This window comes from Pseudomonas siliginis (assembly GCF_019145195.1).
GTDB classification, from domain to species: Bacteria; Pseudomonadota; Gammaproteobacteria; order Pseudomonadales; family Pseudomonadaceae; genus Aquipseudomonas; species Aquipseudomonas siliginis.
In genome coordinates, this window is sequence record NZ_JAHSTW010000010.1 from 172,430 (window position 1) to 228,142 (window position 55,713).

Annotated in this window: 56 protein-coding genes and 2 pseudogenes (2 of these 58 only partly in view); 26 read left to right on the plus strand and 32 right to left on the minus strand. The window is 60.5% G+C overall.

All coding sequences use genetic code 11. The annotated features are described in order from the left end of the window. A protein-coding gene (cysZ, locus tag KVG87_RS20305; protein WP_038861129.1) for a sulfate transporter CysZ crosses the window boundary here: on the plus strand, positions 1 to 411 show its 3' portion. The gene continues 342 nt to the left of window position 1, outside the view; only the last 411 of its 753 coding nucleotides appear in the window; its start codon lies off the left edge, out of view; the stop codon is at positions 409 to 411. A 40-nt stretch (positions 412 to 451) separates the two neighbouring features. Beyond that, a complete protein-coding gene (locus KVG87_RS20310; RefSeq protein WP_217852301.1) occupies positions 452 to 1,651 on the plus strand; it encodes a glycosyltransferase family 4 protein in 1,200 nt (399 codons plus the stop codon). Between the two features lie 127 nt (positions 1,652 to 1,778). Here the strand turns inward: KVG87_RS20310 and KVG87_RS20315 are convergent, their stop codons facing one another. From KVG87_RS20315 to KVG87_RS20325, 3 genes are all read right to left on the minus strand, one after another. Continuing rightward, entirely contained in the window at positions 1,779 to 2,882 is a 1,104-nt protein-coding gene (locus KVG87_RS20315) for an NADH:flavin oxidoreductase (protein WP_217852304.1), read from the minus strand. Between the two features lie 155 nt (positions 2,883 to 3,037). Next, entirely contained in the window at positions 3,038 to 3,520 is a 483-nt protein-coding gene (locus KVG87_RS20320) for a glutathione peroxidase (RefSeq protein ID WP_217852306.1), read from the minus strand. A 123-nt stretch (positions 3,521 to 3,643) separates the two neighbouring features. After that, entirely contained in the window at positions 3,644 to 4,129 is a 486-nt protein-coding gene (locus KVG87_RS20325; RefSeq protein WP_016771661.1) for an FKBP-type peptidyl-prolyl cis-trans isomerase, read from the minus strand. On the opposite strand from KVG87_RS20325, the gene KVG87_RS20330 reads away from it, so the two are divergent. From KVG87_RS20330 to yihG, 3 genes are read left to right on the plus strand one after another with little or no spacing between them, the layout of a single operon-like run. Further along, positions 4,098 to 4,424: a DUF3565 domain-containing protein gene (locus KVG87_RS20330; protein WP_073473919.1), complete on the plus strand. Its 327-nt coding sequence runs from the start codon at positions 4,098 to 4,100 to the stop codon at positions 4,422 to 4,424. The two genes, KVG87_RS20325 and KVG87_RS20330, sit on opposite strands and share 32 nt — an antisense overlap. A 51-nt stretch (positions 4,425 to 4,475) precedes the next feature. Then, entirely contained in the window at positions 4,476 to 6,575 is a 2,100-nt protein-coding gene (gene pta, locus KVG87_RS20335; RefSeq protein ID WP_217852308.1) for a phosphate acetyltransferase, read from the plus strand. Further along, positions 6,576 to 7,481: a 1-acylglycerol-3-phosphate O-acyltransferase, YihG family gene (gene yihG, locus KVG87_RS20340; protein WP_217852311.1), complete on the plus strand. Its 906-nt coding sequence runs from the start codon at positions 6,576 to 6,578 to the stop codon at positions 7,479 to 7,481. A gap of 217 nt (positions 7,482 to 7,698) precedes the next feature. On the opposite strand, the gene cysN is transcribed toward yihG, so the two are convergent. The 3 genes from cysN to KVG87_RS20355 all read right to left on the minus strand — a co-directional run bounded on the left by cysN (position 7,699) and on the right by KVG87_RS20355 (position 11,531). Next, entirely contained in the window at positions 7,699 to 9,597 is a 1,899-nt protein-coding gene (cysN, locus tag KVG87_RS20345) for a sulfate adenylyltransferase subunit CysN (RefSeq protein ID WP_042608740.1), read from the minus strand. 9 nt (positions 9,598 to 9,606) lie between these two features. Next, positions 9,607 to 10,524 carry a sulfate adenylyltransferase subunit CysD gene (cysD, locus tag KVG87_RS20350; protein ID WP_016771664.1) on the minus strand — a complete coding sequence of 306 codons (918 nt, stop codon included), beginning with the start codon at positions 10,522 to 10,524 and terminating at the stop codon, positions 9,607 to 9,609. Between the two features lie 248 nt (positions 10,525 to 10,772). Further along, positions 10,773 to 11,531: a Nif3-like dinuclear metal center hexameric protein gene (locus tag KVG87_RS20355; protein WP_024011629.1), complete on the minus strand. Its 759-nt coding sequence runs from the start codon at positions 11,529 to 11,531 to the stop codon at positions 10,773 to 10,775. Positions 11,532 to 11,635: 104 nt separating this feature from the next. On the opposite strand from KVG87_RS20355, the gene algW reads away from it, so the two are divergent. From algW to KVG87_RS20375, 4 genes are all read left to right on the plus strand, one after another. Then, positions 11,636 to 12,793, plus strand: a complete 1,158-nt coding sequence (gene algW / locus KVG87_RS20360; RefSeq protein ID WP_016770590.1) for a Do family serine endopeptidase AlgW — start codon at positions 11,636 to 11,638, stop codon at positions 12,791 to 12,793. An 88-nt stretch (positions 12,794 to 12,881) separates the two neighbouring features. After that, a complete protein-coding gene (locus KVG87_RS20365) occupies positions 12,882 to 14,987 on the plus strand; it encodes a TonB-dependent siderophore receptor (RefSeq protein ID WP_217852313.1) in 2,106 nt (701 codons plus the stop codon). A 12-nt stretch (positions 14,988 to 14,999) separates the two neighbouring features. Next, entirely contained in the window at positions 15,000 to 15,719 is a 720-nt protein-coding gene (locus tag KVG87_RS20370) for a DUF4198 domain-containing protein (RefSeq protein ID WP_217852316.1), read from the plus strand. Positions 15,720 to 16,419: 700 nt separating this feature from the next. Continuing rightward, positions 16,420 to 16,842 carry a hypothetical protein gene (locus tag KVG87_RS20375; RefSeq protein ID WP_217852318.1) on the plus strand — a complete coding sequence of 141 codons (423 nt, stop codon included), beginning with the start codon at positions 16,420 to 16,422 and terminating at the stop codon, positions 16,840 to 16,842. Between the two features lie 144 nt (positions 16,843 to 16,986). Here KVG87_RS20375 and hisC read toward each other — a convergent pair whose 3' ends face one another. The 10 genes from hisC to KVG87_RS20425 all read right to left on the minus strand — a co-directional run bounded on the left by hisC (position 16,987) and on the right by KVG87_RS20425 (position 24,951). Then, complete coding sequence (hisC, locus tag KVG87_RS20380; RefSeq protein WP_217852320.1) at positions 16,987 to 18,036, minus strand: histidinol-phosphate transaminase; 1,050 nt, start codon at positions 18,034 to 18,036, stop codon at positions 16,987 to 16,989. A 3-nt stretch (positions 18,037 to 18,039) separates the two neighbouring features. Next, complete coding sequence (gene hisD / locus KVG87_RS20385) at positions 18,040 to 19,377, minus strand: histidinol dehydrogenase (RefSeq protein ID WP_041477986.1); 1,338 nt, start codon at positions 19,375 to 19,377, stop codon at positions 18,040 to 18,042. 126 nt (positions 19,378 to 19,503) lie between these two features. Beyond that, the gene (hisG, locus tag KVG87_RS20390; RefSeq protein WP_016771668.1) at positions 19,504 to 20,139 is read right to left on the minus strand and encodes an ATP phosphoribosyltransferase; all 636 of its coding nucleotides are present in this window, start codon (positions 20,137 to 20,139) and stop codon (positions 19,504 to 19,506) included. 128 nt (positions 20,140 to 20,267) lie between these two features. Continuing rightward, complete coding sequence (murA, locus tag KVG87_RS20395; RefSeq protein ID WP_016771669.1) at positions 20,268 to 21,533, minus strand: UDP-N-acetylglucosamine 1-carboxyvinyltransferase; 1,266 nt, start codon at positions 21,531 to 21,533, stop codon at positions 20,268 to 20,270. Positions 21,534 to 21,555: 22 nt separating this feature from the next. Beyond that, entirely contained in the window at positions 21,556 to 21,795 is a 240-nt protein-coding gene (locus KVG87_RS20400; protein WP_016771670.1) for a BolA family protein, read from the minus strand. Positions 21,796 to 21,910: 115 nt separating this feature from the next. Continuing rightward, on the minus strand, positions 21,911 to 22,216 hold the full coding sequence (locus KVG87_RS20405; RefSeq protein ID WP_056782947.1) for an STAS domain-containing protein: 306 nt from the start codon (positions 22,214 to 22,216) through the stop codon (positions 21,911 to 21,913). After that, positions 22,213 to 22,866 carry an MlaC/ttg2D family ABC transporter substrate-binding protein gene (locus tag KVG87_RS20410; protein WP_076565863.1) on the minus strand — a complete coding sequence of 218 codons (654 nt, stop codon included), beginning with the start codon at positions 22,864 to 22,866 and terminating at the stop codon, positions 22,213 to 22,215. Before KVG87_RS20410 ends, KVG87_RS20405 begins: the two co-directional genes overlap by 4 nt. Before the next feature lie 11 nt (positions 22,867 to 22,877). Continuing rightward, complete coding sequence (mlaD, locus tag KVG87_RS20415; protein WP_016771673.1) at positions 22,878 to 23,345, minus strand: outer membrane lipid asymmetry maintenance protein MlaD; 468 nt, start codon at positions 23,343 to 23,345, stop codon at positions 22,878 to 22,880. After that, on the minus strand, positions 23,345 to 24,142 hold the full coding sequence (gene mlaE / locus KVG87_RS20420; protein WP_016771674.1) for a lipid asymmetry maintenance ABC transporter permease subunit MlaE: 798 nt from the start codon (positions 24,140 to 24,142) through the stop codon (positions 23,345 to 23,347). The genes mlaD and mlaE overlap by 1 nt, the downstream gene beginning before the upstream one ends. Further along, complete coding sequence (locus KVG87_RS20425; RefSeq protein WP_076565862.1) at positions 24,142 to 24,951, minus strand: ATP-binding cassette domain-containing protein; 810 nt, start codon at positions 24,949 to 24,951, stop codon at positions 24,142 to 24,144. Before KVG87_RS20425 ends, mlaE begins: the two co-directional genes overlap by 1 nt. Positions 24,952 to 25,223: 272 nt before the next feature. On the opposite strand from KVG87_RS20425, the gene KVG87_RS20430 reads away from it, so the two are divergent. The 10 genes from KVG87_RS20430 to KVG87_RS20475 all read left to right on the plus strand — a co-directional run bounded on the left by KVG87_RS20430 (position 25,224) and on the right by KVG87_RS20475 (position 32,226). Beyond that, entirely contained in the window at positions 25,224 to 26,198 is a 975-nt protein-coding gene (locus KVG87_RS20430) for a KpsF/GutQ family sugar-phosphate isomerase (protein WP_041477981.1), read from the plus strand. Further along, positions 26,198 to 26,722, plus strand: coding sequence for a KdsC family phosphatase (locus KVG87_RS20435; RefSeq protein ID WP_122707535.1), 525 nt, complete (start codon positions 26,198 to 26,200; stop codon positions 26,720 to 26,722). The genes KVG87_RS20430 and KVG87_RS20435 overlap by 1 nt, the downstream gene beginning before the upstream one ends. Positions 26,723 to 26,730: 8 nt before the next feature. Further along, positions 26,731 to 27,303 carry an LPS export ABC transporter periplasmic protein LptC gene (gene lptC, locus KVG87_RS20440; RefSeq protein WP_024011622.1) on the plus strand — a complete coding sequence of 191 codons (573 nt, stop codon included), beginning with the start codon at positions 26,731 to 26,733 and terminating at the stop codon, positions 27,301 to 27,303. Next, entirely contained in the window at positions 27,290 to 27,835 is a 546-nt protein-coding gene (lptA, locus tag KVG87_RS20445; RefSeq protein WP_016771679.1) for a lipopolysaccharide transport periplasmic protein LptA, read from the plus strand. The genes lptC and lptA overlap by 14 nt, the downstream gene beginning before the upstream one ends. Then, positions 27,835 to 28,560 (plus strand): LPS export ABC transporter ATP-binding protein, encoded by a 726-nt coding sequence (gene lptB, locus KVG87_RS20450; protein ID WP_024011621.1) that lies wholly within the window; start codon positions 27,835 to 27,837, stop codon positions 28,558 to 28,560. The genes lptA and lptB overlap by 1 nt, the downstream gene beginning before the upstream one ends. Positions 28,561 to 28,726: 166 nt before the next feature. Continuing rightward, positions 28,727 to 30,217, plus strand: a complete 1,491-nt coding sequence (locus KVG87_RS20455; protein WP_041477979.1) for an RNA polymerase factor sigma-54 — start codon at positions 28,727 to 28,729, stop codon at positions 30,215 to 30,217. Positions 30,218 to 30,290: 73 nt separating this feature from the next. Further along, positions 30,291 to 30,599 carry a ribosome hibernation-promoting factor, HPF/YfiA family gene (gene hpf, locus KVG87_RS20460; protein WP_007912419.1) on the plus strand — a complete coding sequence of 103 codons (309 nt, stop codon included), beginning with the start codon at positions 30,291 to 30,293 and terminating at the stop codon, positions 30,597 to 30,599. Positions 30,600 to 30,610: 11 nt separating this feature from the next. Then, positions 30,611 to 31,075, plus strand: coding sequence for a PTS IIA-like nitrogen regulatory protein PtsN (gene ptsN, locus KVG87_RS20465; protein ID WP_041477978.1), 465 nt, complete (start codon positions 30,611 to 30,613; stop codon positions 31,073 to 31,075). A gap of 2 nt (positions 31,076 to 31,077) precedes the next feature. Further along, complete coding sequence (gene rapZ / locus KVG87_RS20470; RefSeq protein WP_016771684.1) at positions 31,078 to 31,935, plus strand: RNase adapter RapZ; 858 nt, start codon at positions 31,078 to 31,080, stop codon at positions 31,933 to 31,935. A gap of 15 nt (positions 31,936 to 31,950) precedes the next feature. Then, positions 31,951 to 32,226 carry an HPr family phosphocarrier protein gene (locus KVG87_RS20475; protein ID WP_016771685.1) on the plus strand — a complete coding sequence of 92 codons (276 nt, stop codon included), beginning with the start codon at positions 31,951 to 31,953 and terminating at the stop codon, positions 32,224 to 32,226. 34 nt (positions 32,227 to 32,260) lie between these two features. Here the strand turns inward: KVG87_RS20475 and KVG87_RS20480 are convergent, their stop codons facing one another. The 6 genes and pseudogenes from KVG87_RS20480 to pmbA form a co-directional block, all read right to left on the minus strand. After that, positions 32,261 to 33,154: a ZIP family metal transporter gene (locus KVG87_RS20480; protein WP_217852322.1), complete on the minus strand. Its 894-nt coding sequence runs from the start codon at positions 33,152 to 33,154 to the stop codon at positions 32,261 to 32,263. 29 nt (positions 33,155 to 33,183) lie between these two features. Beyond that, on the minus strand, positions 33,184 to 33,795 hold the full coding sequence (locus KVG87_RS20485; RefSeq protein WP_016771687.1) for a superoxide dismutase: 612 nt from the start codon (positions 33,793 to 33,795) through the stop codon (positions 33,184 to 33,186). Between the two features lies 1 nt (position 33,796). Further along, positions 33,797 to 34,237: a DUF2753 family protein gene (locus KVG87_RS20490; RefSeq protein ID WP_016771688.1), complete on the minus strand. Its 441-nt coding sequence runs from the start codon at positions 34,235 to 34,237 to the stop codon at positions 33,797 to 33,799. Positions 34,238 to 34,264: 27 nt separating this feature from the next. Continuing rightward, a pseudogene (locus KVG87_RS25935) lies at positions 34,265 to 34,378 on the minus strand (hypothetical protein); the annotation flags it as partial. Next, a pseudogene (locus KVG87_RS20495) lies at positions 34,375 to 34,455 on the minus strand (FagA protein); the annotation flags it as partial. The pseudogenes KVG87_RS20495 and KVG87_RS25935, both read right to left, overlap by 4 nt. Before the next feature lie 252 nt (positions 34,456 to 34,707). Further along, positions 34,708 to 36,054, minus strand: coding sequence for a metalloprotease PmbA (gene pmbA, locus KVG87_RS20500; RefSeq protein WP_024011613.1), 1,347 nt, complete (start codon positions 36,052 to 36,054; stop codon positions 34,708 to 34,710). A 108-nt stretch (positions 36,055 to 36,162) separates the two neighbouring features. Between pmbA and yjgA the strand changes: the two genes are divergently transcribed. Then, entirely contained in the window at positions 36,163 to 36,687 is a 525-nt protein-coding gene (gene yjgA, locus KVG87_RS20505) for a ribosome biogenesis factor YjgA (protein WP_016771692.1), read from the plus strand. A gap of 51 nt (positions 36,688 to 36,738) precedes the next feature. Here the strand turns inward: yjgA and tldD are convergent, their stop codons facing one another. The 8 genes from tldD to mreB all read right to left on the minus strand — a co-directional run bounded on the left by tldD (position 36,739) and on the right by mreB (position 47,906). After that, the gene (gene tldD / locus KVG87_RS20510) at positions 36,739 to 38,181 is read right to left on the minus strand and encodes a metalloprotease TldD (protein ID WP_016771693.1); all 1,443 of its coding nucleotides are present in this window, start codon (positions 38,179 to 38,181) and stop codon (positions 36,739 to 36,741) included. Between the two features lie 4 nt (positions 38,182 to 38,185). Beyond that, positions 38,186 to 39,046 (minus strand): carbon-nitrogen hydrolase family protein, encoded by an 861-nt coding sequence (locus KVG87_RS20515; RefSeq protein WP_125917929.1) that lies wholly within the window; start codon positions 39,044 to 39,046, stop codon positions 38,186 to 38,188. 58 nt (positions 39,047 to 39,104) lie between these two features. Then, the gene (locus KVG87_RS20520; protein WP_217852323.1) at positions 39,105 to 42,908 is read right to left on the minus strand and encodes a YhdP family protein; all 3,804 of its coding nucleotides are present in this window, start codon (positions 42,906 to 42,908) and stop codon (positions 39,105 to 39,107) included. Positions 42,909 to 42,983: 75 nt separating this feature from the next. Beyond that, positions 42,984 to 44,441 (minus strand): ribonuclease G, encoded by a 1,458-nt coding sequence (rng, locus tag KVG87_RS20525; protein WP_016771696.1) that lies wholly within the window; start codon positions 44,439 to 44,441, stop codon positions 42,984 to 42,986. Between the two features lie 58 nt (positions 44,442 to 44,499). After that, positions 44,500 to 45,096 (minus strand): Maf family protein, encoded by a 597-nt coding sequence (locus tag KVG87_RS20530; protein ID WP_217852325.1) that lies wholly within the window; start codon positions 45,094 to 45,096, stop codon positions 44,500 to 44,502. A 37-nt stretch (positions 45,097 to 45,133) separates the two neighbouring features. Beyond that, positions 45,134 to 45,625: a rod shape-determining protein MreD gene (gene mreD, locus KVG87_RS20535; protein ID WP_024011608.1), complete on the minus strand. Its 492-nt coding sequence runs from the start codon at positions 45,623 to 45,625 to the stop codon at positions 45,134 to 45,136. After that, complete coding sequence (gene mreC, locus KVG87_RS20540) at positions 45,625 to 46,728, minus strand: rod shape-determining protein MreC (protein WP_076565845.1); 1,104 nt, start codon at positions 46,726 to 46,728, stop codon at positions 45,625 to 45,627. Before mreC ends, mreD begins: the two co-directional genes overlap by 1 nt. Before the next feature lie 140 nt (positions 46,729 to 46,868). Then, positions 46,869 to 47,906, minus strand: a complete 1,038-nt coding sequence (gene mreB / locus KVG87_RS20545; RefSeq protein WP_002555108.1) for a rod shape-determining protein MreB — start codon at positions 47,904 to 47,906, stop codon at positions 46,869 to 46,871. A 211-nt stretch (positions 47,907 to 48,117) separates the two neighbouring features. Here mreB and gatC point away from each other — a divergent pair, with 211 nt between their 5' ends. From gatC to KVG87_RS20575, 6 genes are all read left to right on the plus strand, one after another. Then, positions 48,118 to 48,405 (plus strand): Asp-tRNA(Asn)/Glu-tRNA(Gln) amidotransferase subunit GatC, encoded by a 288-nt coding sequence (gatC, locus tag KVG87_RS20550; protein ID WP_024011606.1) that lies wholly within the window; start codon positions 48,118 to 48,120, stop codon positions 48,403 to 48,405. A gap of 16 nt (positions 48,406 to 48,421) precedes the next feature. Further along, on the plus strand, positions 48,422 to 49,873 hold the full coding sequence (gene gatA / locus KVG87_RS20555; protein ID WP_076565843.1) for an Asp-tRNA(Asn)/Glu-tRNA(Gln) amidotransferase subunit GatA: 1,452 nt from the start codon (positions 48,422 to 48,424) through the stop codon (positions 49,871 to 49,873). Positions 49,874 to 49,883: 10 nt separating this feature from the next. Then, positions 49,884 to 51,329: an Asp-tRNA(Asn)/Glu-tRNA(Gln) amidotransferase subunit GatB gene (gene gatB, locus KVG87_RS20560; RefSeq protein ID WP_016771702.1), complete on the plus strand. Its 1,446-nt coding sequence runs from the start codon at positions 49,884 to 49,886 to the stop codon at positions 51,327 to 51,329. A gap of 218 nt (positions 51,330 to 51,547) precedes the next feature. Next, positions 51,548 to 51,919 (plus strand): septal ring lytic transglycosylase RlpA family protein, encoded by a 372-nt coding sequence (locus KVG87_RS20565; protein WP_016771703.1) that lies wholly within the window; start codon positions 51,548 to 51,550, stop codon positions 51,917 to 51,919. A 31-nt stretch (positions 51,920 to 51,950) separates the two neighbouring features. Next, positions 51,951 to 53,027 (plus strand): calcium/sodium antiporter, encoded by a 1,077-nt coding sequence (locus KVG87_RS20570; protein WP_217852390.1) that lies wholly within the window; start codon positions 51,951 to 51,953, stop codon positions 53,025 to 53,027. After that, entirely contained in the window at positions 53,024 to 53,404 is a 381-nt protein-coding gene (locus tag KVG87_RS20575) for a carboxymuconolactone decarboxylase family protein (protein ID WP_130911319.1), read from the plus strand. Before KVG87_RS20570 ends, KVG87_RS20575 begins: the two co-directional genes overlap by 4 nt. A gap of 100 nt (positions 53,405 to 53,504) precedes the next feature. Here KVG87_RS20575 and KVG87_RS20580 read toward each other — a convergent pair whose 3' ends face one another. Both KVG87_RS20580 and garD read right to left on the minus strand, forming a co-directional pair. Beyond that, the gene (locus tag KVG87_RS20580; RefSeq protein ID WP_041477966.1) at positions 53,505 to 54,446 is read right to left on the minus strand and encodes an AEC family transporter; all 942 of its coding nucleotides are present in this window, start codon (positions 54,444 to 54,446) and stop codon (positions 53,505 to 53,507) included. 156 nt (positions 54,447 to 54,602) lie between these two features. After that, positions 54,603 to 55,713, minus strand: partial view of a galactarate dehydratase gene (gene garD, locus KVG87_RS20585; protein WP_016771706.1) — the 3' portion only. Its footprint extends 443 nt past the window's final position; only the last 1,111 of its 1,554 coding nucleotides appear in the window; its start codon lies beyond the right edge, outside the window; it ends in the stop codon at positions 54,603 to 54,605.

Here is a 55,713-nt window from a genome sequence, read left to right on the forward strand (position 1 = left end):
GATGATTTCCCGGCGTTCAGTTGGGGCGAACTGATCGCGATGATCCCGCGCACCCTCTCCCGGGAAATGCGCAAGCTCGGCTACTTCCTGCCGCGCGCCATCGGCCTGTTCATCCTGTCGTTCATCCCGGTGGTGAATATCGTCGCCGCGCCGTTATGGCTGCTGTTCGGCGTGTGGATGATGGCCATCCAGTACATCGACTACCCGGCGGACAACCACAAACTGGGCTGGAACGAGATGCTCGCCTGGCTGCGGCAGAAGCGCTGGCAGAGCATGAGTTTTGGCGGGATCGTCTATCTGGTGTTGCTGATTCCGGTGGTCAACATCCTGATGATGCCGGCGGCGGTAGCCGGGGCGACGTTGTTCTGGGTGCGTGAACGTGGTGCCGAAAATCTGGTGATCCAGCACTGACCGCGTCACAAATCCATCATCCAAATGTCACAACGTCGACATGGCCTCAGCCGACACTGAGGTCATGACGACAGCTCTACATATCACCCTCATCAGCGAAACCTTCCCACCGGAAATCAACGGCGTGGCCAATACCCTTGGCCGCTTGTGCGAGGGTTTGCGCGCACGTGGGCATCAGGTGGAGCTGGTGCGCCCGCGCCAGGCCGGCGATCCGCAACGCAGCGAAGACGATGCACTGTTGCTGTGTCGCGGATGGCCACTACCGGGCTATCCGGGACTGCAATGGGGCCAGTCGTCGATGCATAAACTGCTGCGCCGCTGGAAACGCCAGCGCCCCGATGTGCTGTACATCGCCACGGAAGGCCCGCTCGGGTTGTCGGCACTGCGCGCCGCACGGCGCCTGGGGATTGCGGTGGTGAGCGGTTTTCACACCAACTTCCAGCAATACACCAGCCAGTACGGCCTCGGCCTGCTGACGCGGATGCTCACCCATTACTTGCGCTGGTTTCACAATCGTTCGGCAATGACTTTGGTGCCGAGCGCCAGTCAGCGCCTGGAATTGGAGCGGCGGCATTTCGAGCGGCTGGCGTTGTTGTCGCGGGGTGTGGACAGCCAGTTGTTTCATCCAAGCAAACGTCAGAGCGCGTTGCGTGAGCAATGGGGGCTCTCTGATACGGATATCGCGGTCATCCACGTAGGAAGGCTCGCCCCGGAGAAAAATCTGGGCCTGCTCAAACGCTGCTTTGAAGGTCTGCGCGAAGCTTATCCACAGCGCCATCTGAAGCTGATCGTGGTCGGAGATGGCCCGCAGCGTTTGGCGCTGGAAAAAGAACTGCCGGAGGCGATCTTCTGCGGCGCGCAGCGGGGAGAAGCACTGGCGGCGCACTACGCCTCAGGAGATCTGTTTGTATTTCCCAGCCTGACCGAAACCTTCGGCAATGTGGTGCTGGAAGCCCTGGCTTCGGGACTTGGCGTTGTTGCCTATGACCAGGCAGCCGCGGCGCAGCATATTCGCCATGGCTACAACGGCGTGTCAGCCATGCCCGGCGATGAGCAGGCGTTTTGCGAAGCGGCGGCGTGGTTACTGGAGGAGGATGAGCGGTTGCGCTGTGTGCGGCTGAATGCGCGGCAGCATGGCAGTCGCCAGGGCTGGGCAGCGATTATCGAGCAGTTCGAGGGATATTTGCGTGGGGCTTGTGTGGGGGAGCTGGTGGTGCCTGGGGCGCAGACACAACCTTAGATTTTCGGCGACATAGAAACAGCTTTCGCGAGCAGGCTCGCTCCCACATGGGCACTGCATTCTTTCAGATGGAATGCGGTCGAAGGTGGGAGCGAGCCTGCTCGCGAATGGTTCGAACTGGCGCCGCTTAGACCAGGGTCATCAACGCCTCACGACTGAACGGCAGAATGTCCTGCTCACGCCCTTCACGGACTTTCTGCGCCCAGTCCGGATCGACCAGCAGCGCGCGGCCCACTGCTACCAGGTCGAACTCTTCTCTGTTCAGACGCTCCAGCAGGTTTTCCAGGCTGGCCGGTTGCGCGACCTTGTCGGTGTTGACCATGAACTGCAGGAACTCGCCGTCCAGGCCGACGCTGCCCACGGTGATGGTCGGTTTGCCGGTCAGCTTGCGGGTCCAGCCAGCAAGGTTCAGATCCGAACCGTCGAACTCCGGCTCCCAGAAGCGTCGGGTCGAGCAGTGGAAAATGTCCACGCCAGCGTCGGACAGCGGCTTGAGAAATTCGCCCAGCGCTTCGGGGGTTTGCACCAGACGCGCGGTGTAATCCTGCTGCTTCCATTGCGAGAAGCGGAAGATGATCGGGAAACCCTCACCGACAGCCGCGCGCACTGCTTGGATCAATTCGATGGCAAAACGCGAACGATTGGCCAGGCTGCCACCGTATTCGTCGCTGCGCTGATTGCTGCCTTCCCAGAAGAACTGGTCGATCAGATAACCGTGGGCGCCATGGATTTCCACACCGTCCATGCCGATGCTTTGCGCATCTTTGGCAGCCTGGGCAAACGCGGCGATCACGTCCTGGATGTCCTGCTTGGTCATGCCATGAACCACGACCTGACCGTCCTTGAGTTTCTCCGACGGACCGTAGCCCGGCACGCTGGCGTCCGGCTCGGTGCCGAGGCGACGTACGCTGCCGACGTGCCACAGTTGCGGAACGATCTTGCCGCCCTCGGCGTGCACGGCGTCGACAACTTTTTTCCAGCCGGCCAGCGGCGCTTCACCGAAAAACTGCGGCACGTTTGGATAGCCATTGGACGCGATGTGGCCGACGGTGGTGCCTTCGGTGATGATCAGACCAACCCCGGCGGCCGCACGACGACGGTAGTACTCGATGACTTTGGAATTCGGCACACCGCCCGGCGAGAACGAGCGGGTCATTGGCGCCATGACGACGCGGGTCGGCAGTTCGAGGGCACCGAGAAGGAACGGTTTGAACAGGGCTTTAACGGGCATCGAGAGGCTCCACGAAAACATTGGCGACAGATATTGATCGATATGACGGCGATAATATCCGCCACGCCCTTTGCGTGACAGCACTATTGATCTGAATGATTAAGGGTCAAAAGGCAGGCAAAAAAAATCGCAGCTCAATGCTGCGATTTTCTGATTCAGGCTAAGGCTTTTTCGATCGCGGCAATCACTGTCGGATCATCCGGCGCGGTGCGCGGCGAGAACCGCGCCAGCACCCGGCCGTCCTTGCCGAGCAGAAACTTTTCGAAGTTCCAGGTGATGTCACCGGGAAACTCGGCGCCCTCGCCCGCCAGCAGGCGATACAACTGATGCCGTTCGTGGCCGTTGACTTCAAGCTTGCTCGCCAACGGGAACGTCACGCCATAGTTGAGGCTGCAGAATTCCTGGATCTCTTTCTCCGAGCCTGGCTCCTGACCGGCAAACTGGTTGCACGGCAGGCCCAGCACAGCAAAGCCTTTATCTTTGTATTGCTGGTAGAGGTTTTCCAGTGCCGCGTACTGAGGGGTCAAGCCGCATTTGGAGGCCACGTTGACCACCAGCACGACTTGGCCCTTGAACGGTGCCAGCGGTAGCTCCTGACCATCCAGGGCGGTCAACTTAAGGTCGTGAAAAGCACTCATGCCGAACTCCAGGATTCTCGTGTTCTACTCGAAACAGCCACTTGGCGAGGCCACCAAGGACAGCCGCGGACTAAAAAGGCGCCCACAGGCGCCTCTCCAGTACTCGAAGCTTAGCGCAGAAAATCAGTGGTGATGGCCACCTTCGCCATGGACGTGACCATGAGCGATTTCTTCCTGGCTGGCGTCACGGATATCAACGATCTTCACTTCGAAGTTCAGGCGCTGACCGGCCAGAGGGTGGTTGCCATCAACGGTGACGTCGTCGCCGTCCAGATCACGGATGGTGACGATCTGCATCTGGCCGTCCGGCGCCGAAGCGTGGAACTGCATGCCGACTTCCAGCTCGTCAACGCCTTCGAACATGCTGCGGCTCAGGGTGCTGACCAGTTCAGCGGCGTATTCACCGTAAGCGTCTTCCGGCTCAACGGCTACTTTCAGCTCGTCGCCGACAGCTTTGCCTTCCAGGGCTTTTTCCAGGCCCGGGATGATGTTGCCTGCGCCTTGCAGGTAAACCAGCGGAGCGCCGCCGGCGGAGCTGTCGATGACCTCACCAGCGTCGTTGGTCAGGGTATAGTCGATGGAGACAGCCTTATTGGCGGCGATCAGCATGGGGCGAGACCTTTTGCATAAGAATATAGAAAGGCCAAGTTTAGCGAAGCAATCGCGTGAAAGCGACCACAACCCGGACAAACGGGTTTCGACCATCACCGGCTTTCATCAGGACGAAGATGGCCATTGGGTGGTCGAACTTTCCTGTGGCCACACCCAGCACCTGCGACACCAGCCGCCGTGGCAAACCCGCGCCTGGGTCCTGGATCCGGCGCAACGTATTGAAAAAACAGGTCAACCCTTTGCCTGCGGTTGGTGTGCACAAGGCTCGGTTAGCGCTAACCTTGGCGACTGAATTTCGGTAGTCGGCCAGACATAGGCTGACACCCTTGCATAGAGAATTCCCATGCAAACTTTTTTTATCGCCCCCACCGATTTTGGCGTGGGTCTGACCTCCATCAGCCTCGGGCTGGTGCGCACGCTTGAACGCGCCGGGCTGAAAGTCGGCTTCTTCAAACCGATCGCCCAGCCACATCCGGGCGACACCGGCCCTGAACGTTCCACCGAACTGGTGGCGCGCACCCATGGCTTGAAACCGCCACAACCGTTGGGACTGGCGCACGTCGAACGCATGCTCGGCGACGGTCAGCTCGACGAACTGCTCGAAGAAATCATCGCCCTGTATCAGCAAGCGGCGGTCGGCAAAGACGTGCTGGTGGTCGAAGGCATGGTGCCGACCCGCAGCGCCAGTTACGCCGCGCGGGTCAATCTGCACCTGGCCAAGAGTCTGGATGCCGAGGTGATTCTGGTCTCGGCGCCGGAAAACGAAGTGCTCGCCGAGCTTTCTGGCCGTGTCGAGCTTCAGGCTCAATTGTTCGGTGGCCCGAAAGATCCGAAAGTCCTCGGGGTGATCCTCAACAAGGTCAAGACCGACGAGAGCATGGACGCCTTCGCCACGCGTCTGAGGGAGCATTCGCCGTTGCTGCGCAGCGGTGATTTCCGCTTGCTTGGCTGCATCCCGTTTCAGCCGGAACTCAATGCGCCACGCACCCGAGACGTCGCCGACCTGATGGGCGCGCAAGTGCTCAACGCGGGCGACTACGAAACCCGGCGCATGAGTAAAATCATCATTTGCGCACGAACCATGCGCAACACCGTCGAGCTGCTCAAGCCCGGCGTGCTGGTGGTGACGCCGGGCGATCGCGACGACATCATCCTCGCCGTCAGTCTTGCGGCGATCAACGGCGTGCCGCTGGCCGGCCTGCTGCTGACCAGTGACACCCTGCCCGACCCGCGCATCATGGACCTGTGCCGGGGCGCGTTGCAGGCCGGTTTGCCGGTGTTGTCGGTGAGCACCGGCTCGTACGACACCGCCAATCTGCTCAATGGCCTGAACAAGGAAATTCCGATTGATGACCGCGAGCGCGCGGAGATCATCACCGATTTCGTCGCCAGCCACCTCGACGCCAACTGGCTGCATCAGCGCTGCGGTACGCCTCGGGAGATGCGCCTGTCGCCGGCGGTGTTCCGCTATCAATTGATCCAGCGTGCGCAAGCGGCGAACAAGCGCATCGTGCTGCCCGAAGGCAGCGAGCCGTTCACCGTGCAAGCAGCGGCAATCTGTCAGGAACGCGGCATCGCCCGCTGCGTATTGCTGGCCAAACCCGAAGACGTCGAAGCGGTCGCCCGCGCCCAAGGCATCGTGCTGCCGCCGGGTCTGGAAATCCTTGACCCGGACCACATCCGCGAGCGTTACGTCGAACCGATGGTGGCCCTGCGCAAAAGCAAAAGCCTCAACGCACCGATGGCCGAGCAGCAACTGGAAGACACCGTGGTGATCGGCACCATGATGCTGGCGCTGGACGAGGTCGACGGCCTGGTCTCCGGGGTGATCAACACCACCGCCAACACCATCCGCCCGGCTCTGCAACTGATCAAGACCGCGCCGGGCTGCACGCTGGTGTCGTCGGTGTTCTTCATGCTCTTTCCGGAAGAGGTGCTGGTCTACGGCGACTGCGTGATGAACCCGCACCCGAGCGCCGCGGAACTGGCCGAGATCGCCCTGCAAAGCGCTGACTCGGCGGCCGCATTCGGCATCACCCCACGGGTGGCGATGATCAGCTATTCCAGCGGCGAATCGGCGCGCGGTGAAGAAGTCGAGAAAGTCCGCGAGGCGACCCTGCTCGCCCATGAGCAACAAAACTCGCTGTTGATCGACGGCCCGTTGCAGTACGACGCCGCCGCCAACGCCGACGTCGCCCGGCAACTGGCGCCGAACAGTCAGGTCGCCGGGCGCGCCACGGTGTTTGTGTTCCCCGATCTGAACACCGGCAACACCACGCACAAAGCCGTGCAGCGCAGCGCAGATTGCGTCAGCCTCGGGCCGATGCTGCAAGGCCTGCGCAAACCGGTGAACGACCTGCCGCGCGGCGCGCAAGTCGATGACATCGTCTACACCATCGCGCTCACCGCGATTCAAGCCGCCAACCGACCTATGGATGTGTAAATGCTGGACTTTCTCCCTGCACCGTTGCGCGGCGTGATCGCCTCGCTGCTGTTGGCGCTCAACACGATTCTGCTGTGCTCGTTCCTGTTCTGCGTGGCGCTGGTCAAGGCCCTGCCGTTTGCCTTTACCCAGCGCATTGCCGGTTGGCTGATGAGCCACACTCACGAGACGTGGATCAGCAACAACAAGGGCTGGATGAATCTGGTACGGCGCACCCGCTGGCACGTCAGCGGCCTGCAAGGTCTCGACTATCAGCACTCGTACCTGATCACCAGCAACCACCAGAGCTGGGTGGATATTCTGGTGCTGCAATACGTGCTCAACCGCAAGATTCAGCCGCTGAAGTTCTTCCTGAAGCAGGAGCTGATTTGGGTCCCGGTAATCGGGCTGGCGTGGTGGGCGCTGGGCTTTCCGTTCATGAAGCGCTACTCCAAGGCGTATCTGGAAAAACACCCGGAGAAGAAAGGCAAGGACCTGGAAACCACGCGCAAGACCTGCGCGAAATTCCGCCATAACCCGGTGGGAATTTTCAACTTCGTCGAAGGCACACGCTTCACCGAAGGCAAGCATGCGCAGCAGCAGTCACCGTTCAAATACCTGCTCAAGCCCAAGGCCGGCGGGATCGCCTTTGTGCTGGATGCGATGGGCGAACAGCTGGAGTCGATCGTCAACGTGACGATTCATTACCCGGCCGGGCGTCCGGGGTTCTGGGATTTGCTCTGCGGCAATGTGCGTGATGTGGTGGTGCATTTTGAAGAAATCAAAATCCCGCCGGCCTTCATCGGCAAGAACTACGATCAGGACGGCGAGTATCGATTGCAGTTCCAGGGCTGGATCAATCAGCTGTGGCTGGACAAGGATGCGTTGCTGGAGCAGATGCATCGCCAATATCCAGGTCACCAATAACCCCCTGTGGGAGCGAGCCTGCTCGCGAAAGCGGTGGATCAGCATACAAAGATGTTGAATGAGATAAAGCTTTCGCGAGCAGGCTCGCTCCCACAGTTGATCGTTCCCACGCTCCGCGTGGGAACGATCACCCGGCACAAAAAAAGCCCGCCGATGATCACTCACCGGCGGGCTTTTTCTTGCCGCTTGCAGCTAGAAGCTTGTCGCTGCTTCCACCTTAGATCGCACCACGCTGCCGCAACAGCTCCAGCACTTGCTTGACGCTTTCTTCCAGACTCAGCGACTGCGTGTCGATCACCAGATCGGCATTGAGCGGCACGTCGTACGGGAAGGATTCGCCCGGGATATTGTCGCCGCCAGCAGCGTACAGCCCTTGCGGATCACGCTCGGCGCACACGGTCGGCGAGGCCTGCACGTAGACCGTCAGCAAGCGATCCTTGCCGATCAGTTCCTTGGCCTGCTCGCGACCTTCGGCACTTGGCGCGACGAACGCGGCCAGGGTCAGCAGCCCCGCTTCGTTGAACTGACGCGCCACGTGGGCGGCACGACGCCAGTTCTCGGTACGCCCGGCGCGATCCTGTGGCAGACCTTTGTTCAAGTCATGACGCAGGTTCTGGCCATCGAGTACAAACACCGCGCGGCCCATGTCGAACAGCTTGCGCTCGACCGCATACGCCAGGGTGCTTTTGCCCGCGCCGGACAGGCCGCTGAACAGCACGGTGGCCGGTTGCTGGCCGAAGCGCTGGGCACGTTCTTCGGTCGCCACGTGGGCCAATTTGCCGTGGTGGGTGGCGGTGCCATGGGCCACTGGCTGAGCGACGATCATGCCGGCGCCAACGGTGCCGTTGGTCAGGCGATCGATGACGATGAATGCGCCGGTGGTGCGGTTGCTTTCGTAACCGTCGAGGGCGATCGGCGCGTCGAGCGCGATCTTCACCTTGCCGATTTCGTTGAGCTGCAACGCGCTCGCCGGGCCTTCTTCCAATGTGTTCACGTCGACCTTGTTGACGATGCTGGCGATCGAGCCCGGCACGTAACTGGTGGCGCGTTTGATGTCGTATTTCTTGCCCGGCAGCATCGGCTCTTCAGCCATCCACACCAGCATCGCTTCGAAGCTGTCGGTCACCGGCGGCACGTTGTCGGCATGCACCAACAGGTCGCCACGGGAGATATCGATTTCGTCTTCCATGGTCAGGGTTACCGCCTGACCTGGGCCGGCGTGCTCCAGTTCACCTTCGAAGGTGACGATGGATTTCACCCGGCTGCTCTTGCCCGACGGCAGCACCACGACTTCGTCGCCCTTGTGCACGATGCCGCTGGCCAGGGTGCCGGCGAAACCACGGAAATTCAGGTTCGGACGGTTGACGTACTGCACCGGGAAACGCAGATCGGTGAAGTTGCGATCGCCCGCCACTTCCACTGTCTCGAGGATTTCCATCAGCGACTGGCCGGTGTACCACGGCGAGCGCTCGGACTTGTTCACCACGTTGTCGCCTTTAAGGGCAGACATCGGCACGAAGTGCATGCTGGTCGGCTTCATCTTCAAGCCTTCGGCGAACTTCAGATAGTCAGCTTTGATCGACTCGAACACGCCTTCGTCGAAGTCCTTCAAGTCCATCTTGTTGATGGCGACGACGATGTGCTTGATGCCCAGCAACGAAGCAATGAAGCTGTGACGACGGGTCTGGGTCTGCACGCCGTAACGGGCGTCGACCAGAATGATCGCCAGGTCACAGGTGGACGCACCGGTGGCCATGTTGCGGGTGTACTGCTCATGGCCGGGGGTGTCGGCGATGATGAATTTGCGCTTGGCGGTGGAGAAATAGCGGTAAGCGACATCAATGGTGATGCCCTGCTCACGCTCGGCCTGCAGGCCGTCGACCAGCAACGCCAGGTCGATGTCGTCACCGGTGGTGCCGGATTTTTTCGAATCGCGGGTGATCGCTTCGAGGTGATCTTCATAGATCATTTTCGAGTCGTGCAGCAGGCGCCCGATCAGGGTGCTCTTGCCGTCATCGACGTTACCGCAGGTCAAAAAGCGCAGCAGCTCTTTACGTTCGTGCTGGCCCAGGTAGGCGAGGATGTCCTCGCTGATCAAATCAGAAACATGCGACATGACAGCCCCTTAGAAATAGCCTTGACGTTTTTTGTCTTCCATCGAGCCTGCGCCATCGTGGTCGATGACCCGGCCCTGGCGCTCGGAAGTTCGCGTCAGGAGCATTTCCTGAATGATGTCCGTCAGGCTTTCGGCCTCGGACTCCACCGCGCCCGTCAACGGGTAGCAGCCAAGGGTGCGGAACCGCACTTTCTTTTTCACGATGCGCGCTTTGTCTTCGTCGGACAGGTGCTCGAGGATGCGCTCGTCGTCGATCATGATCAGCGTGCCGTTCTTCTCGATCACTTCGCGTTCGGCGGCGAAGTACAGGGGCACAATCGGAATGCCTTCGAGATAGATGTACTGCCAGATGTCCAGCTCGGTCCAGTTCGACAACGGGAATACACGGATGGATTCGCCCTTGTTGACCTTGCCGTTGTAGACGTTCCACAGCTCCGGACGCTGGTTTTTCGGGTCCCAGCGGTGCTTGCTGTCACGGAACGAGTACACGCGCTCTTTGGCGCGGGATTTCTCTTCATCGCGACGGGCGCCGCCGAACGCTGCGTCGAAACCATGCTTGTCGAGTGCCTGTTTCAGGCCTTCGGTTTTCATGATGTCGGTGTGCTTGGCGCTGCCGTGGGTGAACGGGTTGATGTTCTGCGCCACGCCATCGGGGTTGATGTGGGTAATCAGGTCCAGTCCCAAGTCTTCGACCATCTTGTCGCGGAACTTGTACATTTCCTGGAATTTCCAGCGGGTGTCGACGTGCATCACCGGAAACGGCAGTTTGCCCGGGAAGAACGCCTTGCGTGCCAGGTGCAGCATCACGGCGGAGTCTTTACCGATGGAGTACAGCATCACCGGGTTATCGAACTCGGCGGCCACCTCGCGGATGATGTGGATGCTTTCCGCCTCCAGCTGTTTCAGATGCGTCAGTTTGTCGACCATGGCTACTCACGAAAGCTTTCTTATGAACGGCCAGCGGGCCGTGTTCGAGCGAGGAATCCTAGCACAGCGACCTCTTCTAATCAGGACGCCAACTAGATCGAAAGGGTATATGAATATGCCCACCAGTTCGGCCGTCAGGGCCGAACGTGGGAGCGAGCCTGCTCGCGAAGGCGGAGTGTCAGGCACCTTGTATTGAAGGTCTGACGCCTTCGCGAGCAGGCTCGCTCCCACAGGAGTTTGCGGTGAGCTCAGATCGGGTTGGGGCAATCGATGAAGATGTGCTCAAGGGCAAAGCGCTTCGCCAGATACTCGCCCAGCGCCTGCACGCCATAGCGTTCGGTGGCGTGATGGCCGGCGGCGATGAAGCTGATGTCGTTTTCCCGCGCACTGTGGAAAGTCTGCTCGGAGGCCTCGCCACTGATGAACAGATCGACCCCCGCCGCCACGCCCTGATCGATATAACCCTGGCCGCCGCCGGTGCACCAACCGACGCGGCGGATCATGCCGCTGCCTTCGATCAGCAGCGGCTCGCGGCCCATGACTTCCTGCACCTTGCGCGCGAAATCCCGCGCAGTCATCGGCTCATTCAGCGAACCGACCAGCCCGACGACTTTCGGGTTGCTCGGGTCGAGCGGCCCTTCGACAGTGATGTCGAGCTGACGCGCCAGTTGCACGTTGTTGCCGACGTCCGGGTGCAGATCCAGCGGCAGGTGATAGGCGAGCAGACTGATGTCGTGCTTGAGCAAGGTCTTCAAGCGGCGCTGTTTCATGCCGGTGACGCAAGGATTTTCGCCTTTCCAGAAATAACCGTGGTGGACCAGGATCAGGTCGGCCTCGGCTTCGACGGCGGCGTCCAATAAAGCCTGGCTGGCGGTGACGCCACTGACGATGCGCATCACTTGCGGGCGGCCTTCGACCTGTAATCCGTTGGGGCAATAATCGGCAATTTTTGCACTGCCCAGGTAACGGTCGGCTTCTTCGACGAGGGTGCTGAGGGCAACGGCCATGAAAGACTCCTAAATATCCCGTTCAGAGGCGCGCGCGGCCTCGTATAATGCGCGACATTATGGGCGGTCTGACCTCGCCTGCAACCTTTCCAGGAACGTGCTTAATGCTCAAGGCGCTGCGTTTTTTTGGCTGGCCGCTGTTGGCCGGCGTGCTTATCGCTCTGTTGATTATTCAGCGTTACCCCGAGTGGGTCGGGCTGCCGAGCCTCGACGTCAATCTGCAACAGGCGCCACAGACCACGATCGTGCAACAGGGGCCGGTGTCCTATGCGGATGCGGTGGGCATCGCCGCGCCGTCGGTGGTCAACCTGTACACCACCAAGGTCATCAACAAACCGGCGCATCCCTTGTTCGAGGATCCGCAGTTCCGCCGCTTCTTCGGTGACAATTCGCCGAAACAGAAGCGCATGGAATCGAGCCTCGGTTCCGGGGTAATCATGAGCCCGGAAGGCTACATCCTCACCAACAACCACGTCACCAGCGGCGCCGACCAGATTGTCGTGGCGCTGAAGGATGGTCGCGAGACGCTGGCCCGCGTGATCGGCAGCGATCCGGAAACCGACCTCGCTGTTCTGAAAATCGATCTGAAAAACCTTCCGGCAATCACCGTCGGCCGCTCCGACAGCATTCGCATCGGTGACGTCGCGCTGGCCATCGGCAACCCGTTCGGCGTCGGTCAGACCGTGACCATGGGCATCATCAGCGCCACCGGCCGCAATCAGCTGGGGCTGAACAACTACGAAGACTTCATCCAGACCGATGCGGCGATCAACCCGGGCAACTCCGGCGGTGCGCTGGTCGATGCCAACGGCAACCTCACCGGCATCAACACGGCGATCTTTTCCAAGTCCGGCGGCTCGCAAGGGATCGGTTTTGCCATCCCGGTGAAACTGGCGATGGAAGTGATGAAGTCGATCATCGAGCACGGCCAGGTGATTCGTGGCTGGCTGGGCATCGAAGTACAACCGCTGACTCAGGAGCTGGCGGAGTCGTTTGGCTTGTCCGGGCGTCCGGGGATTGTCGTCGCCGGAATCTTCCGTGACGGCCCGGCGCAGAAAGCCGGCCTGCAACTGGGCGATGTGATTCTGAGCATCGATGGCGAGCCGGCCGGCGATGGTCGCCGCTCGATGAACCAGGTGGCGCGGATCAAACCGACCGACAAGGTGACGATTCAGGTCATGCGCAACGGCAAGGAACTGAAGCTGACGGCTGAAATCGGCCTGCGTCCACCGCCGGCACCGGTGAAAGAAAAAGAAGAGTAAAAATGTTTTCGCGCCAGTGGCGCGAATAGCAGACATTCTCAACAGGCATGTTATATTGTTTCAATTCTAGCAATTGGAACAACATAACATGTCGTCTCGCAAAAAGGCCTCGCTGTTGGGCCTGACTCTGGGTTTGCTCTGCGATCCCGCCTTCGCCGATGAGCCTCAGCCCGTTGAGCTGGAAGCCATCAGCGTCACTTCCGACTACGAATCCCCGACCGGCCCGGTCAGCGGTTATCGCGCGACTCGCTCCGCCAGTGCGACCAAAACCGACACGGCGATTCGCGATATCCCACAAGCCATCAGCGTCGTTCCGGCCAGTGTACTCTCGGATCTGGGCAGCAGCAGCGTCGAACGTGCGCTGGATTTTGCCGGCGGCGTGTCGAAGCAGAACAACTTCGGCGGCCTGACCCTGTACGAATACAGCGTGCGCGGCTTCACCACGTCCGAGTTCTACAAGGACGGCTTCAGTGCCAATCGCGGTTATCCGAGTACGCCAGATGCGGCCAATATAGAGCGCATCGAAGTGCTCAAGGGCCCGGCCGCCAGCCTGTACGGCCGGGGCGATCCCGGCGGTACGGTGAACATCGTCACCAAAAAACCGCAGCCCGAAGCGTTCACCACTCTGCAGACCAGCGCCGGCAGTTGGGACCGCTATCGCACCGCGCTGGACGTCAACACGCCCCTCGATGATCAGGGCAATGTGCTCTCGCGCATCAACTTCGCCGTAGAAGACAACAAAAGCTTTCGCGACCACGTCGACAGCCAGCGGGTGTTCGTCGCGCCTTCGATCAGTTGGCAGTTGAACCCGGACACCTCGCTGCTGGTGGAGAGCGAAATCGTCCGTCACAACTCGACGTTCGATCGTGGCGTCGTGGCGCCGAACAACAAATGGAGCGGCGTATCGCGCTCGACGTTCTTGGGCGAGCCCAACGACGGCAACATCGACAACCACAACAACCTGCTCCAGGCCACTCTTGAACACCATCTGAACGACAGCTGGAAACTGCGCCTGGCCAGCCACTACAAGGAAGGCAAGCTCTGGGGCGACGCCTCGGAACAACGAGCACTGAACGCCGACGACCATACGGTCAACCGCCGCTTGCGCGAACGCGACACGAGTTGGCACGACAGCATCATCCAACTGGAACTGCGCGGTCTGTTCGACCTCGGCCCGTGGCAGCATGAATTGCTGGTGGGCACCGAGTACGAGAATTACCGCAAGGACGAACGCGTCACCACCGTCGCCGGCGGCCCCTACGCCATCGACATCTATAAGCCGGTTTACGGCCAGCCGAAACCCAATGGCGTACGCTCGGGCACCGACTTCTTCGAACACGTCGAAAGTCATGCGCTGAATCTGCAGGACCAGATCATCTTCACCGACAAGCTGCGCGGCATGGTCGGCGCGCGCTTCGAGCATTTCGATCAGCGCATCGACGATCACAGCCGCAACGCCAAAAGCCAGCAGCGCCACGACGCGCTGACTCAACGCGCCGGCCTGCTCTATGAGCTCACGCCGAACACCGGCCTGTTCGCTAACGCCTCGACCTCGTTCAAACCGAACAACGGCCTGGATGCCTCCGGCAAATCCTTCGACCCGGAAGAAGGTGTCGGTTACGAAGTGGGGATCAAGAACGAACTCTTCGATGAGCGGGTGAGCAGCACCCTCGCCTTCTTCCACATCGACAAGGAAAACGTTCTCGCCCTCGATCCGGGCACCGACACCAGTCGCGCCATGGGCAAGGCGCGCAGTCAGGGTTTCGATTGGCAAGTGAGCGGCCAGGTGACCGACGCGATACGGGTCATCGGCGCCTTCGCCTACATCGACGCCGAGGTGACCAAGGGCGACGCGACCATTCCTACCGGCAGCCGCATCCTCGGCGTGGCCAAACGCAGCAGCAGTCTGCTGGGCGTCTATGAATTTCAGGATGGCCGTCTGCGCGGTTCAGACGTCGGCGCAGCGTTCACTTACGTCGGCGATCGCTCGGGCGAATCCGGCAGCGACTTCGAATTGCCGGCCTACCAGACCGTGGATTTGCTCGCACATTACAAGGCCAGCGACACCGTCACGGTCGGCCTGAATCTGAACAACATCTTCGACGAAAAATACTACGAGCGCTCCTACAGCAACTACTGGGTCAACCCCGGCGAGCCGCGCAATTTCACCGTCAGCCTGACACTCAACCTGTAAAAGGACGTCACCATGCACTACGGCAAATCCCTTCTGCTCATCGCTGCGCTCTTCACCGGGCAAGTGTCGGCCCACGGCCTGTGGACAGAGGAACGACGCGGCAACATCGAAGTGGTCTACGGTCACGGCGCCGAAGACAACGCCTTCAAGGCACAAAAAATCAGCGGTGCCTGGGCTTATGACGCAAGCGGCAAAATGATCCCGGTCAGCGTCGAGCGCCTGGCCGATCATGCCCGTTTGAAACCATTGAAGCCGCCGGCGGTGATGGCCGTGGCGCTGAATAATGGCATGTGGTCGCAGACGGCGGACAAGAAGTGGATCAACGAAGGACGCAGCAAAGTGCCCGGCGCCACCGAGGCCACGCAGACCTTCAAGTACAGCCTGGCCATCTATCAGCCGGGGGCGAAATTGCCGAATCTGGACCAGATCAAACTGCTGATCCTGCCGGAGGTCGATCCGCTGACGGTCGGGCCGGGCAAATCGTTACCGGTGCAGGTGCTTCTCGATGGCAAACCGGCGGCAGGGGTGAAGTTGATTGGCGACTATCGCAGCGCGCCAAACACCCTGAGCACCGAGACCGACAAGGATGGGCGTGCGCAGGTGCTGGTGCGTAATGAAGGGTTGAATGTGATTGCGGCGCAGGTTGAAGTGCCGGTGAAGGACAGTGTGGATGTGGACAGTCGTGGGTTGTTCAGTTCGCTGACGTTCCTTGGTGAAGCGCATCATGAATAGTTAACATAAGTTCCGCGGGATACGCTCTTGCTCGCGATAGCGCCCCATGAATAGCGATTCGCTTATGGCGCATCGTGAGCAAGTTTTCTCGATCAAATCTCCTGACTATTACTCCTGCAAATGAACAACACATGAAACAAAAAGACAGAACGACCGTTAGATCTGATAGCACCTCGGATTATTAGCGATCCTCAACCTCTTCTATCCTCAAGAAAATCAGGGCAGCCGGAAAAGCTTACAAACAATTTCACACCAGCAAATGTAAATCTACTATCCCAAATAAAAATCAGGCACACAGAGTTCAGGAAGATTTGAATTTAATAAAGCCTAATCAACATCAAGCATGGTAACGATTGTGGAATGGATTCCCGTTCTATCTGTCAAGATCTGGAATTCTCTTCGGTGCAGATCTTATGTATCGCCCCGGACCATGAATCAACGCCTGATCCTGCAACGCCGTGCCCACGACATCCGCAAAGCTGCGCGTTCCGATCCTGATTGAAGTGCCACGCGATTATTTCCCGCTCGGGCAATTTAGCACCTCTCCAAAATTCAATGCATTCATATAGCCTCATATAACCAAACGAAACTAAACACCAAAAGAAAGATTCTAAAAACCTGTCAGATATGACAGTAGATAAACTATAAGTAGTTGACTAACTTTAGGCTTCCCTTAATCGCGCAAAAGAGAAACAAAAAAATGAAAACTCGCAACTCCCAAACAAACGGAGATGTCGTGACACCTGCCAAGAGTCATATCAAATTTACCAGACTTAAAGAACAGCACAAATTCGTACAAGTCGAACACGTACGATACGCTAGTGGAAACGGAGGTGAAAGCATTGCTTTTGTTGGCAGATTGGACAATACATACTTTGTAGTGTCCCTTCCCGTAAACCCGCAAGAAGGTAAACACGAATATCGAATTTACGAAGACTATCCAGAAAATTACTCGATATTCGGATATTTTTTTGGAAATAATGGAAGCCAAAGTTACGAGGTGCACACCAATGGCACCTTGAATTTGACACTTTCCACCGACATGAAAAAAGCATCTGGCACGTTCAAATTCACTGACGTTGATAACGAATCTGTTACTGGCGATTTTGATATTGCATGGTAATAAAAGACAAACTTACCCACCTACCGAAACAGCGTGAATTCAACAAGGAAAAACTATAATAGGAGCCCGATATCCAATTCTAAAAAAATCGTGCCCTCAATGGGCACGATTATCTGATGGCTTCAATAATCCGGCTCGGCTACTTCACATCTCCAGCCCATCAATCAACGCCTGATTCTGCTCCGGGGTACCCACCGATATCCGCAAGAACTGCGCAATCCGTTCCTGCTTGAAGTGCCGCACGATCACGCCCTGCTCGCGCAGCTTGGCCGCCAGGCCCGCCGCGTCATGCTGCGGGTGGCGAGCGAAGATGAAGTTGGCAGCCGACGGCAGCACTTCAAAGCCTTTAGCCTGCAACTGCGCCACCGCCCATTCGCGGCTCTCGATCACCTGACGACAGGTCTTGTCGAAATACTCGCGATCTTCGAAAGCCGCCGCCGCGCCGACAATCGCCAGACGATCCAGTGGATAGGAGTTGAAGCTGTTCTTGATCCGCTCCAGCGCTTCGATCAAGTCCGGGTGCCCTACCGCCAGACCGACACGCAGGCCCGCCAGCGAGCGTGACTTGGACAGCGTCTGCGTCACCAGCAGATTCGGATAGCGGTCCACCAGACTGATCGCCGTCTCGCCGCCGAAGTCGATGTACGCCTCGTCGACGACCACGACCGAATCAGGACTGGCCTTGAGGATTTGCTCGACGGCGTCCAGCGCCAGCAGGCAACCGGTCGGGGCGTTCGGGTTGGGAAAAATGATCCCGCCATTCGGTTTGGCGTAATCGGCCGGGTTGATCTGGAATTGTGCATCCAGTGGCACCGCATCGAATTCAATGCCGTACAGACCGCAGTAGACCGGATAGAAGCTGTAGCTGATGTCCGGGAACAGCAGCGGCTGATCGTGTTGCAGCAGACCGTGGAAGATGTGCGCGAGCACTTCGTCCGAACCGTTGCCAAGGAACACCTGACTGGTTTGCACGCCGTAATAGTCGGCCACGGCGTTTTTCAGCAGATCACTGTTCGGATCCGGGTACAGGCGCAGGTTGTCGTTGAGCTCGGCTTGCATCGCCGCCAGCGCTTTTGGCGACGGGCCATACGGATTTTCGTTGGTATTGAGCTTGACCAGCTTGGTCAGCTTCGGCTGTTCACCCGGCACGTAGGGCACCAGATCCTTGACGAACGGGCTCCAGAATTTACTCATCGCTCAGTTCCCCTGCCCTTTCAGAAAGTCTTGGTCTTTGATGCGGTATTCGGCGCTGCGTGCGTGGGCGCTCAGCGATTCGCCACGGGCCAGTACCGATGCAGTTTTGCCCAGCTCGGAAGCGCCGGCCTCGGAGCAGAAGATGATCGACGAGCGCTTCTGGAAGTCGTAGACGCCCAGCGGCGAGGAGAACCGCGCGGTGCCGGAAGTCGGCAACACGTGGTTCGGACCGGCGCAGTAATCGCCCAACGCTTCGGAAGTGTGGCGGCCCATGAAGATCGCACCGGCGTGGCGGATCTGCGGCAGCCAGGCTTGTGGATCAGCGACCGACAACTCCAGGTGTTCCGGGGCGATACGGTTGGCGACTTCGATGGCCTGGGCCATGTCAGTGACCTGGATCAGCGCACCACGGCCATTGATCGAAGTTTCGATGATGGTCGCGCGGTCCATGGTCGGCAGCAATTTATCGATGCTCGCGGCCACCTTGTCGAGGAACTCGGCGTCAGGGCTGACCAGAATCGCTTGCGCGTCTTCGTCGTGCTCGGCCTGGGAGAACAGGTCCATGGCGATCCAGTCCGGATCAGTCTGGCCGTCGCACACCACAAGAATTTCCGAAGGGCCGGCGATCATGTCGATGCCGACCTGGCCGAACACATGGCGCTTGGCCGTGGCGACATAGATATTGCCCGGGCCGACAACCTTGTCGACACGCGGCACGCTTTCGGTGCCGTACGCCAGTGCGGCAACTGCTTGCGCGCCGCCGATGGTGAACACGCGGTCGACACCGGCGATACAGGCAGCGGCCAGCACCAGCTCGTTGATTTCACCGCGCGGGGTTGGCACGACCATGACTACTTCGGTCACGCCGGCGACCTTGGCCGGAATCGCGTTCATCAATACCGACGACGGATACGAGGCCTTGCCGCCCGGCACGTAAAGGCCGGCACGATCCAGCGGCGTGACTTTCTGGCCGAGCACCGTGCCGTCAGCCTCGGTGTAGCTCCAGGAATCCTGCTTCTGTTTTTCGTGATAGCTGCGCACGCGGGCGGCGGCTTTTTCCAAGGCCTCGCGTTGCGGCACAGTGATGCGGGTCAGGGCCAGTTCGAGACGCTCGCGCGGCAGGATCAGGTCGGCCATCGAGGCGACTTCGAGGCCGTCGAACTTCTGGGTGAACTCGACCAGCGCCGCGTCACCGCGCTCGCGCACAGCCTTGATGATGTCGAGCACGCGCTGATTGACCGAGTCGTCAGACACACTTTCCCAGCTCAGCAGATGATCCAGATGATGCGCGAAATCCGGGTCAGCAGCGTTGAGTCGGCGAATTGCAGTCGGTGCGGTCATAGCGAGAGCCTCATAGGAATTGGCAAAAAACTCAGGCGCCCGAAACTAGCATTCGATCCGCTTGGGCACCTGAGAATTCTGGCTATGAGGCGGATAGACGGCGCGGCCTCGGGCCGCGCTGGTAGATCAGCCGCGGTGTCGCGATTCCACTGCGTTGCGCAGCGTGTCGATCAACGCCTGGATTCGGGCGTGCTGCATTTTCATTGAAGCCTTGTTGACCACCAGACGCGAGCTGATCGTGGCGATCAGTTCCTGTGGCTCCAGGCCGTTAGCGCGCAGGGTGTTGCCGGTGTCGACCACGTCGATGATCTTGTCGGCCAGCCCGATCAGCGGCGCCAGTTCCATCGAGCCGTACAGCTTGATGATGTCGACCTGACGGCCCTGCTCGGCGTAATAACGCTTGGCAACGTTGACGAACTTGGTCGCCACGCGCAGACGGCCCTTGGGCTCGGCCGCGCCGATCTTGCCGGCGGTCATCAGCTTGCATTGGGCGATCTGCAGGTCCAGCGGCTCGTACAGGCCCTGGCCGCTGTATTCCATCAGCACGTCCTTACCGGCAACGCCGAGGTCGGCCGCGCCATGCTCGACATAGGTCGGCACGTCGGTGGCACGCACGATCAGCAGACGCACGTCGTCCTGGGTCGTGGGAATGATCAGCTTGCGGCTCTTGTCCGGATTCTCGGTCGGCACGATGCCCGCTTCAGCGAGAAGCGGCAGGGTGTCGTCAAGGATGCGGCCCTTGGACAGTGCGATGGTCAACATGGGAAACGTCAGTCCTTATCAAGGTACTCATGCCCGGTCGCAATCGGCGCCGGACACACATCGAGGGTGCGTACACCCTCGACTCGAAACGAATTCAGTGGACACGTCCGTGTGTCCCGATGCAGCGATCAGCCCGGAACGCGACGGATCTTGGCACCCAGCATTTGCAGTTTTTCTTCGATGCACTCGTAACCACGGTCTATGTGGTAGATGCGGTCGATCAGCGTGTCGCCTTCGGCAACCAGCGCCGAGATCACCAGACTGGCCGATGCGCGCAGATCGGTGGCCATGACTGGCGCGCCCTTGAGCTTCTCGATACCGGTGACGATGGCAGTGTTGCCTTCAACCTGGATATGCGCGCCCATGCGGTGCAGCTCGTACACGTGCATGAAACGGTTTTCGAAGATCGTCTCGATCACCGCACCAGTACCTTCGGCAATGGCGTTGAGCGAGATGAACTGGGCCTGCATGTCGGTCGGGAACGCCGGGTACGGCGCGGTGCGCACGTTGACCGCCTTCGGGCGCTTGCCGTGCATGTTCAGCTCGATCCAGTCTTCACCGCAGGTGATTTCCGCACCGGCCTCACGCAGCTTTTCCAGTACCGCTTCGAGGATGGTCGGATCGGTGTCCTTGACCTTCACGCGGCCACCGGTCACGGCAGCAGCGACCAGATAGGTGCCGGTTTCGATACGGTCAGGCATGACCTTGTAGAACGCCGAACCCAGACGCTCGACGCCATCGATGGTGATGGTGTCGGTGCCTGCACCGGAAACCTTGGCGCCCATGGCGTTGAGGAAGTTCGCCAGGTCGACCACTTCAGGTTCGCGCGCGGCGTTCTGCAACACGCTGCGGCCTTTGGCCAGTGCAGCGGCCATCATGATGTTCTCGGTACCGGTCACGCTGACGGTGTCGAAGAAGAAGTGCGCGCCGCGCAAGCCACCTTCAGGTGCCTTGGCCTTGATGTAGCCGCCTTCGACGTCGATGACTGCGCCCATGGCTTCCAGACCGCGGATGTGCAGATCGACCGGACGCGAACCGATGGCGCAACCGCCAGGCAGCGCGACTTCGGCTTCCCCGAAACGCGCGACCATCGGGCCGAGCACAAGGATCGACGCACGCATGGTTTTCACCAGTTCGTACGGCGCGATCAGGGTCTTGATGGTGCGCGGGTCGATTTCGACGCTGAGCTTCTCGTCGATTACCGGCTCGATGCCCATGCGCCCGAACAGCTCGATCATGGTGGTGATGTCGTGCAGGTGCGGCAGGTTGCCAACGGTGACCGGGCCATCGCACAGCAAGGTCGCGGCCAGAATCGGCAGGGCGGAGTTCTTCGCGCCGGAAATGCGGATCTCGCCATCAAGACGAGCGCCACCGGTAATAATCAATTTATCCATTAGTATCTCGACGCCCTAGGGCTCAGGTGCGCTCGGCCCAGGCCGCGCGGCTGAAAAATTTCATAGTGACCGCATGGATGCTGCCATCGGTGATCCATGGGTTCAAATGGGCATAGACCTGCTGCTGACGCTTCACCGGGCTCAACGCCGCCAGTTCATCGCTAATCACGTTCAGCTGGAAGTTGCAGCCTTCGCCTTCAACTTCTACCAGCGTTCCTGGCAGCTTTCCTTCAAGGAAGCTCTTCACTTCTACGGCCTGCATGCTCAACCTCAATCGGCGCCCTGTGCGCACGGGTCGGACATCATACAAAAAAGCCCCGCGCCTGCGAACCCCGCAACGCAGGACTCTGACGGGGGGCTTCTTTATAGATGATGGTTCAGGGTTGCGCCAACAGCTCGGTCAATTCACTGACCTGAGCGATTTCGCGCATGTCTTCAGGCATCGCACGGATGCTGACGGCCTTGCCGGCCGCCTGCGCATCGCGCATGAAGCACAGCAGCAACGACAGGCCGACGCTGCTGGACTTCTGCACCGCCGAACAATCGATGACCAGCGCGGACGCCTTGCTCGACTTGATCAGCGCCTGCCCTTCCTTGCGCAGCTCAGGCCCGGTGCGGTAATCCAGCACGCCGCTGAGCACCAGCTCGTCGACATCACTCATACGAACTGCCGCCTCACTCATTGCGCTGGCTTCGCGGCGGCTTTGTCGGTTTCCTGCTTGGCCTTGGCCACTTCACCGGCCCAGCCATCGATGGTCTTGTCCAGATCGTTGCCATTGCGTTGCATGGCGTCAGCAAACTGGTCACGGAACAGCTTGCCGATGTTGATGCCGTTGATGATCACGTTGCGCAGTTTCCACTCGCCGCTGATCTTCTCAAGCGTGTACTGCACCGGATAGATCGCGCCATTGCTGCCCTTGACGGTCATGTTGACGCTGGTGCGGTCGCCCGATTCGTCTTTGGCCGGGTCAACCGTGATGCCCTGGTTGTTGTATTCCAGCAGAGCGTTGCCATAGAACTGGAACAGACCGCGCTTGAAGTTTTCCTGAAAGCGCTGCATCTGCTCAGGCGTGGCCTTGCGCGAATACTTCACGGTCATGATGCTTTTGGAGATGCCCTCGGCATCCACCACCGGCCCCACAATGCTGTTGAGCGCCGCATAGAAATCCTGCGGATCCTGCTTGTACTTCTCTTTATTTGCCTGCAAGTCGGCAAGCATCCGGTTCGTGGTGTCCTGAATCAGGTCATGAGCCGATTGCCCCGGTGCAGCGTTAGCCATCAACGGCAGGGCCGCGAGCAACACCAACAGGCCACGTCGCAAGATAGAGATCATTCAAAAGCTCCTCATTTGGCGTCTTTGCTAACGGTATTGAGCAGGAATTTACCGATCAGGTCTTCCAGTACCAGTGACGACTGCGTGTCGTGGATGGTTCCACCGTCTTTCAACTGGGTGTCTTCACCACCGACGCTGATACCGATGTATTTCTCGCCCAGCAGACCCGCGGTGAGGATAGATGCAGTCGAATCGACCGGCAGGTTGTCGACCTTTTTATCCACTTGCAGCGTGACCCGACCGGTGAAGCTGTCGCGATCCAGATCGATTGCGGTGACCTTGCCGATGGTCACACCGGCCATGGTCACTTTGGCTCTGACAGTCAGACCGGCGATATTGTCGAAATACGCATACAACTTGTAAGTGTCGGTGGACGAAGTCGGAGACAGGCCGCTGACGCGCAAGGCGAGCAGCAGCAAAGCCAGGATCCCTGCCAGCAGGAACAGGCCGACACCGATTTCCAGGGTGCGGTTTTGCATCAGAAATCTCCAAACATCAAAGCGGTCAGAATAAAGTCCAGGCCGAGCACTGCCAGCGAGGCAAACACCACGGTCTTGGTGGTGGCACGACTGATCCCCTCGGACGTGGGTTCACAGTCATAGCCTTGGAATACGGCGATCCAGGTCACGACAAAGGCGAAAACGACACTCTTGATCACGCCATTGAGCACATCACTGGTGAAGTTCACGCTGTTCTGCATGTTCGCCCAGTACGAGCCTTCGTAGACGCCCAGCCAGTCGACCGCCACCCACGAACCGCCCCAGATGCCGACGACGCTGAAAATCATCGCCAGCACCGGCAGGGAAATGAAGCCGGCCCACAGGCGCGGGGCAATGATGTACTTGAGCGGATCGACACCGATCATTTCCAGGCTGGACAGCTGCTCGGTGGATTTCATGTTGCCGATCTCGGCGGTCAACGCCGAACCGGCCCGCCCGGCAAACAGCAACGCCGTGACCACCGGCCCCAGTTCACGCAGCAGTGTCAGGGCGACCATCTGCCCCACCGCCTGCTCTGAACCATAGCTGGAAAGAATGCTGAAGCCCTGCAACGCCAGGACCATGCCGATGAAAATGCCGGAGACCACGATGATCACCAGCGACATGACGCCGACCGAATGCAGTTGCTTGACCAACAGGCCGAACCCACCGCTGATACCGCCACGGCCCAGCAGGGCGTGAAACAGGAACAGGGTCGCCCGACCAAACACCGCGACCGCGTCGATCGCCGATTCGCCGAACCGACGCACGCGTTCCATCAATGAAATTCTGCGCATCAACGCTTCCCCAGAAGATCTGCGCGGTAATCCGTCGCTGGAAAGTGATACGGCACCGGGCCATCGGGATCACCGGTCATGAACTGACGGATACGCGGGTCATCCGAATTCATCAGCTCATCCGGCGTGCCCTGCCCCAGCACCTGACCATCGCCCACGACATAGATGTAGTCGGCAATGCTCGCGGTTTCCGCCAGGTCGTGCGAGACCACGATGCTGGTGATTCCCAGTGCATCGTTGAGCAGGCGGATCAGGCGCACCAACACGCCCATGGCAATCGGGTCCTGGCCCACAAAAGGCTCGTCGTACATGAGAATCTGCGGATCGAGGGCAATCGCCCGGGCCAGCGCCACGCGGCGCTTCATGCCGCCGGACAGTTCGTCCGGCATCAGCTCGATGGCGCCACGCAGCCCCACGGCCTGCAATTTGAGCAGGACGATGTCGCGAATCATGTCTTCCGGCAGTTGCGTGTGCACCCGTAGCGGAAAGGCCACGTTCTCGAACACATCGAGGTCGGTGAACAGCGCACCGCTCTGAAACAGCACGCCCATGTGCTTGCGCGCATCGAACAGATCACTGCGCGACAGCGTCGGCAGGTTCTGCCCGTTGACCCAGACTTCGCCGCCGGACGGCCGCAACTGCGCGCCCATCAGGCGCAGCAGCGTGGTCTTGCCGCAGCCGGAAGGCCCCATGATGCCGGTGACCTTGCCGCGCGGGATGCGGATATCGACGTTATTGAAAATGCTCCGCGCACCGCGCTTGAAGGAGACTCCCTTCAGCTCGACCGCGTAGGCGTTATCGGCACTCATCTAAACTCCTTGCGATGCAGCCTCTCACTGGGATGCCAGACTTTCCTCGGAAACACCTGCATCCCGGGCAGGCCGAACTGGCGGCGAACTATATCACTGCAAAGGCTGAGCGCCCAAGCGAGAACCCGGCCAAGATCGCCGACTGAAGAGGGCCTGAGCGACTTTCAGAGGGTTTTGGTAACCAGTAATGACAAAGCACGTCGAACTTGCGTGAGGCTTTGCCACATAACCGCTATAATCGCCGCCTTTTCATCGGCCCATACGATTCTGACATGAGCAAAACCCGCGACCTGATTCAATCGGCACAACGCACCATCCGCCTCGAAGTGGAAGCCGTCCAAGGCTTGATGGCCCATATCGACGCCGATTTCGTACGCGCCTGCGAGATGATTCTGGCCAGCAAGGGCCGCGTGGTCGTAGTCGGCATGGGCAAATCCGGGCACGTCGGCAACAAGATCGCCGCCACCCTCGCCAGCACCGGCACTCCAGCGTTTTTCGTGCATCCGGCCGAAGCCAGCCACGGCGACATGGGCATGATCACCCGCGACGATGTGATTCTGGCCCTGTCGAACTCCGGCTCGACCAACGAAATCGTAACGCTGCTGCCATTGATCAAACGCCTGGGTATCCAGCTGATCAGCGTCACCGGCAATCCACAGTCGCCATTGGCGAAGGCTGCCGAGGTCAATCTCAATGTGCATGTAGAGCACGAAGCCTGTCCGCTGAATCTGGCACCGACCTCTTCGACCACGGCCGCACTGGTCATGGGCGACGCTCTGGCCGTGGCCCTGCTGGAAGCGCGTGGTTTTACCGCCGAAGATTTTGCCTTCTCGCATCCCGGTGGCGCCCTTGGCCGTCGCCTGCTGCTGAAAGTCGAAAACGTCATGCACGCCGGGCAGGAGCTGCCGCAGGTACAACGCGGTACCCTGCTCAAGGACGCGCTGATGGAAATGACCCGCAAGGGTCTGGGCATGACCGCTATTATTGAAGCCGATGGCAAGCTCGCCGGGATCTTCACCGACGGTGATTTGCGCCGCACGCTGGATCGCGCCATCGACATCCGCAGCGCCACCATCGACCAAGTGATGACTGCACACGGCAAGACCGCCCGGCCCGACATGCTCGCCGCCGAAGCCCTGAAAATCATGGAAGACCATCGAATCAACGCCCTGGTAGTCGTCGACGAGGAGGATCGCCCGATCGGCGCCTTCAACCTCTCCGATCTGCTGCGCGCAGGAGTCATGTAATGAGCAACGATCTGCTGCAACGCGGCAAAGCAATCAAACTGGCTGTGTTCGACGTCGACGGTGTGCTCACCGATGGGCGCCTGTACTTCCTTGAAGACGGCAGCGAGTTCAAGACCTTCAATACCCTCGACGGTCAGGGCATCAAGATGCTGATGAATGCCGGCGTACAAACGGCGATCATCAGTGGCCGCAAGACCCCGGTGGTCGAGCGCCGCGCGAAAAACCTCGGCATCCCGCATCTGTTTCAGGGGCGCGAGGACAAACTGGTGGTACTCGACGGTCTGCTCGCGCAACTGGGCCTAAGCTATGAAGAAGTCGCCTACCTGGGTGACGATCTGCCAGACTTGCCGGTGATCCGCCGTGTAGGGCTGGGCATGGCGGTGGCCAACGCTGCCGATTTCGTCCGCGAACACGCCCACGGCGTTACCCGCGCCCGTGGCGGCGAAGGTGCCGCCCGCGAATTCTGCGAATTGATCCTGCGCGCCCAGGACCGCCTCGAAGCGGCCAACGCCGCGTACCTGTGAGCCTGACCATGTTTAGCAAAAAGTTTCGCAATTTCCTGCTGTTCGGCTGCATCGCGGCGATTTTCGCTGCGGTCGGCTACTGGAACATCAGCCCGGAACGCTTCCTCGACAAGCCGCCGGTCTCGGCCGCCGAGAATCCGATCGACTGGTATGCGACCAACACGCACACCATTCAGTACCTGCCCGACGGCAAGGTGCAGTATGAGATGACCTCCGACAAGGCCGAGCACGTCAAGGCCACCGATGTCACTCTGGTAACCAAGCCTGACTTGAACATGTATCGCGGCACCGACTTCCCGTGGCACGTGACCAGCGAGCGCGGCGAAGTGAATTCGGGCGGCACCGAAGTTGAATTGATCGATTCGGTACGCGTACAGCGCACCGATGAGAAACAGCGCGGCACCCTGATCACCAGCACCCGCATGACCGTGTTCCCGCAGCAAGAATATGCGCAGACCGCGCAACCCGTTAGAATCGAGGGCGCTGGCGGCGTATCGACTGGCGTCGGAATGAAAGCGTACCTGAAGGACAGCAGGATACACCTGCAATCGAACGTAAGAGGACAGTATGAGGCTCGTTAAAACCCTCCCTATTTTGCTCAGTCTGGGCGCAGCACTGGGAAGCGCGAGCGCCTGGTCCCTGCCGAACGATCAGCAGCAGCCTATCCGCATTCAGGCCGACGACGCCCAACTGGACGACAAGAATGGCATCGCCACCTATAAAGGTGACGTGATCATTACCCAGGGTTCGATGATCGTCAAAGGCAACACCGTGACCATGACTCGCGCGCCCAATGGCGACATCGACGTGGTGACCTCGGTAGGCAACCTGGCTTACTTCGAGCAGTTGCAGACCCAGGGCGACGCCAACCCGGTCAAGGGCTACGGCGTGACGATTCAATACCACGCCCAGCAGAATCGGGTGGTGCTGATCGACAAGGCCAAGGTTATCGACAAGGATAACAACGTCACCCAGGGCGAAAAAATCGTCTACGACACCGTGAAGAAACTGGCCAGCGCCGGTCGCGCCACGGGCAGCAAGGTCACCGAATCGCGTCCGCGCATCGACATGGTGATCCAGCCGAAGAAGAAAACCGAAGAGAAATCCCAGTAATGGCAACTCTGAAAGCTCAGCACCTGGCCAAGGCCTATAAAAGCCGCCAGGTCGTGCGTGACGTCAGCCTGTCGATCGACAGCGGGCAGATCGTCGGCTTGCTCGGCCCGAACGGCGCCGGCAAGACTACGTGCTTCTACATGATCGTTGGCCTGGTGCAGGCAGATCAGGGTCGCGTGCTGATCGACGATCTTGACGTCAGCCACCAGCCGATGCACGGCCGCGCCAAGGCCGGTATCGGCTATCTGCCGCAAGAAGCGTCGATCTTCCGCAAACTGTCGGTCGCCGACAACATCATGGCGATCCTCGAGACCCGCCCGGAGCTGGACAAGGCCGGTCGTCGCAAGGAGCTGGAAAGCCTGCTGCAGGAATTCCACATCAGCCACATCCGCGACAACCTCGGCATGAGCCTGTCCGGCGGTGAGCGTCGCCGGGTGGAAATCGCTCGCGCCCTGGCCACTGCACCCAAGTTCATCCTGCTCGACGAACCGTTCGCCGGTGTTGACCCGATCTCCGTCGGCGACATCAAGCAGATCATCCACCACCTCAAGGCCAAGGGCATCGGTGTGCTGATCACCGACCACAACGTGCGTGAGACGCTGGACATTTGCGAAACCGCTTACATCGTCAACGACGGTCAACTGATCGCTGAAGGCGATGCCGAGACCATCCTGGCCAACGATCTGGTCAAGGAAGTGTATCTGGGTCACGAGTTCCGCCTGTAAGCGCGACAGCGCTGTATCGATTCAAGGCGCATTTATACGCTTTAATTGTTACAGCGCTCTAGGCAAACACTTCAGTTTCAGGCATATAATTTGCTTAAGTTTGGCGCTTCGGCGCCCTGTAGTGGATGGCGCAAAGCGCCGGCGAATAAGGTGTTAAGCCCCTGCCATGAAACCATCGCTAGTCTTGAGAATGGGCCAGCAGCTGACGATGACACCGCAGCTGCAACAGGCCATCCGCCTGCTCCAATTGTCGACCCTGGACCTGCAACAGGAGATCCAGGAGGCTCTGGAATCCAATCCGATGCTCGAACGCCAGGAAGAAGGCGACGACTTCGACAACGCCGATCCTCTGGCCGACAACGCCGAACAGAAGCCCGCCGAAATCCAGGAACCCTCCTACCAGGAAACCGCCCCGACGGTGGATAACCTCGAGGATGGCGATTGGAACGAGCGCATCCCCAACGAACTGCCAGTGGATACTGCCTGGGAAGACGTCTACCAGACCAGCGCCAGCAGCCTGCCGAGCAGCGATGACGATGAGTGGGATTTCACCACCCGCACGTCCGCCGGCGAGAGCCTGCAAAGCCATCTGCTCTGGCAACTGAACCTGGCGCCGATGTCCGACACCGATCGCCTGATCGCTGTCACCCTGATCGACTGCATCAACAACCAGGGCTATCTGGACGAAACACTCGAAGAAATTCTTGAAGCGTTCGATCCGGAACTGGACATCGAGCTCGACGAAATCGAAGCCGTCCTGCATCGCATCCAGCAATTCGAGCCCGCTGGTATCGGCGCCCGCAACCTCAGCGAATGCCTGCTCCTGCAACTGCGCCAGCTGCCCGCGAAGACGCCGTGGCTGACCGAGGCCAAGCGGCTTGTCGCCGATTACATCGACCTGCTCGGCAGCCGCGATTACAGCCAGTTGATGCGGCGCATGAAGCTCAAGGAAGACGAGCTGCGCCAGGTCATCGAACTGGTGCAGAGCCTCAATCCGCGTCCCGGCTCACAGATCGAGTCGACCGAAGCCGAATACGTGATTCCCGACGTGATCGTGCGCAAGGACAACGAGCGCTGGCTGGTCGAGCTGAACCAGGAATCGGTGCCTCGCCTGCGCGTCAACGCCCAGTACGCCGGTTTTGTGAAGCGTGCCGACACCAGCGCCGACAACACTTTCATGCGCAACCAGTTGCAGGAAGCGCGCTGGTTCATCAAGAGCCTGCAGAGCCGTAACGAAACCCTGATGAAAGTGGCCACGCAGATCGTCGAACATCAGCGCGGCTTCCTCGAATACGGCGACGAAGCAATGAAGCCGTTGGTATTGCATGACATCGCCGAAGCGGTCGGCATGCACGAATCGACGATTTCCCGGGTGACCACACAAAAATTCATGCATACCCCGCGCGGTATTTATGAGCTGAAATACTTTTTCTCCAGCCACGTCAGTACCTCCGAAGGCGGCGAATGCTCGTCCACGGCGATCCGCGCGATCATCAAGAAACTGGTCGCAGCGGAAAATCAGAAAAAGCCGTTGAGTGACAGCAAGATCGCTGGTTTACTGGAGGCACAAGGCATTCAGGTGGCTCGCCGCACCGTCGCCAAGTACCGCGAATCCCTCGGAATCGCGCCTTCGAGCGAACGCAAGCGGTTGATGTAAGCCACGTTACAGCGTTCCAGTGGCAGGCTTTTCGGCCTGCCGCTTTATGCACTGGCAACGAAGGAGAAGCTGTATGCAAGTCAACATCAGTGGACACCAACTGGAAGTGACCCAACCTCTGCGTTCCTACATCGAGGAAAAACTCCAGCGACTGGAGCGACATTTCGACAAGATCACCAACGTGCAGGTCACGATGTGCGTCGAAAAGCTGAAGCAGAAGATCGAAGCCACCTTGCATATCCCCGGCAGCGAAGTGGTCGCAAACGCAGAAGATACCGACATGTACGCTGCGATCGACTCACTTACCGACAAGCTGGATCGCCAACTCAAAAAGCATAAGGAAAAGACCCAGAGCCTCCTCCAGGGCGCGACCGGTCGTTAACACCCCTATCCATGATCCGACTTGAAACCATCCTGACCCCCGGCCGTTCCCAAGTGAACGCGCCGGGCGGCAGCAAGAAAAAAGCCCTCGAACAGATTGCCAACCTGATCCACCGCGAAGTGCCGGATCTGGCGATGCAGGATGTCTTCGAGGCGCTGATCGCCCGTGAAAAACTCGGCTCCACCGGTTTTGGCAACGGCATCGCCATTCCCCACTGCCGCCTCAAGGGGTGCGCGGGGCCAGTGAGCGCCCTGCTGCACCTCGAAGCCCCGATCGATTTCGACGCCATCGACGGCGCTCCGGTGGACCTGCTCTTCGTGCTGCTTGTCCCGGAAGCCGCGACCGACGCGCATCTGGAGTTGTTGCGCCAGATCGCCAGCATGCTCGACCGCAAGGAAGTGCGCGACAAATTGCGCAGCGCTCCGAGCAATGAAGCCTTGTACCAGGTTGTACTGGACGAGCAGAACGGGCACTAATCATGCGCTTGATCATTGTCAGTGGCCGTTCGGGCTCGGGTAAAAGTACCGCCCTGAATGTCCTTGAGGACAACGGCTACTACTGCATCGACAATCTGCCGGCCGGTTTGCTGCCGGAACTGGCCGAGCGGGCGCTGATTCACACGGAACTGGCGCAGCCGCTGGTCGCCGTGTCGATCGATGCGCGCAACCTGCCCAGCCATCTGTCACGCTTCCCCGAATTGCTCGAAGACGTGCGTGCCAAGCATATCAAGTGCGATGTGCTGTACCTGGACGCCGATGAAGAAACCCTGCTCAAGCGTTTTTCCGAGACCCGTCGTCGTCACCCGCTGAGCAACGCCAATCGCTCACTGGCCGAGGCGATTCACGATGAAACCGCCCTGCTCGGTCCGATCGCCGATCTGGCCGACCTGAAGATCAACACCACCAGCCTGAATCTGTATCAACTGCGCGACACCTTGAAGTTGCGCCTGTTGAATCAACCGGAGCCCGGCACGGCGTTTCTGGTCGAGTCGTTCGGCTTCAAGCGCGGCATGCCGGTCGACGCCGACCTGGTGTTCGACGTGCGCTGCCTGCCCAATCCGTACTGGAAACCGGAGCTGCGCGCTCAGTCCGGCCTCGATGCCCCTGTGGCCGAGTACCTGGCGCAGCAGCCGGATGTCGAAGAAATGTATCAGGACATCTACGCCTACCTGAACAAGTGGCTGCCACGCTTCGCCGCCAGCAACCGCGCCTACGTCACCATTGCCATCGGCTGCACCGGCGGGCACCACCGCTCCGTCTACCTGACCGAACGTTTGGGTCAGGCCCTGCAGAAAACCCTGAAGAACGTCCAGGTTCGCCACCGCGACCTCACCTAAAGGATTCACACCGCGATGCCTGCTCGTGAAATCGAAATCATCAATAAGCTGGGCCTGCATGCCCGGGCATCGGCCAAATTCGTCGGCGTGGCGGGTCAGTATCCAGACTGCACGATCCGGGTGGGACGCACACCTGAAACGACTGTCGACGGCAAGAGCATCATGGCAATGATGATGCTCGCGGCGGGTAAAGGCACCAAAATCCATTTGAGCACCGAAGGCGAACAGGCTCAGGAAGCCATGGACGCATTGGTCGATCTGATCGAAAGGTATTTCGACGAAGGTGAATAATCCTTGAGGCGGGGACACTGTTCCTCGCCTTCATTCACCCCAACGCCGTATCCATCACCATCATCAGACAAAACCCGATCAACAGACCCAGACTGGCCAGCTTGTCATACCCATGACGGCGTGACTCTGGAATCACTTCGTGGGTCACCACCAGCAACATCGCCCCCGCCGCCAGAGCCAGCCCCAGCGGCAATAGCACCTGAGCCAGACTCACGAGCCACGCACACAGCAGCGCAAATACCGGTTCGACCAGCCCCGACGCCGCGCCGATCAGAAACGCTCTGACCCGCGACATTCCCGCCCCGGCCAGCACCAGAGCAATCACCAGTCCTTCCGGCACATCCTGCAACGCAATGCCCATCGCCAGACTGTCGGCGTCCGCCATCCCGCCTCCGGCAGATACGCCAACCGCCATGCCTTCCGGAATGTTGTGCGCGATGATGGCGAACACGAACAGCCAGATTCGCGGGGGAATTACCGGATGCTCCAGCGTGCCGACGAGCATTTCCGGCGAGGCACCGGAGACGCGCCGATCCACCAGATACAGACCGAACGCGCCGAGCAGGATGCCGAAGCAGATCAGGCCACTGGCGGCCCACGGCGTCAGGCCAAGACTCTCAGCCGCAGCTATGCCCGGCACAATCAACGAAAATGCCGTCGCCGCCAGCATCACCCCGGCACCGAATCCCAGCAAGGTGTCGCTGAGTGCCTGCGGCATGCGCCGGACCACCAGCACCGGCACCGCGCCAAGCGCCGTGCCCAAGGCGCAGATGGCACCGCCCTGCAAGGCGCGCAACAGCCTCGGTTCCAGATTCAGCCATTGCAAAGCGTGGGCGACCAGCAAAGTCATCCCCGCCAACAGCAACAGCGAACCCACCGCGTAACGAAACATGCGCCCGCTGCCGATCGCCAGTGTTTCCGTGCCCATAATCAGCCCTGATTGTTTTTATTGAAGGCTTAAACCAGTGCGGCCTGATAGCGCGCAGCAACTTCCGGCCAGTTGATCACGTTGTAGAACGCGTTGATGTATTCCGGGCGACGGTTCTGGTAACGCAGGTAGTAAGCGTGCTCCCAGACATCGAGGCCAAGGATCGGGGTGTTGCCGTTCATCAACGGACTGTCCTGGTTGCCGCTGCTTTCTACGATCAGTTTTTTCTCCGGGGTGACGCTCAGCCACGCCCAGCCGCTGCCGAAACGGGTCAGCGCGGCTTTGGTGAACGCTTCCTTGAAGCTGTCGAGTCCGCCCAGTTGCTCATCAATAGCCGTGGCCAGCGCGCCGTCGGGCTTGCCGCCTCCGTTGGGCACCATCACTTCCCAGAACAGCGAGTGATTGGCGTGACCGCCGCCCTGATTGATCACCGCTGCGCGAAGCTTTTCCGGCAGTTGCTGGACGCTGGCGACGAGTTTTTCCACTGGCCACTCGGCGAATTCGGTGCCTTCCACGGCGGCGTTGAGGTTGTTGATGTAGGTCTGGTGATGCTTGGTGTAATGGATTTCCATGGTCTGCGCATCGATGTGCGGCTCAAGGGCATCGTAGGCATAAGGCAAGGCAGGCAAGGTAAAAGCCATTTCAGTGGACTCCATACTGATGGGGATTTGAGGCGCGGCGGGCATTGCCGGTGTCCGGATGCAGCAGGCGCTGGGTGCGCGGGTACTCGCCGTGCTCGCTGATGAAATTCAACAGTTCGACGTAGGTCTTGCTGCTCTGGCGCAACGCCGCCTCACGCAGGGCCGGGCGCAGGCGTTCGTCCTGCATGGTCTGCAACAAGCGCTGGTGAATGGCGCAGAGATATTCGGCGCTCTCCTCCGGTTGATTCAGGCGCAAATGCAGATCGGCGAGGTTGTGATGAGAGACGACGCAGGCCGCCACCGCTTCGTCGGCATCCGCCCAGCGTTCGAACAACACTTGCGCCAGGGCCAGGGCTTGCAGGTAAGCCTCGCGGGCGTCGATCAGTTCGCCCAGCATGAAGCAGCGATTGGCCCGTTCGATCGTGCGTTTCCAGTGCTCCATGGTGAGCCTCCAAAGCGGTTACGGGGTTTACACGCCGCCGGCGGTGAGCTTCTCGGGGTTGAGCAACTCTTCCAGCTGGCTGCGCGACAGGTCGGTGTGTTCCAGGGCGACGTCGATCACCGCGCGGCCTTCCTTGCAGGCTTTAGCGCGCAACGGATCTGGCGGCTCATCCAGCGCCAGCTTTCGAGGTAGAGCTGCTCGTGCAAGGCAGAACTCATGATCCGCGACTCGTTCGGAGATGAGATTTATTATTAGATGATAATGAGAACCAACACAAGCACTCGAGTTTGCGCTGTTCACTTGTGGGAGCGAGCCTGCTCGCGAATGCGCTGTGTCAGTCAGCACATTTACAACTGATCCACCGCTTTCGCGAGCAGGCTCGCTCCCACAGGGGATTTGTGCGAAGCGAATAAAAAAGGCGCGCCATCCACAACGGATGGCGCGCCTTTTGGGCTTGGCGGATTCGCGGCTTAGCTGCCGGCGACAGTCATCCGCTCGATCAACACCGAGCCGGTGCGGATGTTGCTGCGCAGTTCCAGATCATTACCCACTGCGACAATCTGCTTGAACATGTCGCGCATGTTGCCGGCGATGGTCACTTCCTGCACGGCGAACTGGATCTCGCCGTTTTCCACCCAGAAGCCCGCAGCGCCGCGCGAATAGTCACCGGTGACCATGTTCAGGCCATGGCCCATCAACTCGGTGACCAGCAATCCCCGGCCCATGCGCTTGAGCAGTGCTGCCTGATCCTCGTCGCCATGGGTGACGAACAGGTTATGCACCCCGCCCGCGTTGGCGGTGCTCGGCATGCCCAGCTTGCGCCCGGAATAGGTGCCGAGGATGTAGGAGACCAACTCGCCCTTTTCGACGAACGGTTTCGCGTAAGTCGCCAGGCCATCACCGTCGTAGGAAGCACTGCCCATGGCACGCATCAGATGCGGACGCTCATCAATGGTCAGCCATTCCGGGAACAGCTTCTGTCCCAGTGTGCCTTCGAGAAACGACGATTTGCGATACAGGCTGCCGCCGGACACTGCCGAGAGGAAGCTGCCGAACAGACCACCCGCCAGTTCGGCGGAAAACAGCACCGGCACTTCGCAGGTCGGCACCGGCCGCGCGCCCAGACGGCTCGCCGCCCGTTGCGCTGCACGCTGGCCGATGCTCACCGGATCGGCGAGCAGACTGCCCTGGCGATTGACGTCATACCAGTAATCGCGCTGCATCTGGCCGTCAGCTTCGGCGATCATCACGCAACTCAGGCTGTGCCGGGTCGACGCGTAACCGCCGATGAAACCGTGGCTGTTGCCATAAACCCGGCAGCCCTGATGGGTGCTGAGGGTGGTGCCGTCGGCGTTCTTGATTCGCGCATCGGCATCGAACGCCGCGGCCTCACAGAGCAAAGCCTTCTCGATGGCCTGCTCCGGGGTGATGTCCCATTCGTGGAACAGGTCGAAATCTTGCACATCCCTGGCCATCAGTGCGGCGTCGGCGAGGCCCGAGGCTTCATCTTCGGAAGTGTGCTTGGCGATGGCCAGTGCTGCTGCGACGGTTTCACGAATCGCCTCCGGGCCGGTCGCGGAGGTGCTGGCCGAGCCTTTGCGCTGGCCGACGTACAAGGTGATACCAAAACCCTGATCACGGTTGAATTCAACGGTTTCGACCTCGCGCTGACGCACCGAAGTCGACAGCCCCTGCTCCAGCGACACCGCGACTTCACAGGCGCTGGCGCCCTGGCGCTTGGCTTCGGCGATGATCTGCTCGACCTGTTCTTGCAGTGCCGGCAATGCCTGCGGGCCGACGCTTTGAACTGCACTCATGCTCATCTCCACTCAAATTCTGCTTTCGGCTGGGGTCATCGAGCGACCGGGCCGGACAAGCGGCCCCCGACTGGTTATCATGGCGGCGTTTCTTTGCGGACTGCCACCATGGTTGATTCTTACGACGACTCCCTCGATACGGGAGAAAAAAGCAAATCTCAGGTCAAACGCGAGTTGCATGCGCTGGTTGACCTCGGCGAGCGCCTGACCACACTCAAGCCTGATCTGGTCGCCAAACTGCCGTTGACCGACGCTTTGCGCCGGGCATTGGCCGATGCGCCCAAGCACACCGCGAACATCGCGCGTAAACGGCATTTGCAGTTCATCGGCAAACTGATGCGCGACCAGGACACTGACGCGATTCTGACTCTGCTCGATCAACTCGATGCCTCCACTCGCCAGTACAACGAGCGTTTCCATAATCTGGAACGCTGGCGTGACCGCCTGATCGCGGGCGATGACGCCGTGCTGGAGAAATTCGTCATCGAGTACCCGGACGCCGATCGCCAGCAATTGCGTTCCCTGATCCGTCAGGCCCAGCATGAGGTTGCGCAAAACAAACCGCCTGCTTCGAGCCGCAAGATCTTCAAATACATTCGGGAGCTGGACGAGACTCAACGCGGCCTGCGTTGAAAATCGCCACCGGGTGGCCGTCCTGCGCGCCACCCGAAAGCCCCACCGTTCTTATGCGCCCGTGCCACCCACGGTGATCGCATCGATTTTCAGCGTTGGCTGGCCGACACCTACCGGCACCGACTGCCCATCCTTGCCGCACGTACCCACACCGCTGTCCAGCGCCAGATCGTTACCGACCATCGACACCCGGCTCATCGCCTCGGGGCCGTTGCCGATCAATGTCGCGCCTTTGACCGGTGCGGTGATTTTGCCGTCCTCGATCAGATAAGCCTCGCTGGTCGAGAACACGAACTTGCCGCTGGTGATATCGACCTGACCGCCGCCGAGGTTGGCGCAGTAGATGCCCTTCTTCACCGAGGCGATGATTTCCGCCGGATCACTTTCGCCACCAAGCATGTAGGTATTGGTCATGCGGGGCATCGGCAGATGCGCATAGGATTCGCGACGACCGTTACCGGTGCGCGCCACGCCCATCAGGCGCGCATTGAGCTTGTCTTGCATGTAGCCCTTGAGTACGCCGTTTTCGATCAGCGTGGTGCACTCGGTCGGTGTGCCTTCGTCATCGACGCTGAGCGAACCGCGACGGCCGCTCAAGGTGCCGTCATCGACGATGGTGCAGAGTTTCGATGCAACCATTTCGCCCATGCGCCCGCTGTAGGCAGAACTGCCCTTGCGGTTGAAATCGCCTTCCAGGCCATGGCCGACCGCTTCGTGCAGCAGCACCCCGGACCAGCCCGAACCCAGCACCACCGGCAAGGTACCGGCCGGCGCCGGAATCGCTTCCAGATTGACCAGAGCCTGGCGCAGCGCCTCGCGGGCATAACCCATGGCGCGGTCTTCGGCGAGGAAGTAGCGGTAATCGGTACGCCCACCGCCGCCGTGCCCGCCGCGTTCGCGACGGCCATTCTGTTCGACGATGACGCTTACGTTGAAACGCACCAGTGGGCGCACGTCGGCGGCCAGGCCACCGTCGGTGGAGGCCACCAAGATTCGCTCCCAGACCCCGGCCATGCTCACGCTGACCTGCTGAATCCGTGGGTCGAGTGCGCGGGTGGCGACGTCGATGCGTTTGAGCAACTCGACTTTTTCCGCGCGGCTGAGCACTTCCAGCGGGTTATCGGGCGCGTACAGTTGCGCGACGTCCTGGCTGGTGAACGCCTGCACGGTGCCGTTCTGCCCGGCGCGGGAGATCGAACGCGCCGCACGCGCCGCTGCACCGAGGGCCTCGAGGGTGATCGCGTTGCTGTAGGCAAAACCGGTTTTCTCACCGGACTGCGCGCGCACGCCGACACCCTGATCGAGGTTGAAGCTGCCTTCCTTGACGATGCCGTCTTCCAGCGCCCATGACTCGGAAATCTGGCCCTGGAAATACAGGTCGGCGGCATCGATGCCCGGCCCGGCCAGATCGCCGAGCACGCCTTGCAGGCTCTCGATCGTGACACCGCCGGGTGCCAACAGGTGATCACTGACTGAGGACAACAACTCGCTCATAGGTTTACGCCTTAAATTCGTGTTCTGAAGCAGGCCGCTGGGCGCCCTGCGAGAAAAACCGCCGATGACGCGTCACCGGCATGCGCGCCCGGATGGACGCTTGTTCATCGCTGTCGCGGGCGGCCAGCAACACCGCCTCGCCTTGATCCTGCTGGGCCAGCACACGCCCCCACGGGTCGACAATCGCCGCATGCCCGAAGGTCTCGCGTGGCCCCGGATGACTGCCGCCCTGTGCGGCCGCGAGGATATAACACTGTGTTTCGATGGCCCGCGCGCGGATCAGTACATCCCAATGCGCGGCGCCGGTTACGGCCGTAAAGGCCGACGGTGCGGTAATCAATTCGGCACCGGCGGCACGCAATTCACTGTACAGCTCCGGGAAACGCAAGTCGTAACACACGCTCAGACCGACTCGCCCCACCGGCGTATCCGCCACCACTACATTACCGCCATAAGCATAGTCATCGGATTCACGGTACCGGCCGCGATTGTCGGCGACATCGACATCGAACAGATGCAGCTTGTCATAGCGCGCGACGATCTCACCGTTATCGTTGATCAGCAACGAGCAGGCATTGGCTTTGGCCGTGGGTTGACCCAACGGTGGCAACGGCAATGTACCGGCGACTATCCATAAGGTGAGGTCGCGGGCGGTCTGTTTCAACCAGGGCAGGATCGGCCCTTCGCCCAAGGCCTCGGCGCGGCCGATATCGGCGACGTCGCGACGGCCCATGGCGGCGAAGTTTTCCGGCAGCACCGCGAGTTTCGCCCCGCCGGCGGCGGCCTGTTCGAGCAGGCGTCGCGCCTGGGCCAGATTGGCCGGCACGTCACTCTGGCTGACCATTTGAATCACCGCTAAAGACATGGCGAACTCCCAAAGAGGTATTCGGCCATGCTACTCCATCGCTTCAAGGCCGGGCCGTTCAAAAAGGCTTGTCGAAGGTGATTTTCGGCTCTTTCCATGGGCCTTTGACGGTGTACTTGACGCTGGCGAAGCGCGCGACGCGGTCGCCGATCAGCTTGTCGATGAGGAACAGCGCGCCGCCGACCGCCGGTGCGCCGACGAGCAGCGCGGCGATCGGCAGGTTGTTGGTCACCGGCAGTGTCACCAGCAATTTCGCATCGACCTTGTCACCGACCAGATCCAGCGTGCCGTCCAGCTCAAGATTGCTCGAAGGCCCGGTCAGGCGAATCGGCTCACGTGTCACGTAGACACCATTGTTCGCCACCAGCAGACCTTTGACCCGGTCGTAGCTCAGGCCTTTGCCGAACAGGTCGGAGAAGTCCAGACGCAGACGCCGGCCGATCGAGTTGAAGTTGAGCAGGCCGAACACTCGCAGCGCCTGAGCACCGCCCTCCACTTCAACGAACTGGCCTTTGTTCAGCGAGGCATCGAGGGTGCCGGAGAAGCGCTTGGTCGCCAGCCACGCCGGCGAGCCCGGCCAGCGGCCATCGACATCCATGTGGAATTCTTCACTGGTGACGCTTGGCGCGAAACCCCAGCCTTTGAGCACGTCGGCCAGATTCTTGCCGCCAATGCGGCCCTTGTACCAACTGCTGGTCGCCCCCGGCGCGCCTTCCCAGCCGCCGTTGCCTTGCAGCAGGATACCCTTGAGGCCCATGTCGAGGTTGTTCAGCGCGATGCCCTTGGCGGTCGGCCGCACTTTCAGCGACCAGCCACCGACCAGATCGGGGCCGAGGAACAACTGATTGAGGGTGATATCCAGCGCCGGGATTTTCGTCGGGTCGACCGACGCCAATGGATCCGGCGCGTTCTCGTCAGCCTGTACCGCCGGGTCCGGCGCCGGCAGTTTCACGTATTGCAGATTCACCGCAATCGGTACGCCCTTGGCGTCCGGCAGGCTGGCGCTGCCCTTGGCCTGTTGGCTATCCAGCGCCAGGTTCCACGCGCCTGGCTTGCGATTGATCTGCACCGAAGCCTGATCCAGCGTGGTGCCGAACGCGGTCAATTTGCCGACCTTGATGTCAGCACTGCTCAGCAGTTGTTTGGCGCTGCCGCCCGGATCCCCGCCAGCGTACTCGCTGGCCAGATCCTGCCACGGCGCTACGTCCAGTTCCGACAGCACCCCGCGAATGCGCAGGCCCTTGGCGCCCGGCAACGCCGCTTCGCCAGCACCGAGAAGCAGTTCGCCACGGCCATCGGCGAAATTGCTCGGCGGCGCAGCAAAAGTGAAATTGGCCAGTTGATCGTAATTGACCCAGTAACGCCGCTCCTGCCCTTGCAAGGTCATGCGGAATACCGTGTCACGCCCGACATCGGCGGCCATGCCGAACGGCGCCGGCAGATCCACTGCCACGCCTTTGAGGCTGGAGCTGACCAGCAACTGGCTGTCGGCCCCGGAAAGATTCAGCTGCAACTGATAAGGAATCGTCCCGGACACCGGCAACGGCTGGGTCACGCCCAGCCAGTCGGTGAGCTTTTTGACTTCAACCTGTCCAGATGCGGCGACGCGAGTCTTGATCTGATTGGGGCTGCCGTCGGCGAATATCTGCGCAGTGACCGGTTTGTCGAAGGCCCGTGCAGAGATGTTCTGGCCGCTGAGGCCCTTATTGCTGTCGAAGCGGAAATCGCCCTTGAGCTGGCTCAGTTCGAGCTTCGGTTCGGCCAGTTTCAGCCGCGCGTTGGCGGTTTTGAAATCGACGAGGATTTTCGGCTGTTCGCCCTTGGCCAGCGGAATGTCCAGTTTGAGCTTGCCATTCAGATCACCGGCGCCCTCCCAACCGGCAAAGGTTTCGCCAGTGCCGATCGGCGCGTCCTGAAGAATTTTCAAGCCATCGCCCAGGCCACCGGCAAATGCGCCATCAAGAAACAAATGCGAGTTCTGCCCGGCCGGTACGTGAGGAATATTGACGAAGACGTCGCTGACTTGGGTGTCGAGCAACTGGCCTTTGCTGGCCCAGATGCGCACGCCGCTGTCTTCGATGAACACATCGCCGCTGACTTTGCTCACATGGGGCCAGCCCGGCTGAAACGCCAGTTCGGCGTCATGGACCTTGAAGAACAGGCTGATGCTGCGATCAGCCTCGCCAGCGTTCTTGCTCAGCGAGCCCTGATACTGGAAGAAGCCCTGATCCACCGCGCCTTTGAGGATCGCTGTGCGCAGCCACTCATCAAGCGCCGGGCTCAACACCGCCGGCAGATATTTCGCGGTATAGCGACCGTCGCCATCGACCAGGCCGACGCGCAGGTCCATGTAGTCTTCCTGGCTATGGTCAAAGTGCAGGCGAATGAGGAAATCGCCGGCAATCTTGCCCTCCTCGCCCAATACCTTGAGGTATGGCGCAATCAGGGTGAAGCCATCCTTGTCGAGCTTCCAGGTCAGCCGCGCATTGGCCTGCAGGTATTGCCATGGTTTGGCGAAAATCGGATCGAGGTGCAGGACAAAGTCCTTGCTGTCGAGGCGCAACTCGCCGCCGTCGAGGTTGCCACTCAGGCTGCCACTGACATTCCGCGCCGCCGGAGCGCCGTGGTAGGCATCGAAACCGACATTATCGAGGTTGGCGGCAAAGCCGAATTTGCTGCCATCGGTGGCGGTCGGGCGGAAGTCCAGCAACACGTTGCGCAGGCCGCCGGTTACCTTCAAACGCTCGACCACTGTGGCGAAGCTTTGCGGCAACGGCCCCAACGCATTGAGCAGCGGCGTGATCGGGGTCAGATCGAGGCGATCGGCCTGCAGATGCCAGAGCTCTTCAGCCTTGGCGCTGGCGCGGGTCTGCTGCACCTGCACATGGGATTCCCAGCGGGTGTCGCCGAAGCTCATGGCCAGTGAATCAAGAGTGACGTGCACGCCCTCGGCGGTGTTGCGGTAATAGGCGTTGAGCGCCAGATTGTTGATCTGGATCGGCTTGCGCTCGGCGTAGGCACCGGTCACTTGCGGCGCATTCAGGCGCAACGCGGCGCTTTGCAACGCGCCTTCGGCCCAATCGACCCAGAGTTCGCCGCCGGCCTTGATCTCGGAAAAATTCCATTGCTGGGTCAGGCGTTCGGGCAGCCATTTCGCCCAGTCGCTCTGCGGCAGGCTGGCATAACCCTCGATGGCGCTGTTCTGCCATTGATCGGGACGCAGCTGGCTGTGCAGGCTCAGCGCTACAGGCTGGCCATCGGGCAAGGTCAGACGCGCGTCGAGACGCTGGCGGCTGGCGCCGGTACGCAGATTGAGGCCGACATAGGTGAGCGTCATGGGCGGGTGATCGAGCGGTTGCAGGGTCACCTGGCTGTCGAGCACCGACAATTGCCTGATCATCTGCGAGCGCTGGAACAGTTGCACCGCATCGAACGGTTGATCCTTCTGCACCGGCAGCCCTTCCAGCGCCCAAGTGCCGTCTTCAGCTTCCTTGAGGCTGATCTTCAAACCGTTGAGTTCGATATGCGCGAGGCGTACTTCGCGGGCCAACATGCTGCCCCACATATCCGGCACCACCCGCACGCGGTCGAGGCGCAGAGCGTTGGCGCCGTCGCCGACCATCACGTCATGGGCCAGCAGGATCGGCGCGAAACCGCTCCAGTTGCCTTCCAGCTCACCGATCTGCAAGGGCATGCCGAGGGCGGCGCTGGCCTTGTCTTCGATGTCGGCGCGGTATTCCGCCACCAGTGGCGTCAACTCGCGACCGAGGCTGACGTACAACGCCATCAACACCAGAACCAACGCGCACAGGCCCAGCCCCCAGCGGGTGAGTGCGGCCAGAATGCGTGTCAGACGCTCCATGTCAGTTGGCTCCCATGGCAAAAAAACTGCGAAAAGCTGAGGCCAGCCGCGTTGAATGAAGGGTGATGCAGGGTTTCAGAGCAGCACCACGTCATATTGTTCCTGGGAATACATGGTTTCCACCTGGAAGCGTATGGTGCGACCGATAAAACCTTCAAGTTCGGCGACGTTACCGGACTCTTCGTCGAGCAGACGATCGACCACTTTCTGGTTGGCCAGCACTCGATAACCCTCGGCCTGGTAGGCCCGGGCCTCGCGCAGAATCTCACGGAAGATCTCGTAACAGATGGTTTCGGCGGTCTTCAGTTTGCCGCGTCCCTGACAACTGCTGCACGGTTCGCACAACACCTGCTCAAGGCTTTCGCGGGTGCGCTTGCGGGTCATCTGCACCAGGCCCAACTCGGTGATGCCGATGATGTTGGTCTTGGCGTGATCGCGCTCCAACTGTTTCTCCAGAGTGCGCAGGACCTGACGCTGGTGCTCTTCATCTTCCATGTCGATGAAGTCGATGATGATGATCCCGCCGAGATTGCGCAGGCGCATCTGCCGGGCGATCGCCGTGGCCGCTTCGAGATTGGTCTTGAAAATGGTTTCTTCGAGGTTGCGATGACCGACGAACGCCCCGGTGTTGACGTCGATGGTGGTCATGGCTTCCGCCGGATCGATCACCAGATAGCCGCCGGATTTCAGCGGTACCTTGCGCTCCAGCGCGCGCTGGATTTCGTCTTCGACACCGTACAGATCGAAGATCGGCCGCTCGCCCGGATAGTGTTCCAGACGATCGGCGATTTCCGGCATCAGTTCGGCGACGAACTGCGTGGTTTTCTGGAAGGTTTCCCGGGAATCGATGCGGATCTTCTCGATCTTCGGGTTGACCAGGTCACGCAGGGTGCGCAGGGCCAGGCCGAGGTCTTCGTAGATCACGCTGGGCGCGGCGATGGTCTTGATCTGCTCGTTGATCTGGTCCCAGAGGCGCCGCAGGTAGCGGATGTCCATGAGGATTTCATCAGCGCCCGCGCCTTCAGCGGCTGTGCGCAGAATGAAACCGCCGGCCTCCTTGATGCCTTCTTTGGCCACGCAATCGCTGACCACCTGCTTGAGGCGCTCGCGCTCGGCTTCGTCTTCGATCTTCAGGGAAATGCCGACGTGGGCGGTGCGCGGCATGTACACCAGATAACGCGAAGGAATCGACAGTTGTGTGGTCAGGCGTGCACCTTTGGAGCCGATCGGGTCTTTGGTGACTTGCACCACCAGACTTTGGCCTTCGTGCACCAGCGAACTGATGCTTTCCACCGCCGGGCCTTCACGCAGGGAGATTTCGGCGGCGTGAATGAAAGCCGCACGATCGAGGCCGATGTCGACAAATGCCGCCTGCATGCCCGGCAGGACGCGAACGATCTTGCCTTTATAGATGTTGCCGACGATCCCGCGTTTCTGCGTGCGCTCGACGTGGACTTCTTGCAGCACACCGTTTTCGACCACCGCCACGCGCGACTCCATCGGCGTGATGTTGATCAGAATCTCTTCACTCATGGCAGGATCTCGTTCAGGCATGTTCACGATAGTGGCCGCATCTGGATTCGTACGACGCTCAGGGCGTGTTCAGGTTTTGCCAACAGGGTATGCCGAAATGGCCCAACACCTCGCAGGTTTCGCACAACGGCAAGCCGACCACCGCCGAGTAGCTGCCGTCGAGCCCGGCGACAAACACCGCACCCAGGCCCTGAATGCCATAGCCGCCGGCCTTGTCGCGCGGTTCGCCACTGGCCCAGTAGGCGCCGGCCTCTTCGCGGCTGATGCTGCGGAAACGCACGCGACTGCGCACCACCCGCGACTCGCAGCGCTCACCTTCAAGCACGGCGATAGCGGTCAGCACTTCGTGTTCGCTGCCGGACAACATCATCAGCATGGCGCATGCGTCGGCTTCGTCCACCGGTTTGCCAAGTATTTTGCCGTCGAGTACCACAGCGGTGTCGGCGCCAAGCACGCAGAACGGCTGATCAGAGACGACCGAGCGGCGCCCGGCCTCAGCCTTGCCACGCGCGAGGCGCTCGACATAGGCCGAAGGGGATTCTTCAGGAAGCGGGGTTTCGTCGATGTCCGCGCTGATGGCGGAGAAGTGCACGCCGATCTGCGTGAGCAATTCACGGCGACGCGGTGAGCCGGAGGCGAGGTAAAGCAGTTTCATCAAAACATCTCCCTGTTCAGTGCCCTGCTTCACCGGCTCAATAGATTCTGTAGCGTCGGCACATCCCGCGAAGGGCGAAGCTGACCCACGGCCAGAGTAAGGCACTGACCAGCGCCGGCAAGACCAGCGCCAGGGTTGGCTGACGGTTGCCGGTCAGAGCGCTGAGCCACAGTTGCGCCAATTGTGCGAGGCCGAAGATCACCAGGATCACCAGGCACTGCTGCCACATCGGGAACATGCGCAGACGCTGCTGCAACGACAACACGAGGAAAGTAATCAGGGTCAGGATCAGCGCGTTCTGCCCGAGCAGGTCGCCCTGCAGGACATCTTCGGCCAGTCCCAGACAGAAGGCGGTGACCATGCCGACCGTGTGCGGCATATACAGCGCCCAGAAGGTCACGAGCAAGGCCAGCCACAGCGGGCGAAGGATTTCCATGAAGATCGGCAACGGTGAAACGCTGAGCAGGATGCCGACGAAGAACGTCAGCCAGATCATCCAGCCGTTTCCGGATTTTTTCGCGCCGACCATTATTCTCGTCCCCCGGTAGTGGCTGGCGGTTTCGCCGGTGGTTTGCTCGCGGCCGGTGGTTTGGCAGCGGCCGGAGCGGCAGCGGGCGGTTTGCTCGCGGCAGGCTTGGCAGGCGTGGTGGCAGGCGCCGCAGCTTCAGCGGCCGGCGCTGCGGTAGCGGTCGACGGCGTGGCAGGCATGATCAACGGTTTCGGCACGCTGGCCGGCAACATCGGGCCGCCGCCGTGGGCATCGAGCTGTTCCTGCGCCTGGGCGGCGTCATTGGCGCGTTCCTCGGCGGTGCGGCTGTCGCTGAACACCAGCAGCAGGTAGCGGCTGCGGTTCAGGGCGGCAGTCGGCACGGCGCGGACAATGGCAAACGGCTGGCCGGAATCATGGATGACTTCCTTGACCGTGGCCACCGGATAACCAGCGGGGAATCGCTGGCCGAGGCCGGAGCTGACCAGCAGGTCGCCCTCTTTGATGTCTGCCGTGTCGGCGACATGACGCAATTCCAGGCGCTCAGGGTTGCCGGTGCCACTGGCAATCGCGCGCAGACCGTTACGGTTTACCTGCACCGGAATGCTATGGGTGGTGTCGGTCAGCAGCAGGACCCGCGAGGTGTACGGCATCAACTCAACCACCTGGCCCATCAGCCCGCGTGCATCGAGCACCGGTTGACCGAGCACCACGCCGTCGCGCTCTCCTTTGTTGATGATGATGCGATGGGTGAAGGGGTTGGGGTCCATGCCGATCAGCTCGGCCACTTCGACCTTTTCATTGACCAATGCAGAGGAATTGAGCAACTCGCGCAGCCGAACGTTCTGCTCGGTCAGGGCCGCGAGCTTTTGCATGCGCCCCTGCAACAGCAGGTTTTCGGTCTTGAGTTTTTCGTTTTCGGCGACGAGCTCGGTGCGGCTGCCGAACTGACTGGCGACCCCTTCCCACAAGCGGCCGGGCAGGTCGGTGATCCAGTAGGCATCCATGAGCACCAGCGACGCTTGCTTGCGCGCGGGCTTGAGCAGGTCGAAACGTGCATCGACCACCATCAGCGCGACCGCGAGCACGGCCAGCACCAACAGGCGCACGCCCAACGAAGGGCCTTTGGTGAAAAGCGGTTTAATAAGCCGCTCCTCCCAGGCAAATGTTCTGTTTATTCATACGGCATCAAACCGGCCTGGATGAAGACTGACAGAAGATAAACGCCAACAGGCAGCACTGCAAAGTGCTGCCTGTGCGTTCACCCACGTATTGCATTCGAAGCTTATTCGCTCGAAAGCAGATCCATGGTGTGCTTATCCATCATTTCCAGCGCACGGCCACCGCCGCGAGCAACGCAAGTCAGCGGATCTTCGGCAACGATCACCGGCAGACCTGTTTCCTGGGCCAGCAACTTGTCGAGGTCACGCAGCAGCGCGCCACCACCGGTCAGCACCAGGCCACGCTCGGCGATGTCGGAAGCCAGTTCCGGCGGCGATTGCTCCAGCGCGCTTTTCACGGCCTGAACGATGGTTGCCAGCGACTCTTGCAGAGCCTCGAGCACTTCGTTGGAGTTCAGGGTGAATGCGCGTGGAACGCCTTCGGCCAGGTTGCGACCGCGAACATCGACTTCGCGCACTTCGCCGCCCGGGTAGGCCGTACCGATTTCCTGCTTGATGCGTTCAGCGGTGGATTCACCGATCAGGCTGCCGTAGTTACGGCGCACGTAGGTGATGATCGCTTCGTCAAAACGGTCGCCGCCGACACGTACGGATTCGGCGTAGACCACACCGTTCAGGGAGATCAGGGCGATCTCGGTGGTACCACCACCGATATCCACGACCATCGAACCGCGCGCTTCTTCAACCGGCAGACCGGCACCGATCGCAGCAGCCATCGGCTCTTCGATCAGGAACACTTCACGGGCACCGGCGCCAAGGGCCGATTCACGGATGGCACGACGCTCAACCTGGGTGGACTTGCATGGAACGCAGATCAGCACACGAGGGCTGGGCTGCAGGAAACTGTTTTCGTGAACCTTGTTGATAAAGTACTGCAGCATCTTTTCGCAGACGCTGAAGTCGGCGATCACGCCATCCTTCATCGGACGAATGGCAGCAATGTTGCCCGGCGTACGGCCGAGCATGCGCTTGGCCTCGGTGCCGACAGCAACGACACTTTTCTGGTTACCGTGTGTCCGAATGGCCACAACCGATGGCTCATTCAGGACGATACCGCGCTCGCGCACGTAAATAAGGGTGTTGGCAGTGCCCAGGTCAATGGAAAGATCGCTGGAAAACATGCCACGCAGTTTCTTGAACATGGGAAAGGGACCCTAGGCAACGCGTGGGTAAAAAAGTGCGGCAAACTCTAACAACGACAGGGATTTTGGGCAAGGCGCCAATATGTTAAATTGGCCGCTTTTCTGTGCACCAAGCCCCACAATCGCGGCCTTATGACCGTAGAAGTGCGGTAGTGTTCCGACAATCTAACACACGGACGCCGTCCGTTCTGTTTTCCACTGGAGAATCCCGATGGCGCTAGAACGCTCCGACGTGGAAAAAATCGCGCATCTGGCCTGCCTTGGCCTCAACGATGCCGATCTTCCGCACATTACTTCCGCCCTCAACAGCATTCTCGGGCTGGTCGACGAAATGCAGGCCGTTGATACCGACGGTATCGAGCCGCTGGCCCACCCCCTGGAAGCCAGTCAGCGCCTGCGCGCCGATGTGGTGACCGAGACGAATAATCGCGAGGCCTACCAGTCCATCGCACCAGCGGTCGAAAACGGCCTGTATCTGGTTCCGAAAGTCATCGACTAAAGGGAAAGAGCCTGCAATGCATCAAATGACTCTGGCCGAGATCGCCCGCGGTCTCGCCGATAAAAAGTTTTCCTCCGAAGAGCTGACCAAAGTCCTGCTGGCGCGTATTACCCAGCTCGATCCGCAGCTCAACAGTTTCATCAGCCTCACCGAGGATCTGGCCATCGAGCAGGCGAAAGCCGCCGATGCACGCCGGGCCAACGGTGAGAGCGGCGCTCTGCTCGGTGCGCCGATCGCCCACAAGGACCTGTTCTGCACCCTGGGCATCCGCACCAGCTGCGGCTCGAAGATGCTCGACAACTTCAAGGCCCCGTATGACGCCACCGTAGTCGCGAAACTGGCCGCTGCTGGCGCCGTGACCCTGGGCAAGACCAACATGGACGAATTCGCCATGGGTTCGGCCAACGAGTCGAGCTGGTACGGCGCAGTGAAAAACCCGTGGAACCTGGAACACGTGCCGGGCGGTTCGTCCGGTGGCTCGGCCGCCGCCGTGGCCGCTCGCCTGCTGCCTGCCGCCACCGCAACCGACACCGGCGGTTCGATCCGCCAGCCGGCAGCATTCACCAACCTCACCGGTTTGAAGCCGACCTACGGTCGCGTTTCGCGCTGGGGCATGATTGCCTACGCGTCCAGCCTTGATCAGGGCGGCCCGTTGGCGCGCACCGCCGAAGACTGCGCGATCCTGCTGCAAGGCATGGCCGGCTTCGACCCGAACGATTCCACCAGCATCGATGAGCCGGTTCCGGATTACTCCGCCGGCCTGGGCGATTCGCTGCAAGGCCTGCGCATCGGCGTGCCGAAGGAATACTTCAGCGCCGGTCTCGACCCGCGCATTGCCGAGCTGATCCAGAACAGCATCCAGCAGTTGCAGAAGCTCGGTGCGGTGATCAAGGAAATCAGCCTGCCGAACATGCAGCACGCCATTCCTGCGTACTACGTGATCGCCCCGGCAGAGGCCTCCTCGAACCTGTCGCGTTTCGACGGCGTGCGTTTCGGCCACCGCTGCGAAAACCCGGAAAACCTCATCGACCTGTACAAACGCTCCCGTGGCGAAGGCTTCGGCGCCGAAGTACAGCGCCGGATCATGGTCGGTGCCTACGCGCTGTCCGCCGGTTACTACGATGCCTACTACCTGAAAGCGCAGAAGATCCGTCGCCTGGTGAAGAACGATTTCATGGCTGCGTTCAATGAAGTCGACATCATCCTCGGCCCGACCACGCCGAACCCGGCCTGGAAGCTTGGCGCGAAGAACAGCGACCCGGTCGCTGCATACCTGGAAGACGTCTACACCATCACCGCCAACCTCGCCGGCCTGCCGGGCCTGTCGATGCCGGCCGGTTTTGTCGACGGTCTGCCGGTGGGCGTGCAGTTGCTCGCGCCGTATTTCCAGGAAGGCCGCCTGTTGAACGTTGCCCACCAGTATCAGCTCAACACTGACTGGCACACCCGCACCCCAACCGGCTTCTGAGGAGACACACATGCAATGGGAAGTCGTGATCGGGCTGGAGATTCACACTCAGCTCACCACCCGGTCGAAAATCTTTTCCGGTAGTTCCACCACGTTCGGTTCCGAGCCGAACACCCAGGCCAGCCTGATCGATCTGGGCATGCCCGGCGTGCTGCCGGTGCTCAACCAGGAAGCGGTGCGCATGGCGGTGATGTTCGGTCTGGCGATTGACGCCGAGATCGGCCAGCACAACGTGTTCGCCCGGAAAAACTATTTCTACCCGGATCTGCCGAAGGGCTACCAGATCAGCCAGATGGAATTGCCCATCGTTGGCAAGGGCCACCTGGACATCGCCCTGGAAGACGGCACGGTCAAACGCGTCGGCATCACCCGCGCGCACCTGGAAGAAGACGCCGGCAAGAGCCTGCACGAAGAATTCAACGGTGCCACCGGCATCGACCTGAACCGTGCCGGCACGCCGCTGCTGGAAATCGTTTCCGAGCCGGACATGCGCAGCGCCAAGGAAGCCGTGGCTTACGTCAAGGCGATCCACGCACTGGTGCGTTACCTGGGCATCTGCGACGGCAACATGGCCGAAGGCTCGCTGCGTTGCGACTGCAACGTCTCGGTACGGCCGAAAGGCCAGGTCGAGTTCGGCACTCGCTGCGAGATCAAGAACGTCAACTCGTTCCGCTTCATCGAGAAAGCGATCAACTCGGAAATCCAGCGCCAGATCGAGCTGATCGAAGACGGCGGCAAAGTGATCCAGCAGACCCGCCTGTACGATCCGAACAAGGACGAGACCCGTCCCATGCGTTCGAAAGAGGAAGCCAACGACTACCGTTACTTCCCCGATCCGGACCTGCTGCCGGTGGTCATCGAAGAGTCGTTCCTCGGTGAAGTGCGTGCCACCCTGCCGGAACTGCCACCGCAAAAGCGCGAACGCTTCCAGAGCCAGTTCGGTCTGTCGGCCTACGACGCCAACGTGCTGGCCACCAGCCGTGAACAGGCGGACTACTTCGAGAAAGTCGCGGCCATCGGTGGCGACGCGAAACTGGCGGCGAACTGGGTGATGGTCGAGTTGGGCAGCCTGCTCAACAAGCAGGGCCTGGACATCGAAGACTCGCCAGTCTCCGCCGAGCAACTGGGCGGCATGCTGCAGCGCATCAAGGACAACACCATCTCCGGCAAGATCGCCAAGGTAGTGTTCGAAGCGATGGCCAACGGCGAAGGCAGTGCTGACGAGATCATCGAGAAGCGCGGCCTCAAGCAAGTCACCGACACCGGCGCGATCTCGGCCGTGCTCGACGAAATGCTCGCGGCCAACGCCGAACAGGTCGAACAGTACCGCGCGGCAGACGAAGCCAAACGCGGCAAGATGTTCGGCTTCTTCGTCGGCCAGGCCATGAAAGCCTCGAAAGGCAAGGCCAACCCGCAGCAGGTGAACGAACTGCTGAAAAGCAAGCTCGAAGGCTGACCACCAATGGAGCCAGATCCAAAGCCTGGCTCCATTCCCTGTGGAAGGGACCTGTGGCGAGGGGATTTATCCCCGTTGGGCCGCGAAGCGGCCCCAATTGCTGAGCTTGATTTGCACCAGATAAATCGAGTTCTCAGTTTTGGGACTGCTGCGCAGTCCAACGGGGATAAATCCCCTCGCCACAGGTCACTCCTACATTTGATCCGGGATACCTTTGAATGAAGCGCCTGTTTTTGAGCAGCGCCCTGCTCTCTCTGCTGGCCGGTTGCGCCAGTACCGACACCATCGACCCGCACGGTTACGACCAGACCGGCGTCGCCTCCTACTATGGAGCCAAACATCACGGTAAACGCACCGCCAGCGGCGAAGCGTTCAACCAGCACTCCCTGACCGCCGCCCACCGCCAGTTGCCGTTCGGCACGCGGGTGAAGGTCACCAACCTGAAAAATGATGAATCAGTCGTGGTCCGCATCAATGACCGTGGCCCGCACACCCGTGGCCGACTGATCGATCTGTCTCGCGAGGCCGCCGACGAGATCGGCATGCTGCGCAGCGGCACCGCACGGGTACGCGTGCAGGCTCTCGACTGATGGAGCGCCGACCATTTTCGGACTAGCCGATCTGCCGCTGATCAACGTCATCGAATTGTTCAGTGGCCTGTGTCTTTTGCTCATCGGCGCCGAGCTGATGGTGCGCGCCGCCGTGCGTCTGGCCGAACGTCTGCATGTGCGCCCGCTGATCATCGGCCTGACCATCGTCGCCCTCGGCAGCAGCGCGCCGCAGATGACCGTGAGCCTGCAAGCGGCGCTGACCGACAACCCGGACATCGCCGTCGGCAGCGTGGTCGGCAGCGGCATCTTCAACATTCTCGTCACCCTTGGCCTCTCGGCACTGATCATCCCCCTGCGCGTGTCGCGGCAACTGGTGCGCCTGGATATCCCGCTGATGATCGGCGCCAGCCTGCTGGTATTCATCCTCGCCTGGAATAAAGACCTCGGGCGTTTCGACGGCGTCCTGCTGCTCGGCGCCTTGGCGCTGTACCTCGGCTTGCTGTTGCGTCAGTCGCGACATTCGACTCGCCCCCATACCGAACGCTCGCAGGATACGCAGCAATCCTGGCTGATCAGTGTGCTGATGATTCTCGCTGGCCTGGCCATGCTGGTGTTCGCCGGGCGTCTGCTGCTCGGCGCCGCCGTGGTCGTGGCCACCGATCTTGGCCTGTCGGAACGGGTCATCGGTCTGACCGTGGTTGCGGTCGGCACTTCGCTGCCAGAACTGGCGACTTCGCTGATCGCTGCGTTGCGCGGGCAGCGCGACATTGCCGTGGGCAACGTGATCGGCGCCAACCTGTTCAACCTGCTCGGAGTGCTGGGGCTGACCGCGCTACTCGCACCGACGCCGCTTTCCGTTTCCCCGAATGCGCTGGATTTCGACTTGCCGGTGATGCTCGGCGTCGCGGCGCTGTGCTTGCCGGTGTTCTATTCCGGCTATCGCGTGACCCGGGCCGAAGGCTTGCTGCTGCTTGGTTTGTATCTGGTCTACGGGCTGCATGTGGTGTCGTTCACCACTGGTATGCCGCTGGCCGGCAAACTCGAGCGCTTGATGCTGTTTTATGTCCTGCCGGCGCTGCTGACGTTTCTGCTGTTCACGTCGATCCGCGCCTGGCGTCGCCAACACCACAAGAGAGATGTGCCATGAGCGAGTCGAAGCAGTCCGGGGTTGAAATCCGTCGTCAGGTCATGGGCGATGCGTTCGTTGATCGCGCCCTGGGCAACGCCACCGAGTTCACCCAGCCGTTGCAGGATTTCGTCAATGAACACGCCTGGGGCGGGGTGTGGAATCGCGAAGGGTTGTCGCTGAAAACCCGCAGCCTGATTACCCTCGCAGCGCTGACCGCGTTGAAGTGCCCGCAGGAGTTGAAAGGCCATGTGCGCGGTGCGCTGAACAACGGCTGCACGGTGGAAGAGATTCGTGAAGCGCTGCTGCATTGCGCGGTGTATGCAGGCGTGCCGGCAGCGATCGATGCGTTTCGCGCGGCGCAGGAAGTGATCGATACCTACCAGAAACCGCAGTGACTGCCTTCGCGAGCAGGCTCGCTCCCACATTTGCAATGCGCTTCCCTGTGGGAGCGAGCCTGCTCGCGAAGAGGCCCTGCCAGACACCGCACATCCTTGATCAGATCCACCCACCCCACTGCAACACAAAGATCCCGACATTGGTGGTAATCGCCGCCATCAAGGTGGTCATCACGATGATCGCCGCTGCCAGCTCATGATTGCCCTGTGCCGCCCGGGCCATGACGAAACTTGCCGCCGCCGTCGGGCTGCCAAAGTAGAGAAACAGAATCCCCAGCTCCGCGCCGCGAAAACCCCACAGCCATGCCCCCAGTGTCGCCAGCACCGGCAGACCGATCATCTTCACCAGGCTGGAACTGAGTGCCATATTGCCGCTCTTGCGCAACGCCGCCAGCGACAGCGTGCCGCCGATACAGATCAGCGCCAGCGGCAAAGTGGTCTGCGCCAGATACTGGCCGGAGGTCTCCAGCCAGCCCGGCAAACCGATCTTGAAATAGGCGAACGGCGCCGCCGAAATCACGCTGATGATCAGCGGGTTGCTGAACACGCTTTTGCAGATGCTCCACGGATCGGACTTGATCACCGGGCTGTACACCGCCAGCACGATGGTCGACAGCGTGTTGTAGAACAGGATCACCAGCGCCGCGAGAATTGCCCCGAGGGAAATGCCGTAATCGCCGTACATGCTCGCCGCCAGCGCGAGACCGATCACGCCGTTGTTACCGCGAAAAGCGCCCTGGGTGTAGATGCCGCGATCTTCCCGCGGACATTTGAAAATCGCCCAGCCCCACGCCACGGCGAAACTCACCAGGGTGGCGAGGGAAAAGTAGATGAGGAGCGAAGGTTGCAGCGCGGCGTGCAAGTCCGCGTGGAGGATGCCGAGGAACAGCAGCGCCGGCATGGTCACGTTGAACACCAGCGACGAGGCGGTGTGGATGAAGTTGTCGTTGATCCAGTCGATGCGCTTGAGCAGCACACCGAGAAACAGCATGGCAAACACCGGCGCGGTGATGTTCAGGGTTTCAAGAAAGATTGCCAGCATGCCGGAGAGCCTTGGGTGAGCGTCGATAGGGGGCTAATGATAAGCCACAAGTCCTTCGGCGTCTGGCAGATCGCTTTCGCGAGCAGGCTCTCTCCCACATTTGCAATGCATTTCCCTGTGGGAGCGAGCCTGCTCGCGAAGAACGATGACGCGGTCTCAGGTAATCGGCGCCGGGTTGAACAAGGTGATGTCGTTATGCAGCTTGTGCTTCTCCGCCCAGGTCTGTTGCTTGCCACTGGCAACATCCAGGTAATAGTGAAACAACTCCCAGCCGAGTTCTTCGATGGTCGCGCGCCCGGTGGCAATGCGTCCGGCATCGATGTCGATCAGATCCGGCCAGCGCTGCGCCAGTTCGGTCCGCGTCGACACCTTGACCACTGGCGCCATGGCCAGCCCATAAGGCGTGCCGCGACCGGTGGTGAACACGTGCAGGTTCATCCCCGCCGCCAGTTGCAACGTACCGCAGACAAAATCGCTGGCCGGCGTCGCGCAGAAAATCAGGCCCTTGTGCTTGAAACGCTCGCCCGGGCCGAGCACGCCATTGATCGCGCTGCTGCCGGACTTCACGATCGAGCCCAGCGACTTCTCGACAATGTTCGACAACCCGCCCTTCTTGTTGCCCGGCGTGGTGTTGGCGCTGCGATCGGCCTCGCCCTTGGCCAGGTAACGATCGTACCAGTCCATCTCGCGCACCAGCTCTTCGGCGACGGTTTGCGTCTGCGCCCGCGACGTCAGCAGGTAGATCGCATCGCGCACTTCGGTGACTTCGGAAAACATCACCGTCGCCCCCGCACGCAACAGCAAGTCCGAGGCATAACCCAGCGCCGGGTTGGCGGTAATCCCGGAGAACGCGTCGCTGCCGCCGCACTGCATACCGAGAATCAGCTCGGAGGCCGGCACGGTTTCGCGGCGGCGCTGGTCGAGTTTCTTCAAACGCACTTCGGCCAGTTCCATGATCTGCTCGATCATTTCGGTGAAGCCGTGACTCGAATCCTGCAAGCGGTACAACCACGGATCGCTGAGATCCACCGAGGCATCATCCTCGTGCATCACCTGCCCGGCCTGCAATTTCTCGCAGCCCAGACCGATCACCAGCGCCTCGCCGCCCAGGTTCGGGTTGCGCGCCAGATTACGCACGGTACGAATCGGGATGTAGGCGTCGGTGGCGGTAATCGCCACACCACAGCCATAACTGTGGGTCAGTGCCACCACGTCATCGACGTGCGGATACTTCGGCAGCAGCTCTTCCTTGATGCGCTTGACCGCG

What these genes read in the sequence shown, in the direction of transcription:
- KVG87_RS20310 (WP_217852301.1), top strand. Translation starts at nt 452, where the DNA reads ATGGCCTCAGCCGACACTGAGGTCATGACGACAGCTCTACATATCACC.
- KVG87_RS20315 (WP_217852304.1), bottom strand. Translation starts at nt 2,882, where the DNA reads ATGCCCGTTAAAGCCCTGTTCAAACCGTTCCTTCTCGGTGCCCTCGAA.
- KVG87_RS20320 (WP_217852306.1), bottom strand. Translation starts at nt 3,520, where the DNA reads ATGAGTGCTTTTCACGACCTTAAGTTGACCGCCCTGGATGGTCAGGAG.
- KVG87_RS20330 (WP_073473919.1), top strand. Translation starts at nt 4,098, where the DNA reads ATGGAGACAGCCTTATTGGCGGCGATCAGCATGGGGCGAGACCTTTTG.
- KVG87_RS20325 (WP_016771661.1), bottom strand. Translation starts at nt 4,129, where the DNA reads ATGCTGATCGCCGCCAATAAGGCTGTCTCCATCGACTATACCCTGACC.
- pta (WP_217852308.1), top strand. Translation starts at nt 4,476, where the DNA reads ATGCAAACTTTTTTTATCGCCCCCACCGATTTTGGCGTGGGTCTGACC.
- yihG (WP_217852311.1), top strand. Translation starts at nt 6,576, where the DNA reads ATGCTGGACTTTCTCCCTGCACCGTTGCGCGGCGTGATCGCCTCGCTG.
- cysN (WP_042608740.1), bottom strand. Translation starts at nt 9,597, where the DNA reads ATGTCGCATGTTTCTGATTTGATCAGCGAGGACATCCTCGCCTACCTG.
- cysD (WP_016771664.1), bottom strand. Translation starts at nt 10,524, where the DNA reads ATGGTCGACAAACTGACGCATCTGAAACAGCTGGAGGCGGAAAGCATC.
- KVG87_RS20355 (WP_024011629.1), bottom strand. Translation starts at nt 11,531, where the DNA reads ATGGCCGTTGCCCTCAGCACCCTCGTCGAAGAAGCCGACCGTTACCTG.
- algW (WP_016770590.1), top strand. Translation starts at nt 11,636, where the DNA reads ATGCTCAAGGCGCTGCGTTTTTTTGGCTGGCCGCTGTTGGCCGGCGTG.
- KVG87_RS20365 (WP_217852313.1), top strand. Translation starts at nt 12,882, where the DNA reads ATGTCGTCTCGCAAAAAGGCCTCGCTGTTGGGCCTGACTCTGGGTTTG.
- KVG87_RS20370 (WP_217852316.1), top strand. Translation starts at nt 15,000, where the DNA reads ATGCACTACGGCAAATCCCTTCTGCTCATCGCTGCGCTCTTCACCGGG.
- KVG87_RS20375 (WP_217852318.1), top strand. Translation starts at nt 16,420, where the DNA reads ATGAAAACTCGCAACTCCCAAACAAACGGAGATGTCGTGACACCTGCC.
- hisC (WP_217852320.1), bottom strand. Translation starts at nt 18,036, where the DNA reads ATGAGTAAATTCTGGAGCCCGTTCGTCAAGGATCTGGTGCCCTACGTG.
- hisD (WP_041477986.1), bottom strand. Translation starts at nt 19,377, where the DNA reads ATGACCGCACCGACTGCAATTCGCCGACTCAACGCTGCTGACCCGGAT.
- hisG (WP_016771668.1), bottom strand. Translation starts at nt 20,139, where the DNA reads ATGTTGACCATCGCACTGTCCAAGGGCCGCATCCTTGACGACACCCTG.
- murA (WP_016771669.1), bottom strand. Translation starts at nt 21,533, where the DNA reads ATGGATAAATTGATTATTACCGGTGGCGCTCGTCTTGATGGCGAGATC.
- KVG87_RS20400 (WP_016771670.1), bottom strand. Translation starts at nt 21,795, where the DNA reads ATGCAGGCCGTAGAAGTGAAGAGCTTCCTTGAAGGAAAGCTGCCAGGA.
- KVG87_RS20405 (WP_056782947.1), bottom strand. Translation starts at nt 22,216, where the DNA reads ATGAGTGAGGCGGCAGTTCGTATGAGTGATGTCGACGAGCTGGTGCTC.
- KVG87_RS20410 (WP_076565863.1), bottom strand. Translation starts at nt 22,866, where the DNA reads ATGATCTCTATCTTGCGACGTGGCCTGTTGGTGTTGCTCGCGGCCCTG.
- mlaD (WP_016771673.1), bottom strand. Translation starts at nt 23,345, where the DNA reads ATGCAAAACCGCACCCTGGAAATCGGTGTCGGCCTGTTCCTGCTGGCA.
- mlaE (WP_016771674.1), bottom strand. Translation starts at nt 24,142, where the DNA reads ATGCGCAGAATTTCATTGATGGAACGCGTGCGTCGGTTCGGCGAATCG.
- KVG87_RS20425 (WP_076565862.1), bottom strand. Translation starts at nt 24,951, where the DNA reads ATGAGTGCCGATAACGCCTACGCGGTCGAGCTGAAGGGAGTCTCCTTC.
- KVG87_RS20430 (WP_041477981.1), top strand. Translation starts at nt 25,224, where the DNA reads ATGAGCAAAACCCGCGACCTGATTCAATCGGCACAACGCACCATCCGC.
- KVG87_RS20435 (WP_122707535.1), top strand. Translation starts at nt 26,198, where the DNA reads ATGAGCAACGATCTGCTGCAACGCGGCAAAGCAATCAAACTGGCTGTG.
- lptC (WP_024011622.1), top strand. Translation starts at nt 26,731, where the DNA reads ATGTTTAGCAAAAAGTTTCGCAATTTCCTGCTGTTCGGCTGCATCGCG.
- lptA (WP_016771679.1), top strand. Translation starts at nt 27,290, where the DNA reads ATGAGGCTCGTTAAAACCCTCCCTATTTTGCTCAGTCTGGGCGCAGCA.
- lptB (WP_024011621.1), top strand. Translation starts at nt 27,835, where the DNA reads ATGGCAACTCTGAAAGCTCAGCACCTGGCCAAGGCCTATAAAAGCCGC.
- KVG87_RS20455 (WP_041477979.1), top strand. Translation starts at nt 28,727, where the DNA reads ATGAAACCATCGCTAGTCTTGAGAATGGGCCAGCAGCTGACGATGACA.
- hpf (WP_007912419.1), top strand. Translation starts at nt 30,291, where the DNA reads ATGCAAGTCAACATCAGTGGACACCAACTGGAAGTGACCCAACCTCTG.
- ptsN (WP_041477978.1), top strand. Translation starts at nt 30,611, where the DNA reads ATGATCCGACTTGAAACCATCCTGACCCCCGGCCGTTCCCAAGTGAAC.
- rapZ (WP_016771684.1), top strand. Translation starts at nt 31,078, where the DNA reads ATGCGCTTGATCATTGTCAGTGGCCGTTCGGGCTCGGGTAAAAGTACC.
- KVG87_RS20475 (WP_016771685.1), top strand. Translation starts at nt 31,951, where the DNA reads ATGCCTGCTCGTGAAATCGAAATCATCAATAAGCTGGGCCTGCATGCC.
- KVG87_RS20480 (WP_217852322.1), bottom strand. Translation starts at nt 33,154, where the DNA reads ATGGGCACGGAAACACTGGCGATCGGCAGCGGGCGCATGTTTCGTTAC.
- KVG87_RS20485 (WP_016771687.1), bottom strand. Translation starts at nt 33,795, where the DNA reads ATGGCTTTTACCTTGCCTGCCTTGCCTTATGCCTACGATGCCCTTGAG.
- KVG87_RS20490 (WP_016771688.1), bottom strand. Translation starts at nt 34,237, where the DNA reads ATGGAGCACTGGAAACGCACGATCGAACGGGCCAATCGCTGCTTCATG.
- pmbA (WP_024011613.1), bottom strand. Translation starts at nt 36,054, where the DNA reads ATGAGTGCAGTTCAAAGCGTCGGCCCGCAGGCATTGCCGGCACTGCAA.
- yjgA (WP_016771692.1), top strand. Translation starts at nt 36,163, where the DNA reads ATGGTTGATTCTTACGACGACTCCCTCGATACGGGAGAAAAAAGCAAA.
- tldD (WP_016771693.1), bottom strand. Translation starts at nt 38,181, where the DNA reads ATGAGCGAGTTGTTGTCCTCAGTCAGTGATCACCTGTTGGCACCCGGC.
- KVG87_RS20515 (WP_125917929.1), bottom strand. Translation starts at nt 39,046, where the DNA reads ATGTCTTTAGCGGTGATTCAAATGGTCAGCCAGAGTGACGTGCCGGCC.
- KVG87_RS20520 (WP_217852323.1), bottom strand. Translation starts at nt 42,908, where the DNA reads ATGGAGCGTCTGACACGCATTCTGGCCGCACTCACCCGCTGGGGGCTG.
- rng (WP_016771696.1), bottom strand. Translation starts at nt 44,441, where the DNA reads ATGAGTGAAGAGATTCTGATCAACATCACGCCGATGGAGTCGCGCGTG.
- KVG87_RS20530 (WP_217852325.1), bottom strand. Translation starts at nt 45,096, where the DNA reads ATGAAACTGCTTTACCTCGCCTCCGGCTCACCGCGTCGCCGTGAATTG.
- mreD (WP_024011608.1), bottom strand. Translation starts at nt 45,625, where the DNA reads ATGGTCGGCGCGAAAAAATCCGGAAACGGCTGGATGATCTGGCTGACG.
- mreB (WP_002555108.1), bottom strand. Translation starts at nt 47,906, where the DNA reads ATGTTCAAGAAACTGCGTGGCATGTTTTCCAGCGATCTTTCCATTGAC.
- gatC (WP_024011606.1), top strand. Translation starts at nt 48,118, where the DNA reads ATGGCGCTAGAACGCTCCGACGTGGAAAAAATCGCGCATCTGGCCTGC.
- gatA (WP_076565843.1), top strand. Translation starts at nt 48,422, where the DNA reads ATGCATCAAATGACTCTGGCCGAGATCGCCCGCGGTCTCGCCGATAAA.
- gatB (WP_016771702.1), top strand. Translation starts at nt 49,884, where the DNA reads ATGCAATGGGAAGTCGTGATCGGGCTGGAGATTCACACTCAGCTCACC.
- KVG87_RS20565 (WP_016771703.1), top strand. Translation starts at nt 51,548, where the DNA reads ATGAAGCGCCTGTTTTTGAGCAGCGCCCTGCTCTCTCTGCTGGCCGGT.
- KVG87_RS20575 (WP_130911319.1), top strand. Translation starts at nt 53,024, where the DNA reads ATGAGCGAGTCGAAGCAGTCCGGGGTTGAAATCCGTCGTCAGGTCATG.
- KVG87_RS20580 (WP_041477966.1), bottom strand. Translation starts at nt 54,446, where the DNA reads ATGCTGGCAATCTTTCTTGAAACCCTGAACATCACCGCGCCGGTGTTT.